Annotated in this window: 55 protein-coding genes and 2 pseudogenes (1 of these 57 only partly in view); 30 read left to right on the top strand and 27 right to left on the bottom strand. The window is 41.8% G+C overall.

Annotated elements, in window-relative coordinates; all coding sequences use genetic code 11:
- On the top strand, positions 1 to 331 hold the final stretch of the coding sequence (locus H6G26_RS05020; RefSeq protein WP_190728205.1) for a TetR/AcrR family transcriptional regulator. The gene continues 899 nt to the left of window position 1, outside the view; 331 of the gene's 1,230 nt are visible here — the last part of the coding sequence; its start codon lies off the left edge, out of view; the stop codon is at positions 329 to 331.
- A gap of 715 nt (positions 332 to 1,046) precedes the next feature.
- Here the strand turns inward: H6G26_RS05020 and H6G26_RS05025 are convergent.
- The 3 genes from H6G26_RS05025 to H6G26_RS05035 all read right to left on the bottom strand — a co-directional run bounded on the left by H6G26_RS05025 (position 1,047) and on the right by H6G26_RS05035 (position 3,796).
- Positions 1,047 to 1,397: a DUF5615 family PIN-like protein gene (locus H6G26_RS05025; RefSeq protein WP_190728206.1), complete on the bottom strand. Its 351-nt coding sequence runs from the start codon at positions 1,395 to 1,397 to the stop codon at positions 1,047 to 1,049.
- A gap of 3 nt (positions 1,398 to 1,400) precedes the next feature.
- Positions 1,401 to 1,745: a DUF433 domain-containing protein gene (locus tag H6G26_RS05030; protein WP_190728207.1), complete on the bottom strand. Its 345-nt coding sequence runs from the start codon at positions 1,743 to 1,745 to the stop codon at positions 1,401 to 1,403.
- Positions 1,746 to 1,894: 149 nt separating this feature from the next.
- Positions 1,895 to 3,796: a DUF1565 domain-containing protein gene (locus H6G26_RS05035; RefSeq protein WP_190728208.1), complete on the bottom strand. Its 1,902-nt coding sequence runs from the start codon at positions 3,794 to 3,796 to the stop codon at positions 1,895 to 1,897.
- A gap of 613 nt (positions 3,797 to 4,409) precedes the next feature.
- On the opposite strand from H6G26_RS05035, the gene H6G26_RS05040 reads away from it, so the two are divergent.
- Entirely contained in the window at positions 4,410 to 5,465 is a 1,056-nt protein-coding gene (locus H6G26_RS05040) for a thiamine phosphate synthase (RefSeq protein WP_242053589.1), read from the top strand.
- 63 nt (positions 5,466 to 5,528) lie between these two features.
- Positions 5,529 to 5,741 carry a sulfur carrier protein ThiS gene (thiS, locus tag H6G26_RS05045; protein WP_190728210.1) on the top strand — a complete coding sequence of 71 codons (213 nt, stop codon included), beginning with the start codon at positions 5,529 to 5,531 and terminating at the stop codon, positions 5,739 to 5,741.
- Here the strand turns inward: thiS and blaOXA are convergent.
- Positions 5,738 to 6,640, bottom strand: a complete 903-nt coding sequence (gene blaOXA / locus H6G26_RS05050; protein ID WP_190728211.1) for a class D beta-lactamase — start codon at positions 6,638 to 6,640, stop codon at positions 5,738 to 5,740. The two genes, thiS and blaOXA, sit on opposite strands and share 4 nt — an antisense overlap.
- 133 nt (positions 6,641 to 6,773) lie before the next feature.
- Positions 6,774 to 7,991 carry a glycosyltransferase family 4 protein gene (locus tag H6G26_RS05055; RefSeq protein ID WP_190728212.1) on the bottom strand — a complete coding sequence of 406 codons (1,218 nt, stop codon included), beginning with the start codon at positions 7,989 to 7,991 and terminating at the stop codon, positions 6,774 to 6,776.
- An 871-nt stretch (positions 7,992 to 8,862) separates the two neighbouring features.
- On the opposite strand from H6G26_RS05055, the gene H6G26_RS05060 reads away from it, so the two are divergent.
- Positions 8,863 to 9,846: a DUF1517 domain-containing protein gene (locus tag H6G26_RS05060; RefSeq protein ID WP_190728213.1), complete on the top strand. Its 984-nt coding sequence runs from the start codon at positions 8,863 to 8,865 to the stop codon at positions 9,844 to 9,846.
- A 332-nt stretch (positions 9,847 to 10,178) separates the two neighbouring features.
- Positions 10,179 to 10,556: a calcium-binding protein gene (locus H6G26_RS05065; RefSeq protein WP_190728214.1), complete on the top strand. Its 378-nt coding sequence runs from the start codon at positions 10,179 to 10,181 to the stop codon at positions 10,554 to 10,556.
- 3 nt (positions 10,557 to 10,559) lie between these two features.
- Here the strand turns inward: H6G26_RS05065 and H6G26_RS05070 are convergent, their stop codons facing one another.
- From H6G26_RS05070 to folB, 3 genes are all read right to left on the bottom strand, one after another.
- Positions 10,560 to 11,120 (bottom strand): sugar O-acetyltransferase, encoded by a 561-nt coding sequence (locus H6G26_RS05070; RefSeq protein ID WP_190728215.1) that lies wholly within the window; start codon positions 11,118 to 11,120, stop codon positions 10,560 to 10,562.
- A gap of 35 nt (positions 11,121 to 11,155) precedes the next feature.
- A complete protein-coding gene (locus H6G26_RS05075) occupies positions 11,156 to 12,439 on the bottom strand; it encodes a diguanylate cyclase (RefSeq protein WP_190728216.1) in 1,284 nt (427 codons plus the stop codon).
- 786 nt (positions 12,440 to 13,225) lie between these two features.
- On the bottom strand, positions 13,226 to 13,594 hold the full coding sequence (gene folB, locus H6G26_RS05080) for a dihydroneopterin aldolase (protein ID WP_190728217.1): 369 nt from the start codon (positions 13,592 to 13,594) through the stop codon (positions 13,226 to 13,228).
- Positions 13,595 to 13,776: 182 nt separating this feature from the next.
- Here folB and menD point away from each other — a divergent pair, with 182 nt between their 5' ends.
- Positions 13,777 to 15,525: a 2-succinyl-5-enolpyruvyl-6-hydroxy-3-cyclohexene-1-carboxylic-acid synthase gene (menD, locus tag H6G26_RS05085; protein WP_190728218.1), complete on the top strand. Its 1,749-nt coding sequence runs from the start codon at positions 13,777 to 13,779 to the stop codon at positions 15,523 to 15,525.
- Positions 15,526 to 15,576: 51 nt separating this feature from the next.
- On the opposite strand, the gene H6G26_RS05090 is transcribed toward menD, so the two are convergent.
- From H6G26_RS05090 to H6G26_RS05100, 3 genes and pseudogenes are all read right to left on the bottom strand, one after another.
- Positions 15,577 to 16,239 (bottom strand): alpha-ketoglutarate-dependent dioxygenase AlkB, encoded by a 663-nt coding sequence (locus H6G26_RS05090; RefSeq protein WP_190728219.1) that lies wholly within the window; start codon positions 16,237 to 16,239, stop codon positions 15,577 to 15,579.
- Between the two features lie 186 nt (positions 16,240 to 16,425).
- Positions 16,426 to 16,677 (bottom strand): annotated as a pseudogene (locus tag H6G26_RS05095) (DUF4351 domain-containing protein); the annotation flags it as partial.
- Positions 16,678 to 16,696: 19 nt separating this feature from the next.
- Positions 16,697 to 17,533: a DUF2887 domain-containing protein gene (locus tag H6G26_RS05100; protein WP_190728220.1), complete on the bottom strand. Its 837-nt coding sequence runs from the start codon at positions 17,531 to 17,533 to the stop codon at positions 16,697 to 16,699.
- A gap of 141 nt (positions 17,534 to 17,674) precedes the next feature.
- Between H6G26_RS05100 and menB the strand changes: the two genes are divergently transcribed.
- A complete protein-coding gene (menB, locus tag H6G26_RS05105) occupies positions 17,675 to 18,508 on the top strand; it encodes a 1,4-dihydroxy-2-naphthoyl-CoA synthase (protein WP_190728221.1) in 834 nt (277 codons plus the stop codon).
- Between the two features lie 127 nt (positions 18,509 to 18,635).
- Here the strand turns inward: menB and H6G26_RS05110 are convergent, their stop codons facing one another.
- Together H6G26_RS05110 and H6G26_RS05115 are read right to left on the bottom strand one after the other, a co-directional pair.
- Positions 18,636 to 18,950 carry a hypothetical protein gene (locus H6G26_RS05110; protein WP_190728222.1) on the bottom strand — a complete coding sequence of 105 codons (315 nt, stop codon included), beginning with the start codon at positions 18,948 to 18,950 and terminating at the stop codon, positions 18,636 to 18,638.
- Positions 18,951 to 19,417: 467 nt separating this feature from the next.
- A complete protein-coding gene (locus tag H6G26_RS05115) occupies positions 19,418 to 19,957 on the bottom strand; it encodes a DciA family protein (protein ID WP_190728223.1) in 540 nt (179 codons plus the stop codon).
- A 198-nt stretch (positions 19,958 to 20,155) separates the two neighbouring features.
- Here H6G26_RS05115 and H6G26_RS05120 point away from each other — a divergent pair, with 198 nt between their 5' ends.
- The 7 genes from H6G26_RS05120 to H6G26_RS05150 all read left to right on the top strand — a co-directional run bounded on the left by H6G26_RS05120 (position 20,156) and on the right by H6G26_RS05150 (position 27,874).
- Entirely contained in the window at positions 20,156 to 21,538 is a 1,383-nt protein-coding gene (locus H6G26_RS05120; RefSeq protein WP_190728224.1) for a hypothetical protein, read from the top strand.
- Positions 21,539 to 21,797: 259 nt separating this feature from the next.
- Entirely contained in the window at positions 21,798 to 22,577 is a 780-nt protein-coding gene (locus H6G26_RS05125) for a PspA/IM30 family protein (protein ID WP_190728305.1), read from the top strand.
- Between the two features lie 385 nt (positions 22,578 to 22,962).
- Positions 22,963 to 23,739, top strand: coding sequence for a PspA/IM30 family protein (locus H6G26_RS05130; protein WP_190728225.1), 777 nt, complete (start codon positions 22,963 to 22,965; stop codon positions 23,737 to 23,739).
- 174 nt (positions 23,740 to 23,913) lie between these two features.
- Positions 23,914 to 24,249 (top strand): thioredoxin family protein, encoded by a 336-nt coding sequence (locus H6G26_RS05135; RefSeq protein WP_190728226.1) that lies wholly within the window; start codon positions 23,914 to 23,916, stop codon positions 24,247 to 24,249.
- Positions 24,250 to 24,394: 145 nt separating this feature from the next.
- Complete coding sequence (locus H6G26_RS05140; RefSeq protein WP_190728306.1) at positions 24,395 to 25,621, top strand: LL-diaminopimelate aminotransferase; 1,227 nt, start codon at positions 24,395 to 24,397, stop codon at positions 25,619 to 25,621.
- A 318-nt stretch (positions 25,622 to 25,939) separates the two neighbouring features.
- A complete protein-coding gene (locus tag H6G26_RS05145) occupies positions 25,940 to 26,755 on the top strand; it encodes an NF038130 family PEP-CTERM protein (RefSeq protein WP_190728227.1) in 816 nt (271 codons plus the stop codon).
- Between the two features lie 696 nt (positions 26,756 to 27,451).
- On the top strand, positions 27,452 to 27,874 hold the full coding sequence (locus H6G26_RS05150; protein WP_190728228.1) for a response regulator: 423 nt from the start codon (positions 27,452 to 27,454) through the stop codon (positions 27,872 to 27,874).
- Positions 27,875 to 27,895: 21 nt separating this feature from the next.
- Here H6G26_RS05150 and H6G26_RS05155 read toward each other — a convergent pair whose 3' ends face one another.
- The gene (locus H6G26_RS05155) at positions 27,896 to 28,075 is read right to left on the bottom strand and encodes a hypothetical protein (RefSeq protein WP_190728229.1); all 180 of its coding nucleotides are present in this window, start codon (positions 28,073 to 28,075) and stop codon (positions 27,896 to 27,898) included.
- Between the two features lie 727 nt (positions 28,076 to 28,802).
- Between H6G26_RS05155 and uvrC the strand changes: the two genes are divergently transcribed.
- A complete protein-coding gene (gene uvrC, locus H6G26_RS05160) occupies positions 28,803 to 30,680 on the top strand; it encodes an excinuclease ABC subunit UvrC (protein WP_190728230.1) in 1,878 nt (625 codons plus the stop codon).
- Positions 30,681 to 31,942: 1,262 nt separating this feature from the next.
- Positions 31,943 to 32,122 carry a replication restart DNA helicase PriA gene (locus H6G26_RS05165; protein ID WP_190728231.1) on the top strand — a complete coding sequence of 60 codons (180 nt, stop codon included), beginning with the start codon at positions 31,943 to 31,945 and terminating at the stop codon, positions 32,120 to 32,122.
- A gap of 77 nt (positions 32,123 to 32,199) precedes the next feature.
- On the opposite strand, the gene H6G26_RS05170 is transcribed toward H6G26_RS05165, so the two are convergent.
- The 5 genes from H6G26_RS05170 to lgt all read right to left on the bottom strand — a co-directional run bounded on the left by H6G26_RS05170 (position 32,200) and on the right by lgt (position 36,653).
- On the bottom strand, positions 32,200 to 32,670 hold the full coding sequence (locus H6G26_RS05170; protein ID WP_190728232.1) for a hypothetical protein: 471 nt from the start codon (positions 32,668 to 32,670) through the stop codon (positions 32,200 to 32,202).
- 465 nt (positions 32,671 to 33,135) lie between these two features.
- Positions 33,136 to 34,230 carry a 23S rRNA (adenine(2503)-C(2))-methyltransferase RlmN gene (gene rlmN, locus H6G26_RS05175; RefSeq protein WP_190728233.1) on the bottom strand — a complete coding sequence of 365 codons (1,095 nt, stop codon included), beginning with the start codon at positions 34,228 to 34,230 and terminating at the stop codon, positions 33,136 to 33,138.
- Between the two features lie 78 nt (positions 34,231 to 34,308).
- Positions 34,309 to 34,662, bottom strand: coding sequence for a phenylpyruvate tautomerase MIF-related protein (locus H6G26_RS05180; RefSeq protein ID WP_190728234.1), 354 nt, complete (start codon positions 34,660 to 34,662; stop codon positions 34,309 to 34,311).
- 103 nt (positions 34,663 to 34,765) lie between these two features.
- A complete protein-coding gene (gene cobM / locus H6G26_RS05185) occupies positions 34,766 to 35,590 on the bottom strand; it encodes a precorrin-4 C(11)-methyltransferase (RefSeq protein ID WP_190728235.1) in 825 nt (274 codons plus the stop codon).
- A gap of 187 nt (positions 35,591 to 35,777) precedes the next feature.
- The gene (gene lgt / locus H6G26_RS05190) at positions 35,778 to 36,653 is read right to left on the bottom strand and encodes a prolipoprotein diacylglyceryl transferase (protein ID WP_190728236.1); all 876 of its coding nucleotides are present in this window, start codon (positions 36,651 to 36,653) and stop codon (positions 35,778 to 35,780) included.
- A gap of 291 nt (positions 36,654 to 36,944) precedes the next feature.
- Between lgt and coaD the strand changes: the two genes are divergently transcribed.
- The 4 genes from coaD (at position 36,945) to H6G26_RS05210 (ending at position 40,543) form a co-directional block, all read left to right on the top strand.
- Positions 36,945 to 37,496: a pantetheine-phosphate adenylyltransferase gene (gene coaD / locus H6G26_RS05195; protein WP_190728237.1), complete on the top strand. Its 552-nt coding sequence runs from the start codon at positions 36,945 to 36,947 to the stop codon at positions 37,494 to 37,496.
- Positions 37,406 to 38,074: a DivIVA domain-containing protein gene (locus H6G26_RS05200; protein ID WP_190728238.1), complete on the top strand. Its 669-nt coding sequence runs from the start codon at positions 37,406 to 37,408 to the stop codon at positions 38,072 to 38,074. The genes coaD and H6G26_RS05200 overlap by 91 nt, the downstream gene beginning before the upstream one ends.
- Before the next feature lie 292 nt (positions 38,075 to 38,366).
- Entirely contained in the window at positions 38,367 to 39,899 is a 1,533-nt protein-coding gene (locus H6G26_RS05205; protein ID WP_190728239.1) for an AAA family ATPase, read from the top strand.
- A complete protein-coding gene (locus H6G26_RS05210) occupies positions 39,896 to 40,543 on the top strand; it encodes a DUF4276 family protein (protein WP_190728240.1) in 648 nt (215 codons plus the stop codon). The genes H6G26_RS05205 and H6G26_RS05210 overlap by 4 nt, the downstream gene beginning before the upstream one ends.
- A 47-nt stretch (positions 40,544 to 40,590) precedes the next feature.
- Here H6G26_RS05210 and H6G26_RS05215 read toward each other — a convergent pair whose 3' ends face one another.
- From H6G26_RS05215 to cysS, 3 genes are all read right to left on the bottom strand, one after another.
- Positions 40,591 to 41,937, bottom strand: coding sequence for a TldD/PmbA family protein (locus H6G26_RS05215; protein WP_190728241.1), 1,347 nt, complete (start codon positions 41,935 to 41,937; stop codon positions 40,591 to 40,593).
- A gap of 327 nt (positions 41,938 to 42,264) precedes the next feature.
- Positions 42,265 to 43,704, bottom strand: coding sequence for a TldD/PmbA family protein (locus tag H6G26_RS05220; protein WP_190728242.1), 1,440 nt, complete (start codon positions 43,702 to 43,704; stop codon positions 42,265 to 42,267).
- Between the two features lie 13 nt (positions 43,705 to 43,717).
- Complete coding sequence (gene cysS / locus H6G26_RS05225) at positions 43,718 to 45,163, bottom strand: cysteine--tRNA ligase (RefSeq protein ID WP_190728243.1); 1,446 nt, start codon at positions 45,161 to 45,163, stop codon at positions 43,718 to 43,720.
- Positions 45,164 to 45,499: 336 nt separating this feature from the next.
- Here cysS and H6G26_RS05230 point away from each other — a divergent pair, with 336 nt between their 5' ends.
- Positions 45,500 to 46,615: a GTP-binding protein gene (locus H6G26_RS05230; RefSeq protein ID WP_190728244.1), complete on the top strand. Its 1,116-nt coding sequence runs from the start codon at positions 45,500 to 45,502 to the stop codon at positions 46,613 to 46,615.
- Between the two features lie 163 nt (positions 46,616 to 46,778).
- Here H6G26_RS05230 and H6G26_RS05240 read toward each other — a convergent pair.
- Positions 46,779 to 47,562 (bottom strand): annotated as a pseudogene (locus tag H6G26_RS05240) (Rpn family recombination-promoting nuclease/putative transposase).
- A 106-nt stretch (positions 47,563 to 47,668) separates the two neighbouring features.
- Here H6G26_RS05240 and dtd point away from each other — a divergent pair.
- From dtd to H6G26_RS05260, 4 genes are all read left to right on the top strand, one after another.
- Entirely contained in the window at positions 47,669 to 48,121 is a 453-nt protein-coding gene (gene dtd, locus H6G26_RS05245) for a D-aminoacyl-tRNA deacylase (protein WP_190728245.1), read from the top strand.
- A gap of 105 nt (positions 48,122 to 48,226) precedes the next feature.
- Positions 48,227 to 48,568 (top strand): photosystem II reaction center protein Psb28, encoded by a 342-nt coding sequence (psb28, locus tag H6G26_RS05250; protein ID WP_190728246.1) that lies wholly within the window; start codon positions 48,227 to 48,229, stop codon positions 48,566 to 48,568.
- A 101-nt stretch (positions 48,569 to 48,669) separates the two neighbouring features.
- Entirely contained in the window at positions 48,670 to 49,182 is a 513-nt protein-coding gene (locus tag H6G26_RS05255) for a molybdenum cofactor biosynthesis protein B (protein WP_190728247.1), read from the top strand.
- 137 nt (positions 49,183 to 49,319) lie between these two features.
- Positions 49,320 to 51,077, top strand: coding sequence for a diguanylate cyclase (locus H6G26_RS05260; RefSeq protein WP_190728248.1), 1,758 nt, complete (start codon positions 49,320 to 49,322; stop codon positions 51,075 to 51,077).
- A gap of 115 nt (positions 51,078 to 51,192) precedes the next feature.
- Here the strand turns inward: H6G26_RS05260 and mraY are convergent, their stop codons facing one another.
- Positions 51,193 to 52,296, bottom strand: a complete 1,104-nt coding sequence (gene mraY, locus H6G26_RS05265) for a phospho-N-acetylmuramoyl-pentapeptide-transferase (protein WP_190728249.1) — start codon at positions 52,294 to 52,296, stop codon at positions 51,193 to 51,195.
- Between the two features lie 80 nt (positions 52,297 to 52,376).
- The gene (locus tag H6G26_RS05270) at positions 52,377 to 52,613 is read right to left on the bottom strand and encodes a DUF3134 domain-containing protein (RefSeq protein ID WP_190728250.1); all 237 of its coding nucleotides are present in this window, start codon (positions 52,611 to 52,613) and stop codon (positions 52,377 to 52,379) included.
- 241 nt (positions 52,614 to 52,854) lie between these two features.
- Between H6G26_RS05270 and H6G26_RS05275 the strand changes: the two genes are divergently transcribed.
- The 5 genes from H6G26_RS05275 (at position 52,855) to mdh (ending at position 56,506) form a co-directional block, all read left to right on the top strand.
- Entirely contained in the window at positions 52,855 to 53,439 is a 585-nt protein-coding gene (locus H6G26_RS05275) for a PAP/fibrillin family protein (RefSeq protein ID WP_190728251.1), read from the top strand.
- 268 nt (positions 53,440 to 53,707) lie between these two features.
- Positions 53,708 to 53,923, top strand: coding sequence for a photosystem I reaction center subunit IV (locus tag H6G26_RS05280; protein ID WP_190728252.1), 216 nt, complete (start codon positions 53,708 to 53,710; stop codon positions 53,921 to 53,923).
- 251 nt (positions 53,924 to 54,174) lie between these two features.
- The gene (locus tag H6G26_RS05285; RefSeq protein ID WP_190728253.1) at positions 54,175 to 55,041 is read left to right on the top strand and encodes a DNA-formamidopyrimidine glycosylase; all 867 of its coding nucleotides are present in this window, start codon (positions 54,175 to 54,177) and stop codon (positions 55,039 to 55,041) included.
- Between the two features lie 113 nt (positions 55,042 to 55,154).
- Positions 55,155 to 55,370 carry an NAD(P)H-quinone oxidoreductase subunit O gene (locus H6G26_RS05290; protein ID WP_190728254.1) on the top strand — a complete coding sequence of 72 codons (216 nt, stop codon included), beginning with the start codon at positions 55,155 to 55,157 and terminating at the stop codon, positions 55,368 to 55,370.
- A gap of 164 nt (positions 55,371 to 55,534) precedes the next feature.
- Positions 55,535 to 56,506 carry a malate dehydrogenase gene (gene mdh, locus H6G26_RS05295; protein WP_190728255.1) on the top strand — a complete coding sequence of 324 codons (972 nt, stop codon included), beginning with the start codon at positions 55,535 to 55,537 and terminating at the stop codon, positions 56,504 to 56,506.
- A gap of 80 nt (positions 56,507 to 56,586) precedes the next feature.
- Here mdh and H6G26_RS05300 read toward each other — a convergent pair whose 3' ends face one another.
- Together H6G26_RS05300 and H6G26_RS05305 are read right to left on the bottom strand one after the other, a co-directional pair.
- Positions 56,587 to 56,976, bottom strand: coding sequence for a translation initiation factor (locus tag H6G26_RS05300; RefSeq protein WP_190728256.1), 390 nt, complete (start codon positions 56,974 to 56,976; stop codon positions 56,587 to 56,589).
- A gap of 94 nt (positions 56,977 to 57,070) precedes the next feature.
- A complete protein-coding gene (locus H6G26_RS05305; RefSeq protein WP_190728257.1) occupies positions 57,071 to 57,553 on the bottom strand; it encodes a hypothetical protein in 483 nt (160 codons plus the stop codon).
- Between the last annotated feature and the right edge of the window lie 118 nt (positions 57,554 to 57,671).

Here is a 57,671-nt window from a genome sequence, read left to right on the forward strand (position 1 = left end):
CAATAATCCCTTAATCAAATGGCTGAAAAGTCGTAAAGATGCTCAAACAGCCATGTTTTTGAATGAAACAGGCACACTCATGACAGAATCAGAGCTTGAGGCACGTTGGCAAATATGGAGTGAGAAATTATTAACTCCCCAAGGACAAACGCCAGCCATAGCACAAGCACAACAAACCTGGCGTGTAGAAATGTTAATGCGGGGAATCACCTTGGAAAATCTGATTATTTTAACAGGTTGCGATCGTATGCAATTACAACCCTATGCCCGCCGAGCTAGAGAAAAAGCCGCCCTAGAGCAAGCAACCCGTTTAGATCATAAGCCAGGATAGAGAGTGGAGATTTAAATCAGTTCACTGTTCACTGTTCACTGATAAATAGGCTTGTACTAAAACAAACTTGTTATCTGATAATGCAGATACTTGATGACTGATAATTAAATCGGTCAGCACGATGCAGTTAAATGATTAAGGTAAAACAACAGAGGTTTGTTTACCATTGTTGTTTGCACCATTCAAGATTGTAGCTGTACTCTCAGATGGGGATTGGGTGTTGCTCGAACGGCGTGATAATTTCTTGCCTTAACCCAATTTACGGCGAAAGCGATCGCGCACAAAAGTATCATAAATATAATTCAACTATAAGAATTCTATTTGATTGCGTGAAAAAAACTCAGTAGACCTTAATCTTCTAAAATCCTTTAGTTAGTGCCGAATGGAGTAACAGTATGTCTGAAGTAGCAAGTTCAGAGCAGGAAAATTCGGTTCTTTTGGATGTGGGTTGATTTTCGCCAGTCAGAACCCGATCCCATGAAGCAACTAATCTGGGGAATTACAGATGAACGAAAATCTTAAATCCTTGCGCGATAAATACGCTTAAGGTCATAAACAACACTCCCTTGTGCAGCACATCACGAAAGAGCTATTTAGTGGAACACACCCCAATAATCGCTCCTTTGATGAAACGGCGATTGCTTCCTCCACATTAGAAAAGCGATCGCTCTCTCAAGTCGATTAATTTCATTTTGATTGGCGATCGCTATTACAATCAAGAAAAGGGAATGAAAAGGATCTGACCTTCATATTCACCAAACTTACTGCAACGAACGAATAAATATAAGTCGTCAATGACCTGTCCGATCGGAGCCGTTGCAATAACTTCAACAACTCCAGGCATAGACAAACCTTTGTTGATTCGCTCATAAGCATGGACAGTAATCGTTGCTATATCATGAGTAAGCAAGATGCGTTCTTCATTGGCTGCCCACTCTAAGATAGTGGAATCATCAGTATGGATTAGACCTACATCTTGGACACGAACAATATCCAATCTAGGTAAACGTCTGATCAAGCCCCGCAATATCGAGCCATTGAAGTTCTCATCAGTCAATAGACGCACTGGCTATAATTCTCTTTGGGGCTGATAGCGATCGCCTAAGCGCTGCCTAAGATTAGCTAAATTATACTGCTGGACAAATTGATTTCGCTGTTGTTGAGCTTTTTTGCGGCGTTGCTCTAGGTAATTGTCGATTTCTTGGCGATGGGTGAGATAGTATGCGAGCGCTGCGTATATCTCCCCTAAACAGAGAACGGGATACTGAACAGCAATTTCTTCAGGTGTAGAGCCGTTATGGTATGTTGCTAGCAAGCTATCAAGAGTAACGCGGCTCTGACCAATGCGAATACCTCCAGCTTCATCCCAACGAAACGGTGGAGCGGTAACCTGAAATTCGATTTGAACGCTCATGGGGGCAATTCTTGGATTTGTGGTATTTCTGTCTTCAGTTTACTTTACCCGTTAAAGAGCGATCGCCCTGACATCAATATTCAAAATTGAGGAAAAAGACTGGAGGGGATGTAAGTCTTTCCCCTCCACCCCTTTTGCCCAATGCTCAATTAATTCAACGGCTCCATAATGGCTCTTAAACCGTTGGTATAGAGTGTTTTGAGCATTTCTTTCGCATTATATTCACTGCTAAATACTCCTGCTTGCATAACTCTCTGACCTTGCCAAACTGTGGAAAACGCACCAGGAGCAAGGTATTGCACTAAATCTTTATCCCTGTCAGTGAAGAGTGGAACTACCACGCGATAACGAATACCGAACTGTGTCGCAGAGTTACCGCCATAAGGAATACTTGCAGAACTTGTTTGCATATTGCGAGTATTACTAATGGGAATATTGTTATTAGGAACTGGTAAAAGTGCTGAAGCACTTGGAGCAGCACTTTGTAGTATTGGTAATGGCTGTTGGGTTTGATTCCTCATACTTGGAACTGCTGGCTGTGCAACTGAATTTGATGGGTACTTAGGAGCAGTAAACTCAATTGTATTCGGCTCAATCCGCACATAATTTAACTGTCGCGGATCAGGCAGTTCTGCTGGGCTTGAAGTTGCAACTTGAGTATTAGTTGGTTTTTGTCTAGCCAACAAGCTGGTAGGAGTAGGAAATCTGGCAACTTTAGAGGTGGGTTGCTGTTGATTTGATCTAGGCGTGGAAAGCGCTACATTGGCTGGTAACAATGGCAGTGTTTGACTGTTTAATTGTGCAGAAACAGGATTATTTGCGGAAATGCTGTTGCTAGTTTGTCTATTAGTACTTTCAGAGACTTCGGGAGCCGAGAAGGTGATTTCCCCCCTTGGTGGTATTTCTCGTAATACATTGTTGGGAGCCGGAGCAGATTCAGAAGTTTGGCTTGCTAGTGCTGTTGTACCGTTGATATCTACCTTGCCAGTGATGCGACTACTCACAAGGTTGTTACCAGCAGCAGAAATCACCTGTTTGGAAGCGCTGGCGTTAATGTCGTGGCGGGCATTATTTTGAAATGCATTACCCCCAGGTTCGGATGCACTACCCAAATCTGGCATTGCTTGGGCGATCGCAACTAAACCATCTTCTTTATTGTCTTGAATAATATTATTCCGTAAAATCGGGCGGGCCTTTGCTTGCACCACAATTCCCGATCTATTGTTCTGGATTTGATTTCCTATGACTACAGGAGCAGCATTTTGGGCAATATTGATGCCAAAACCCGTTTGGTGAAAGATATTTTCCTTCACTTGGGGACTGGAGTTACCAGCAATTGTCATGCCATTGGCTCCGTTGCGATCAAAAGAATTCTTACTAATAGTAGGTGCAGCATTACCACAGACAGAAATCCCATCTTGGGTACTGCCAGTAAATGTATTTTCTGCGATTACCGGATTACTTGATTCAACCCATAAACCGTAACCACGCCGATTAGGGTTGGTTATCGTTACCCCAGTCAGCAAGGTTTGGTTTGCTCCAACAATTGTGACGTTTTGACCGGCAAAGCTCCGACTCAGGTAATCACCACCTCCCTGAATTACAATGTCCTTACCTTGATTGCTAGGGTTACCTTGAATTGAAATACCCGGTTTCATAATTAAGGGAAATTCTTCTCCTGTATCGGCGCTATAAGTGCCCGTGGAGAGCATAATTACAGTATTGGCCTTAGCTAATCGCAACGCTTGGGTAATAGTTTTCACAGGAGCGGATTCGCTGCCATTGCCTGCACTGTCATCTCCACCATTGGGGTTGACAAACAGCACGTTAGCCTGAGAATTTGTTGTCTCACCCAGAGGTGCTGAATCTGGTGTCGATGGCATCTGAGCAATCGCACTACCCAGGAACGCCATACTTGCCGCTTCCATGCCAACGGTAAAAAATAATACTGAAAAAATAAAAAATAAAAGCTTTGCTGATTTCAGAAACCTCAGCCTTGCAGACATAACATCTACTCTACGGTACTTAGGTAACACACGGTAGTGAATCATATTTAACACAACTCCTCAGAAGTAACAATAACTTCTTATACTCTTAGAGAGTATTATGTCGATAATATTACTCAAATATTTACCGAGTGGCGATTTTTAATACAGGGTAATACAGCAGTTTTCTTTTGCATAAGGTACTAAAGTCACTGGTTTTGAGGCAGGAGGCAGATCGCGCAGCGTGTCGTAGACAAGGCAGGAGGCAGGAGGAAAAAGAATAATTTTATTTGTGAATCCTTGGTTCTATACCTCATTTAGTTGCAAAGTGCTGTAAATCCAATTCGCAATTCGCTTTTTCGCCTATTTGCAATTAAACTCAGCCTGACACTAGGAATGTCGACTTAAGCGCAAACCCTTTTAAAACCTTGTTTCCAGCCTATTGCTGGAAATAATTGTTATCGCGAAATACTTGACTAACCTTAGTGCGAAACTGTAGCTTCAAACTACCCTTATCACTGCCATTCGGAACATGAGATAATTCCCGTAACCCTCGATATTACGTTATTTTGCGTGTATTGTGCAAAAATTAAGTAAAAAAAAGCAAATTAATTAACTTATGGTTACTAGGACATATGATAATTCACATTCCGATGAAAGCACTAACGGGGTTGTTGTAATGGTCGAACCATACAGCCAAAAAGAGCAAATACAACAAGTTGTCTACCGCATTTTAGATGCCAATTTAGATCGCGCTCGTGAGGGCTTGCGAATTATCGAGGAATGGTGTCGCTTTGGCTTGAATAATGCCCAGTTGGCTCTGGAATGCAAGCGGCTACGACAAGAGGTAGCTAAATGGCATACCCCAGAATTGCGGACGGCGCGAGATACACCAGGCGATCCTGGGACTGAGTTAACCCATCCTCAAGAAGAACAACGAGCTAGTATCAAATCGGTGTTGCAAGCTAATTTTTGCCGTATAGAAGAAGCATTGCGGGTGTTGGAAGAATACAGCAAGCTTTATCACTCAAATATGGCTAAAGCTTGCAAGCAGATGCGCTATCAGGTTTATACCCTAGAAAGTAGTTTGATGGGTCATCAGCGCCATCAATTATTGTGGCGATCGCATTTGTATCTTGTTACTTCCCCTAGTGAAAATTTGTTAAACAACGTCGAAGCTGCACTAAAAGGTGGATTAACGCTTCTACAGTACCGCGATAAAACCGCCGATGATTCTTTGCGTCTGGAACAAGCTAGAAAACTCCGGCAGTTATGCCACATCTACGGTGCTTTGTTCATTGTTAACGATCGCGTGGATGTAGCTTTAGCTGTAGATGCTGATGGGGTGCATTTGGGACAACAAGATATGCCCATTGCTGTTGCTCGGCAATTACTCGGTTCGCAGCGTCTGATAGGTCTTTCTACCACAAATAAAGAAGAAATGCAAGGAGCAATTTCTGAAGGTGTAGATTATATTGGCGTGGGGCCAGTTTATGAAACTCCCACGAAACTAGGTAAGGTAGCAACAGGTTTAGAATATGTCAGCTATGCTGCTAAAAATTGTTCAATTCCTTGGTTTGCTATTGGGGGAATAGATGCCAATAATATCAATGATGTGATCGATGCAGGAGCCAAACGTGTGGCGGTGGTGCGATCGCTCATGCAAGCTGAACAGCCTACCCTAGTAACACAATATTTGCTTTCCCAACTCAATCGCATTAAACCAGAAATTTAAAAGAGTCATTAGTCATTTGTCCAAATTAAGTAACCAATACCTAATTCCCCATTCCCCATATTTATGTCTAATGAGATTACGGTTCAGGTAAATGGGGAAACCCATAGCTGCTCATTTGAAACTCTTTTACCCGATTTGCTCCAACAGTTGGGTTTCCACCCCCGTTTGGTGGCTGTAGAGTATAACGGCGAAATTTTACACCGCCAGTTTTGGGCGGAAAAAAAAGTGCAACCAGGCGATCGCTTAGAAGTGGTAACTATTGTTGGTGGTGGTTAGTTAATTTGAGCCAGCAAGCCCAAATCCTTGAGGCTACGTCGTGTAATTTCTATGCGGGCGGGTGCATCCTCTGCTTTATCCATATCAAGGGTTGTTGCGAAAAAGTAGACGTTTTTATTTTGCTCTAAATAACCCACGAACCAACCAACGTTTGGTTTAGTAGTCGTTAACCATCCCGTTTTTCCCCGCAGTGTGTAATCTGGAGTTTGTTCGCGTACCATAATGTCTTTGACAAGATTTATTGTCCTTTGGGAGAAAGGTAAATCGCCTTGATATAACCGTTGCAAAAACTTAATTTGCTCTTTGGGTGTAATTTGCAATAGCTGCTGTTGTAGCCAAAAACGATCAATGTCTGCGGCTGTGCCAATTTGACGGTTTCCGTAACCTACTTTATTAATAAATTGCTGCATTCGTTCATATCCAGTCCTACGTGCTAGTACTTGATAGAACCAAACAGTTGAATCTTTAAAGGCTTGACGCAAATTCGTATCATGATTCCAGGCATCAATTTCTCGATGAATTCCATCCCAAGTGAGAATCGCCACATCATCAGGAACTACGCCTGTTTCTAAAGCTACCAGCGCGTTAAAAATTTTGAATGTCGAAGCTGGAGCGATCGCAGTTGCATTACGTTTAGAATTGTGTTCATAAATGCGATTATTTTTTGAGTCGTAAATCAAGATAGAACCTTCACGCCCAAATTCTTGAAAGTGTCGCCCTAAATTTGGTGCTTTAACAATAGGAGGTTCAGATGAGGTTGAAGTCGGTTGAGCCAGAACATACATTGTCCCAAAGCTAATCAGACTCAATACAGTAAGACATCCAAGCACTGTGAAGATAAGTGATTTGATTCGGTAACGCCGAAGAAATCGCCTTATGCGAAACAAGATATTTTTCATTACATATTTAATCGAATCACACCTGAGATTCTACACAGCAATCTTGCTCATTTTCAAAACTATTTATGCCGTACTTTACTGCTATTAGTTGTTGGCGATCGCTCAACGTGAATTCATCTTCCAAAATCGCGTTTCACTCCTCTGATTTGTAAAGCGACCGATGCAGAGTTCTGCGCTTGGCTAATTCTTTACCTTTGCGGCCAAGCTGCTCACGTAGTTGCTGGTCTTTGCACAACCGATTGAAAGCTTGAAAAACTTCATAACCAGAATTGGGATTAACCAGTATCCCATTCTCTTCATGCTGAACTGTGTCTAGAACACTGCCTAAGCGAGGGGCAATTACAGGCTTACCGAAGTAACTTGCTTCTAAGTAAACCATACCAAAACCTTCCATATTATTAGGTTTAGCATCTAATAAAGTCAGCATGGCAAATATGTCGCAAGCAGCATAATAACCTGCTAATTCTCGCTCTGGCACATATCCGGCAAAGTGGACGCGTTTATGTACTCGCAAACGATGCGCCAGAGATTTCAGTTCAGATTCACTTGGGCCTTGACCACAGATTATATAGTGGACATCTACCCCAAAAGTTAGCAATAGTGGGATATTATCAATTACTCGGTCGAAACCTTCATGTTTTACTAGCCTTCCTATGGAGAGAATAACTATTGCTGATTCGGGAATATTGTACGCCTGACGCATACGAACACGTAAATCATCAAGGCTGCTGGGACTTGCTACATTATTACCAAATTTTTCTGGTCTGATTACTGGGTTAATGACATGGGTAGGAGTATCTAATCGGAAAGCAGTTCTGAGATAGTCTCGTGTATAAGAACTGTTACAAACAATACCTTCGGCTCTATGAAGTGTTAGTTTAAATAGCGATCGCAGTACGGGATTATGTAATGTACAAAGAAAATCATTGCCGTGCAGATAGATAAAAAAGCGAATAGGTAGAAAATAGCTCAATAGCAACAGCGAAGGAAAGTCATAGCCGTGGCCCCACTCTATATAACGGTAGTGATAGCGAAAATAGAGTTTGATTGCTAAAACAAATGAGCAGACAATATTGACTAAAGGTTTCAAGATACTTCCCACAAAGCCACTACGCCAGCATCTAGGATAAAACCAGCGATACACGGGAAACTCTTGACTTTCATCAAATACTTTATCTCCTGAGCAACTAGCCGCCAGCACAATTACTCGTTCTGGATCTTGGAGACAGCGATTATAGATATATTCCCCAATTACAGCTTCTTTCGGCAGAAATATCCGGGATATAACTAGGATATCTGGGTACGCAGCTTTGTCTCTGATTTCGGCTGTTAGTTGAGAAATATGTTCCATAACCAACTTGATAATTTTACTTCAAATAATTTTAAATTTATTTACAATTAGGATTACTTTCAAAACCATAAGTCTTATTTTATTTCTTTTAAAACCAATGTGGTAGACAAATTTGAAGGCTATTTTAGAAGATTAGCCAAGAAGATTATTTTTTATTGTGTTGAGTTTATTTTTGCTGCAAATTTCCCACTAATTGAGAACTTATGTGCATGATGAACAATAAATAAAAGCTAGCACTTGTAGCTAAATTACTTAGTAAAAAATTGTTGCGAAAATTACTTACATCCAATAGAATATCCTGAATAGTATAAACTATGGTGCCAAAATGCCAAAATTTTGGATAAGTATTTGATAGCTACTTAGTGTCTGGCTGCAATTACTGATAAGCATCACGGCTACTTGTCAGCCTGCTCAGTATACTTAAGTAAAAAGCGATGATATGTATTAAATAGGACTTTGATTTTAAAATATCCTCTTAGTCTTCTGACAAAACAAGTAGAGTTAAGTATTAAAAATTTAGTCAAAATAACCATTAAAAATTAGAATCATCTGTATAATTTAAGACTTTAGCCTAAAGTGCTAGTCCAAAACGTAGCAGCAATTGCCCATAGGCGTAGGCTGTTGTAGACATCGCAACTTTTTGTAAACATGAACATATCTTAAGGTACGGTTCCCCAGCCGAGAAATCCCCCCTGCGCTCGCTGCCTATCCAAGAGAAGACGCGGTAAATTGAATATGTAGCCTTTAAAAGTGAATGCTACGTGAATGCTACAAAGCAAGCTTTTACGGGCTGGCGTTAGCGACAGATTGAAACACTCCTACCAGCATGGGGAGAAATCATAAATAATTCCGTTTTCCAAGCGATTGTATTATGCGTAAAAAACTACAACAAACCATCAAACCACTGTTAAAAACCTTCTTAGCGCTAGGGCTGGTGTTAACTTTGGCTTTTAGTCACGCCGATGGAGCATTAGCGGCCCGCAGTGGAGGTCGAATCGGTGGTGGCTCCTTTAGAGTACCTTCTAGCCGCACCTATACACCGCGCACCTATGCACCTCCTGGCGGGGGCGGATACTATCCTGGTGGTGGTTTTGGTGGTGGTTTTGGCTTTCCCTTCCTACTTCCCTTCTGGGGTATTGGGGGAGGATTTGGTGGTCTATTTGGCATCTTAATCTTCTTTGCGATCGCTAATTTCTTATTGCAAAGTTTCCGTCGCGTCTCTGGCGGTGAAAGTGAAGAAGTAGGGTACAGCAGTAACTCTCCTGTTTCCGTGACTCGTTTGCAAGTAGGTTTGTTAGCTCAAGCCCGTGAATTGCAAAATGAACTCAACCACATTGCTGAAACTGCTGATACTAACAGCCCAGAGGGGAGAGCAGAAGTTCTACAAGAAGCCAGCCTAGCTTTACTGCGCCATCCCGAATACTTTGTGTATGCAGGTGGCGGCACTCAACAAGCCAGTTTAAATTCAGCTGAAGGTCAATTCAATCGGCTATTACTGGCAGAACGCAGCAAGTTTAGCGAAGAAACTCTTTCTAACGTCAACAACCAGCTAAAAGCAGCCCTTACCAAGGATGCTTTACCTCCGGCTGGTGAACTCGACAACCCTACGCGCCTATTTACCGAAGGCCCTGGTGAATATATCATCGTTACCTTGTTAGCGGCAACGTTAGGTAAGTTTGAAATTCCCACAGCGATTAACAGTGCTGATGATTTGCGTCAAGCTTTGCGGCAAATTGGTAGTATCCCCAGCGAAAGACTTTTGGCAATTGAAGTTCTTTGGACTCCGCAAGCTGAAAATGATACCTTGACATCTGATGATGTACTGGCAAATTATCCTGATTTGAGACTTGTTTAATCTTCAATAATTTCACGTTCGCGCTAAAACGCTAATACCTAAGTTGGTATCTTGGCGCGACAAATTAAGTTCCCCCTTGAGGGCAATAACTAGAAAACCGTTTGTCAATCACAAACGGTTTTTTGTATAACTTAGATATACCAAGACTTACGCACTGAAAACCGAAACCTAGACACCCTATAAACAAAGGGTAACCCTAAAAGCGCCCTTTTTAAGGGAGTTGGGGGATCTCTCTGCCTAAGTCCTATATACTTAACTATATTTTAGAAAAACTATTCCTAGCCAAAATTTTGGTATATTATCAAAGTGCATTATACGTAAAGCGTTATCTTATGCCTAGTGTTGAAGCCGACGAAAACCGAGAGCATCGCATTAAAACAGAGATCATTGTAGATGCTGAAGATAAAGAAGACAGGGCTATGGGTTGGTACTACTACCTTGAGGAGGCTCTGAATTTTCCCTTTATGGCTAAATGGGCTAAAAAGGGACGCAAGTCAGCTGCTGAGGAGAAACAAGTCGAAGTGCTGGGAATGGCCCCAGATGATGAGTGTTTAAAAGATATGCTTGTAGAAGTAGCTTACATTAATGGTAAGGATGATGATGTATATTCTGCAAAGTTATCTGAAATAACAGCCATTGATGTTGACAGTGAAACTCAAGAAGCGATCGCAGACTGGCTCTATTGGATTGCTAGAGGATATAAGTTTTGAATTCTAGGATAAATACCGAATGACGCGGCAGGGATTACCAGCAGCGACAACATTCTCAGGTATATCTTTGACAACTACACTGCCAGCACCAATGGTTGTTTTATCACCAATAGTTACACCTGGACAAATAATTGCACTGCCACCAATCCAGACATTGTTACCAATGCTAATTGGGGCAGCTAATTCTCTTCCAGAAAGACGGATTTCTGGCTCTACAGGATGATAAGCAGTATAAATTTGCACATAAGGAGCGCATAAAACATTTTCACCAATGTGAACTGTATTACAGTCTAAAATTACACAGCCATAGTTCATATACAATCTGTCACCAGCGAATATATTACTGCCATAGTCACAGTGAAAGGGTGGCACAATTAATGTTTTGTGGCCTATCTTTCCAAATAATTCTTGCAAAATTTGCTGCCGTTGCTCTTGCTGTTCTTCAGTTGTAGAATTGTACCTTCGCAACAGACGACTAGCTCGCTTGTTTTCGGCAGCTAATTCTGGATCTTCCGGCAGATATAATTCCCCTGCAAGCATTTTCTGCTTTTCGGTTTTTTCCATGACAGACTTATGGGGCTTGTTTTTGTTTAAGCTAATTAACTAAATATCGCATAAGTAGCTTTCCCCTGCCGTTTAGCTCGGTACATAGCAATATCAGCATCTCGCAGCAGAGTTGCAGGCTCCTCATAATTGCTAAAATTCCAAGTAATACCAATACTAGCTGTAGTAGATAATTGATATCCATTCAGGTTAATTGGCAATCGTAAGGAGTCTTGAATCCGTTTGGCAACATTGGTAGCGTCGTTAATGTCTTTAATATCTTCTAAAAGAACAGTAAACTCATCGCCACCAAATCGTGCTACAGTATCGCCACTGCGTAAGCACGACTCTAAACGTCTAGCGATCGCTACTAAAAAATCATCTCCTATTCCATGCCCAAAGCGATCGTTAATCTCCTTAAAGCCATCTAAATCCAAAAATAAAACTGCAAAATAATAATCGCTTCTGCGTTTACTACGTTCAATTGTTTGCCTGAGCCGATCTAAAAATAAAACACGATTCGGTAATGTTGTCAGTCCATCATAAAACGCATTACGGATCAGTTGCGCCTCCGTCTCCTTGCGTTTGGTAATGTCTTGAAAAACTAAAACTGTGCCACTAATATTGCCATTGTGATCGCGGATGGGTGCAATATTATCGCCAATCGCTATTTCTTTGCCATCTTTGGTAATCAGTGTACAGTTTTCTGGTAAATTGAAAACTTCATCGGCTTTGATTACATTTGTCGCCAAATTTTCAATTTTTTCTCCTATTTCTTTGTCAACTAAGTTAACGACTTCTATTAAATCTTTACCAAACGCTTCACTTTGCTTCCAGCCAGTGATTAGTTCTGCTATGGGATTCATCATTCGAATACAACCATTTGCATAAGTTACAATCACTGCACAGCCCATACTGTTAATAATTGCCGTCAGCCTCTGTTTTTCTTCGTATAATATTTTTTCGCTCTGATGTTTATAAAGTGCCATTTCAATTGCAAAATGTAAATCGCTTTCAAGAAATGGTTTGGCTATGTAACTAAAAGACTCACTTAGCTGATTTTTATGTAATGTTTTATATTCAGAACTATCCGTTAAATATACTACGGGCACATGGAACTGATTCTGGATAATATCCACTACGTCTACACCGTCGATTTCCCCAGCTAGTCCAATATTAATTAATACTAAATTTGGATGAGTTTCTGCTACCTTTTTTATTACTTCTTCACCAGAGTCAGTTATTTCTGAAACGGAATAACCTAATTTCTGTAAACTTTTTCTAATATTTGAGGCTAGAATTTTTTCATCCTCAACAACTAGGATTTGGCGAGCGAACATTTTACAATAACCTGTTTGCTAAGGTTAAGATTTTTATTATGAGTGTTAACTTTAACTAAAAATCCTTATTTTATCATAAACAATCTCTAGCTACCGTATCTTATTGTTTGATATAAATACTGACTAATCATCTAATAGCATCATGTTATTAAGCTGCCATAATTTCTGTGCTTATCAAAGCTAATTTTTGATTATTTAATGTAGTTAATATCATGCTATCAACATGAGATATAAATTCCCAGCAATCAAAAACCGATTTTTAAAGATACGCAATATTTTTTGGTAAAAAGCTATAAGCGATTATAGTATTTATTTAAAAATTAAGCAAGAATGACAATTCATTAAATTACTGCATATTAGTTTAATCTAAGCAAAAAAAATTAACAGAGTGTAATATATGTAATATGATATTAATATCAATTCACTAACTTACTACTAAAAATTAATCATTATCTAGGATTAAGCTGTTTAAAACTGCTTCATCTACAAATAATTTGGAGCGCAAGTTACCGTTTGAAACTGTTTTAAAAGTTTAATTTTGAGTCAAATGGTATTACTTAAAAATATTTATAAATTTTAATTAATACTTAATTATAAATACTGTTATCTGAAAATATGCAAGTTAAATGCTCATTAGCAGATCACATGATTTTTTAGTTTTATGAGAACTATCTGGTGCTGGGGGCGATGGCAAGAAAGGTTATATTTGTCAGATACTTCCACTCTCCACCTAAACCCCCTCTATTTGCTAGGTTATAGATATTGAGAAAAAACGTGTTTTATGGTTTAGTGATTGGACTTACTTTTAGTAAGTTCAATGCTAATTTTGCCACCAAAGTCTGGAATAGGTGCGGCAGGTTTGCTCAGAATGACTTGGACTTGTGTTACACGATCGCATTCTTGCAGAATAGAATCTGCGATCGTTGTTACCAATTTCTCTATCAAAGTAAACTTAGACGTTTTGACTAGATGTTGTATCAAGCTGATGACGCTGCGATAATCTAAAGTGTCTTCGATCGCGTCAGTCTTGGCCGCTGTGGAGATATCCAACCATAACCTCACATCCACCTCAAACCATTGTCCTAGCACCTGTTCTTCTGGCAGATACCCAGTGTAGCCATAGCAGCGAATTCCCGTTAAATAAATGCAGTCCATAAAAGTTTGAGAGCAAATTGGGCATTTTGTAGAAAGTGGAGCAAGTTTGCTTGGAGATTTTCTTCCCCACAAACTCGCGTGGCGGTGTTGGGTTCCATCTCCGCATTTTTCAAACTTTCCCAGATGGATTTTAAATTGAATTTCCCTAAATAAAATCTAAAATTTAAGATTGTTTTATAGCTATGTTTGATTTAATGCCGATCGCCTTTAGGAATGTTAATCAACTTTGGGCTTATATTTTAACAGAAACGCTAAAGCGGTTGGGATTGACGTGTGCCATCATTTGTCCTGGATCGCGCTCTACACCCTTAGCAGTAGCCTTTGCTCAACAAGCACCTCAGATTAAAGCGATTTCCATTCTCGATGAACGCTCCGCCGCCTTTTTCGCCTTGGGACAAGCTAAAGCAACCGGACGCCCTGTAGTACTAGTTTGCACCTCTGGTACAGCAGGAGCAAATTTTTATTCAGCAGTAATTGAAGCCTCATATAGTGGTGTACCACTGTTACTGTTAACTACCGATAGACCCCCAGAATTGCGAGATTGTCACTCTGGGCAAACTGTAGATCAATTGAGATTATATGGAAACTACCCAAATTGGCAAACAGAGTTAGCCTTACCCTCTGCTGATATGGGAATGCTAGCTTACCTGCGACAAATGGTAATTCATAGCTGGGAAAGGGCGCAAACTCCTACAAAGGGGCCAGTACATTTGAATATTCCTTTTCGCGATCCTTTAGCACCTCTTCCTGATGGAACCGACTTGAGTTATTTGCAATCACAGTTTCAACCAGAAGACTTTTTCGCAGGAATAGCAAACCCACTCCCCATTCCCTATTCACCATTCCCCATTCCCCAAGAATGGAAAGAATGCGATCGCGGCATTATTATCGCAGGTGTTGCCCAACCGTTGCAACCAGAAGAGTATTGTAGAGCGATCGCGCACCTTTCCCAAACTCTCAAATGGCCAGTGCTAGCTGAGGGACTTTCCCCAGTGAGAAATTATGCCGAACTCAACCCTTATTTGATTTCGACTTATGACTTGATTTTGCGAAATCAGCAAGTAGCAAAGCAGCTAGCACCCGAAATGGTTATTCAGGTTGGAGAAATGCCTACAAGTAAAGAACTGCGAACCTGGATTGATGCAACGCAACCGCGACGTTGGGTAATTGACAAGAGTGACCAAAACCTTGACTCTTTGCATGGAAGGACGACGCATTTACGGATATCTGTAGAAGACATCAAGGTAGAGGAGAGAAATTTATCTTTATCCTCAGACTATGGCAAGAAATGGTGTGATGCGGAAGCTAAGGTTAGGTTAGCTGTTGACCAGACGATGGAGAAAATAGATGAAATAATTGAGAGTAAAGCAGCTTGGTTAATTTCTCAGATTTTACTGCCAGGAACGCCTCTGTTTATTGCCAATAGTATGCCTGTGCGGGATGTGGAATATTTCTGGAAACCGAATAATTTAGGAGTGCGATCGCACTTTAACCGGGGTGCAAATGGCATTGATGGCACATTATCCACAGCTTTAGGAATTGCCCATCGACAGCAAAGTAGTGTAATGTTAACGGGAGATTTAGCACTGTTGCATGACACCAATGGTTTTTTAATCCGCAATAAGTTTCTCGGACATCTGACGATTGTGTTAATCAACAACAATGGCGGTGGGATTTTTGAAATGTTACCTATTGCCAAATTTGACCCACCATTTGAAGAGTTTTTCGGCACTCCCCAAGATATTGATTTTGCTCAGTTATGTGCTACTTACAATGTGCAGCATGAATTGATTACTTCTTGGCAACAGTTGCACCAAAAATTAAACCCACTACCAGATACAGGAATTAGGGTTTTGGAGTTGCAGACAAATCGTAAAAAAGATGCCAAGTGGCGACAGGATAATTTGAGGAGATTTGCCGCAGATATTTAGTATTTAAGTATCTCGTTAGATATTGCTAAATAGAAGTATGAGATATACCGATTAAGTCAAACACTTGATAATTCTAAATGTTAAGTTTATTCTTGGCATTACAGGCTTTGAGGTTTTAGGTATTTGGTGCTGCCAATATTCTTGTGTTTTACCTTTCATAATTAAAAGGCTACCATGAGTTAAAACCAACTCTACTTTTTTTAATTTTTTATCGAATTTATGCCTAAGTTGGAATTTTCTTTCACCTCCAAAACTGACAGAATAAATAACTGGATATTTACCTAATTCTGGCTCATCATCAGAATGCCAAGAAACACTGTCTTTGCCATCACGGTAAAGATTGAGAAGAACACTATTAAAGGAAAATTCTGCTATATCTTCAACTCTCTTCTTTATTAATAACAACACTGGTGTCCAAGGCATTGGATTCATTTTAATTTTTGAATATGTATAACATTTACCAGTGTCGCCATACCATGCAGTCAGTCTGGGTAAGTTTATCTCTTTGCCATAGCATTTTATTTTGTCTTGCTGCCAATTAACTTCTATAAATAACCTCTGGAGTATTTCATCACTTTCCTCCACTGTAAAATAGCTAGGATAGTATGTAATTTCTGCATCAGGTACAGAAAGATGGTCTATCTGCAAGTGTGAACTATGTGCAGATTGCTGCCAGAGGTTCAGGCTTAATTGATTATCGGTATCATATTTCATTCAATAAATGAAATCTTTATTTTAGGTTATTGCTTAACGCCAATACTGGATACAACATTCCAAGTCAAACGCGGCTTTCTGCTTTCTTGAATAGCATCATAAATTTGACCTAAATTGCTTGGCTCTTCACTAACTAGTCTATCACTCGCAGGTATCGCCCTCATCCTCTGCGCCTCCAGGTAAAACTTACCCGCTTATTTCACCTTGTAACCACCCTTCCAAATCAGCAAGAGTGGAGAAATCCAACAAAGCATCAGCTAAAGCTTCTAACTGTTCCACCGATAACCCTTGAATCTGAGACAGAAGCGCATCAGGAAGTGCACCCACAAGCCGGTTTAACTGTCGTAAAACGACCTTTCTTTCTCCTTCTTCCTTTGCTTCCCGAATCGCCCGTGGTTCTTCCAAATTCAGTCCCAACATCGCTGCAATCTCCTCTCGACGTGTCTGTGGGTGAAACTTACCCGCTTACTTCAACTTGTAACCATGCTTCCAAATCGGCAAGAGTAGAGAAATCCAACAAAGTATCAGCTAAAGCTTCCAACTGTTCCACCGATAACCCTTGAATCTGGCACTGAAGCTGTTCAGGAACAGCACCTACCCGTCGGTTTAATAGTCGTAAGATAAGCGATCGCGCTTCTTCCTCTCGTCCTTCTTCCTTTGCTTCCCGAATTGCCCGTGGTTCTTCCAAATTCAGTCCCAACATCATTGCAATCTCCTCTCGACTTAGGTTAGAAAACTTGTAGACGATAATCGTCGTCACCAAATCAATTATCGCTTGCTCCGACTGTTGCCGTGCTCGCTCCAGCAAAAACCGCGCCCCTTCAACTGCTTTCGTTTCAGAAGTAACATTTGTCAGCAACATCAAACCCAATCCCAAAGATTGTTGTCGCAAATCCCCCAACTCATCCAGATAAATTCGCTTGACTTGACCACTTTCTAGCAAAGCGCGGTGAATTATTGGTTTGGAAGGTTCAAAACTGCCAGAGCCAAAAATTATTACTCCAAACCAGTCTTCGTAACGGATAGAGTGGCGGTAGAGGAACAAAAATAATTCGCTAAAGAAGCGGTGATATAAATCTTCATCTTTTTGAAACTGGACTTCAGCAAAAAAGACGGTTTTGAAAACTCCATTAGCCGGAGGTAAAAACACTCCATCAATCCGAAACGCGGTTTCTTTCACTTCAACCGATTCAAACTGGTAGTTTTCCGCTTCTGAGGGTGGTTCATCTACTAGTTCAAACAGTAATCCCGGAAATTGCTTGAACAATTTATAAAAGATGGTGTCACGTCGCATTTTTATTCCTCAGCACCCAGACGATTACCAGATTGTAAAGGCTTGAGACACCAATTTTAGCGTAGGCGTAGCCCACCGTAGGTATCGCTTGTCCCTGCGTCCGCGATAAAATTCTCAAGCACAACACCGCATTCCATACCAATGCAAATTAACTGGCAAACTGCCAAAACCTACGAAGATATTCTGTATCAAAAAACTGATGGCATTGCGAAAATCACCATCAACCGTCCCCATAAACGCAATGCCTTTCGTCCTGAAACAGTCTTTGAACTGTACGACGCTTTCTCTAATGCTCGTGAAGATACTACTATTGGTGTTGTCCTATTTACAGGCTACGGCCCACATACTGATGGCAAATATGCCTTCTGTTCAGGTGGCGATCAAAGTGTGCGGGGACATGCGGGTTATGTGGACAATACTGGCATCCCCCGCTTGAATGTCCTGGACTTACAACGCCTGATTCGTTCGATGCCGAAAGTGGTGATTGCTTTAGTAGCTGGATATGCGATCGGTGGTGGACACGTCCTACACTTAATTTGCGATCTTACCATTGCCGCAGATAACGCCATTTTTGGACAGACTGGCCCGAAAGTCGGCAGTTTCGACGGTGGTTTTGGAGCCAGCTATCTCGCCCGCGTTGTGGGGCAAAAAAAAGCTAGAGAAATTTGGTTTCTCTGCCGTCAATATGATGCACAACAAGCCCTAGAAATGGGCTTAATTAATTGTGTCGTCCCAGTCGAACAACTAGAAGCAGAAGGTATTCAATGGGCGCAGGAGATTTTAGAAAAAAGTCCGATCGCAATTCGGTGTCTCAAAGCTGCGTTCAATGCTGATTGTGATGGACAAGCTGGTTTACAAGAACTTGCTGGCAATGCCACCCTACTCTATTACATGACAGAAGAGGGTTCTGAGGGCAAACAAGCCTTTCTCGAAAAGCGGCCACCAGATTTTCGCTCTTTTCCTTGGCTACCTTAAAACTGCAAAAATCGCACCCTTTAGCGGGGTGCGATTTTTGTATATATCAACTTTTACAGCACTAAAAATTTTAAAAACAAATCTTATTTTAAGCAAACTACAAAATTAGTTCAGTAATAATGGATGACTAAATAACCACTGCTTTAGTCTTTATCTGTTCAGATACAGAGGCAGTTATTTCCTCTACAGGGATAAGAGCAGCATTGTCTAAATTTGAGGCTAAGGAATGAGAAGATGTTAAAACTGGGGCTGCATCTGGCAAACTCCAAGCATCTTCCAAGGTTTCCCAAGAAGGTGCAAAAGGTGGAAGCGCCAAAGAGCAAGCCTTCCAAGTTCCTTGAACTGGCGCTCCCAATTGCTGGCACGTTCCGCCACGGCGACCTTCTGGCTGGTAATGACGGCAATATCTACAGGCAGATGCTAAAAATTTAATGGGTTTCATTTGGATTTATTTTTAATGCCGTTTCCGGCTGAATCTCACCTTTATATTTTGCTTCTATATATAAAGACGTATAAAAGCCAAAAAGCCATTATTTTCTATAGGTTTCAGCGATCCCGACGAAAAAATAAACTTTAGGATATTTTTATATTCTTGTTATATTTTTAAATAATGCTAAGAGCGGTTACCTATGGATTTTGGCTAAAACTTATTAGGGATCAAGACTAGAACTAAAGCTTTTGATTTCTTTAGCCTTTTAACTTCCTCGTTAACAATAGCTTAAGGCATATAATTTCAGATAAATAGTTTGCTTTTATTACTACATTCGGCAGATTTTAGCAGCAAAACACATTTTTTCTTAAGAATTAGAACTATTTTATGTGGCAGCAGCAAGCTACTTTAAGATAAATTCTGCTTAATAAATAATCGCTAACTATTTTGCTTTTAATTTAGATCAGGACTGATTACCTTCAAAACTGTTTAGCCGCACAGACAGAACAGACTTCCCAGCGCTGGAGTTCACCGGGTGGGGTGGGAGATTCACATTGGGGACAAAGGGGTAAGCCATGCGATCGCGATCGCATTATCTTCGCCCAATGCCCAAAAGCAGCATCCACACCCTTGGCGGGTGTAACATCAGGATGGCTAATCTCATCACCAAGGTAACTGGGATGCTCATGGGGCGAAACCGTTTGTTGTTGTTTTCTCTCCACAGATGGATTCTGCCAGCCAGCAGTAGAGAAGCGAATATCAACCAAAGGCGTTGGTAGCTTTTTATTCAACTTTAAAAGCAAAGACGTGCGACCAAAAGTTAGGTTTTGCGCCCAAGCAGCACTAGAAGTTGCTACCGACAAAACATCGCGTTGAATCGACAATGGTCGAGTATGTGCGGCAACCACTGGGCCAACAACTTCTGCCCAACACTTGAGCAGCCGTTGGAATGGTTGTTCTTGCCACTTAGCCTGCTTTTCGAGAACGCCTAAAATATCATTAATTGATTTCAACGACATCGTTAAAAGTTTGAGTGGAGAGTGAGGAAAAGGTAGGGGAGCAGGGAGAGATGAGGGGACAAGGGGACAAGGGGACAAGTCCTCTTTCCCATGCCCAATGCCCAATCCCCAATCTATCTATTTAGATAATTTTCGCTACTATTGTCACAAATATATCTAAAGTTAATTCCAGCAATTTACGTTTGAGGCACAGAAGCAATGACTCAAAACCCCCTAAACGGTTCCGATTCCGATACTCAATCGTCTAAAACACCTGGGTTGAAACCGGCACTAGCAGCAGCACTAGCGAGTTTAGAGGTGCCCCTAGATCAAGAGTTAGCTCGATACCGACGCACGCGAACTGGTTTGGTGTCATCAAAGCAGCTGCGTGTTGCAAGTTACATGAGCAGTCAACGGCTGGGGTTGACTGTCATTCCTACAACATCGGGCATAACTCAGTCATCAGTAACAGAAATTAAAACTGAGGTGCCACCTGCGCCTGCATCTGTACCTGTGAATCCTCAAATAACTTCAGCGCCAGCTACGGCAAAAACCGATGTACCACCTCCACCTCCGTCTTCTATAGTTGTGAATCCTCAAAGTAACCCAGTGCCCGCTACGGCAAAAATTGAGGAACTAAATAATCTCAACGTGCCCTCGACCCCCAATTCTGCTAAAACACAAACTCAACTTCCACCACCCCCGCCCAACTTTAGTAGTAGCATCGTACCAGTACTCGTTAAAGATACTAAGAGCGAAAATCTCTTGCAGCCAAATGACACCCCTAAGCACCCAGATGACTATTTAGAATCTAGTGAAGCACTGCTGCGAAGCCTGACAGAAGAACAACCAGAAACTAAAAAACCAAGTAATTATAGTGACAGTCTGCTATCACCTTTGGGTATTGGCTCGATGTTGCTGCTATTGATGGCGAGTCTTACCTTGGGTTATGTAGTATTCAATCCCAAAGGCTTGTCACAATGGAATTTAGGGAAGTTGTTTAACGGAAACTCGTCTCCCTTACCAGAAAATGCTGAGAAAGTTGGGAGTAATGTCCAACCTCAGATCCAGTCACCAAAAACATCTATACCCAAGTATCCTAATCTAGCTGCCCAAGAGTTTCCAGAGGTGAGAAGCCCCAATGATCTAGTTGGCTTAACACCCAAAGTCCAATCAACCCTCGCAGTAGTGCCTAATCCAGCCGTTCCTCAAAACCCCGTAAATCCTCAAGCGGCATTGCCTGACCCCAACACAGCCCTAAAACCGACAAATCCGATCGCTTTAGCACCAGTACCAACGGTACAGCCCTTGCCTCCCTTGAATTTGCCTCCCACTTCAACGGCAAAAACCTCGTCTAACCCAATCGCCACTTCACCAGAGCCGGATGCAGAAATCAAACCAGCAACAGATGGGTTCTATCATGTAGTGATAGATAATAAAGACAAAGCTTTTGCCTCAGCACGGGAAATCATTCCCGATGCTTATTTATCACCTAGCAAAGAATTGGTTTTTCTGGGTGCTTTTAAGACTAAAGAGCAAGTACAACAACATATAAAATTGTTAGAGGCAAAGGGAATCAAGGCAAGGGTTCAGCAGCCATGAGTTGTAAAAATCTACGATACCATGAGATAACAGTCCTGAGTCATGAGTGCTGAGTCCTGGATTAAGAGTCTTGAGTTAAAAGATTGCTACGCCATTTAAGGCGACTGCTCTGCGTAGGTCTTACTAAACTACATCAGTACGCAGTAGTTTTTCTTTACTCAGCACTCAGCTAATTGGGGTGTGGCATCCAGATTATACGCTGATGAGTAATTATCAAAACTCATTACTCAGCACTGAATTTCGTGAATGGAGAGCCGACATGGAATTAATCAAGCGTATCCTGCGGGTAATTCGCGCTAATCTCAATAGTTTGATTGGTGGTGCGGAAGATCCAGAAAAGATTCTGGAGCAAACTGTCCTAGAGATGCAGGAAAATTTGGTGCGGTTGCGGCAGGGTGTAGCACAAGCGATCGCTACCCAGAAACGCACTGAACGACAGGCAGCAGCTGCCAACTCTCAAACGGAAGAATGGTATCGCCGCGCCCAATTGGCCCTGCAACAAGGCAACGAACCTCTAGCACGGGAAGCTTTGACTAAGCGCCAAGCCTATAAAGAAACCACTACAGCCCTCTTTTCCCAGATAGAGCAGCAAAACGATATAGTAGCTAGGCTAAAAAAGGATATGCGATCGCTAGAGTTAAAAATTTCCGAGGCGAAAACAAAAAAAGATATGTATATTGCTCGCGCCCGTTCTGCTGAAGCGTCTTCTCGCCTCCAGGAAATGCTGGGCGGAGTTTCTGCCACCAGCAGCCTGAGTGCCTTTGAGCGGATGGAAGAAAAAGTTTTACAGATAGAAGCTCAATCAGAAGCGATGTCTGACGACAAGCCGCTTTGCGTCTACGCTCAACTCAGTAGCGATGACTTGGAAACACGATTTACTTCCTTGGAATCTAGTAATAATGTAGATGCTGAATTGGCAGCGATGAAGGTAGAGGTTTTAAACGGGGCAGAAAACACACAGCACAACAATCTCCTCACCCAGGAAAATCAGGAGACACAGCCTCCGCAACAGCAGTTACCCAAAACTCAAGACTCTTGAGAAACAGGCAAGGGAGCAGGGGGCAGGGGGCAGGGGGAAATGACCCCATCAAGAACTGTCGTGGAATGAGGGAGAGAACATGGGTCTGAATTTCCCACTCAAGCAAGCGTGGTTATCATAAAGAGCCGGAAGCTAACGTAATAGGTAGGTGGGACGAATCCCAATTCTTTTCTATCTCCCCTGCTCCCTGCTCCCTGCTCCCTGCCCCCTGCCTCTTAGTTGAAGTTTGGCTAATTACCCCACTTTGGAGATATCTTAACAATTAAGAGCTGTTTGAAGGTACTGATTCAAACCGGAAAGATTACATTGAAATAGGTAGCTATTAAAAAATACAAAAGCTAACTGTCCAGCAAAAAGCGTAAACCACACAAGGAAAAACAAAGTTATGGGATTATTCGATCGCATTAAGCGAGTAGTTAGTTCTAACCTCAACGACCTGGTTAACAAAGCCGAAGACCCCGAAAAAATGCTAGAACAAGCCATCCTGGAAATGCAGGAAGACTTGGTTCAGCTGCGTCAGGGAGTAGCCCAAGCGATCGCCGCCCAAAAACGCAGTGAAAAACAGTATAATGATGCCCAAAATGAAATCAATAAGTGGCAACGCAATGCCCAACTAGCGCTGCAAAAAGGTGATGAGAACTTAGCAAGGCAAGCTCTAGAGCGCAAAAAAACTTATACTGACACCAGCGCCGCCCTCAAAGCTAGTTTGGATACCCAAAGCACTCAAGTTGAAACCCTCAAGCGCAACTTAATCCAGCTGGAAAGCAAGATTTCTGAGGCTAAAACCAAGAAGGAAATGCTCAAAGCTCGGATCACTACTGCTAAAGCCCAAGAGCAACTCCAAGGCATGGTACGTGGGATGAATACCAGCAGTGCAATGTCTGCCTTCGAGCGGATGGAAGAAAAAGTCTTGATGCAAGAATCCCGGGCCCAGGCACTAGGGGAGTTAGCAGGTGCAGATTTAGAAACCCAATTTGCCCAGTTGGAAGGTGGTAGCGATGTTGATGATGAGTTGGCAGCTCTAAAAGCGCAAATGCTACCACCCGCCACTCCAGTAACTCAAGCACAACTGCCACCGCAACAAGAAACCACTGCTCCTAAGTCTAATGAGGTGGTTGATGCGGAGTTGGATTCCTTACGCAAGCAATTGGATCAACTGTAAAATTGGTAGAAAACTTATTTGAACCAGTCCCACACCTGTTGGTTGTGGGATTTTACGTCATTAGTCAATAGTTAATAGTCAAAATCACTATGAATTATTGACTATTAACTATTGGCTACTTTGGGATAAAGTATTGTGTGTGCCAACTTTGATCGCCCCCTGATGGAGACTGCAATGAGTAAGGCTGTAATCACCATAACTGATGCTGAGTTTGAAACAGAAGTGTTAAAAGCTGAACAGCCTGTATTAGTTTACTTTTGGGCTTCCTGGTGTGGGCCTTGTCAATTGATGTCGCCCCTAATTAACTCAGCTGCTACCAAATATAGCGATCGCCTCAAAATCGTTAAAATGGAAATTGACCCTAACCCAGTGACTGTTAAACAGTACCAAGTGGAAGGTGTACCAGCCCTCAGATTATTTCAGGGCCAGGAAGTTTTGATATCAACTGAGGGAGTCATCGGCAAAGATAAATTACTCGAACTCTTAGATACGCACTTAAATAGTAATTAGTCATTGGTCATTAGTCATTGGTCATTAGTCACTTAGTACTGAGCATTGCCGTAAAGCCTGCGGCATAGCTACGCTTAGGGCGCACCCTCTCCAAGAGTTGTATTGGACAAAGGACAAATGACAAATGACTAATGACAAAGGACAAATGACTAATATGCAATTTGCAAAGCGTTTACAACCCCTGCAATCTAATGTATTTGCTGATATGGACAGAGCCAAGGCAATCGCTTTGGCATCTGGACAACAAGTAATTGATTTGTCGCTGGGGTCTTCTGATTTACCAACTGAGGCACACGTCATCGAGGCGATCGCCCAGTCTCTCTATGATCGCAGTACCCACGGCTATCTGTTGTTTAACGGTACCTTTGGGTTTCGCGAAGCAGCAGCCAAATGGTACGAACAAAAATTTGGTATCAAAGTCGATCCTCAAACTGAGGTATTACCTCTAATTGGTTCTCAAGAAGGTACAGCCCATTTACCTCTAGCAATACTCAATCCAGGAGATTTTGCACTGTTGCTCGATCCAGGTTATCCCTCCCATGCGGGGGGGGTCTACCTAGCCAGTGGTCAAATCTATTCAATGCCACTACGGGCAGAAAACGCTTTTTTACCAGTGTTTGCTGATATTCCTGCCCCAGTCTTGGCCCAGTCGCGGATGATGGTATTAAGTTATCCTCACAATCCCACTGCTGCGATCGCTCCTTTATCTTTCTTCCAAGAAGCTGTCGCCTTTTGTCAGCAACACAATCTCGCCCTAGTTCACGATTTTCCCTACGTAGACTTGGTATTTCAGGAAACTGGGGAGTGGGCAGTGAATTCTTCCCAATACCCAATACCCAATACCCAGTCCCTAGTCCCTTCAATTCTGCAAGCTGATCCAGAGAAAAGCGTCTCGATTGAATTTTTCACCCTTTCCAAGTCCTACAATATGGGCGGCTTCCGTATTGGCTACGCCATCGGTAATGCCCAGTTAATTAACGCCTTACGCCAAGTAAAAGCAGCCGTTGATTTTAATCAGTATCGGGGAATTTTGAATGGTGCGATCGCAGCCCTGACTGGCCCTCAAGCTGGGGTAAAATCTGCTGTCGCTACCTTCCAGCAGCGCCGTGATGCTTTCATCACTGCTTTACACCGCATTGGCTGGAATGTTGCCACTCCCAAAGCCACAATGTACATCTGGGCAAAATTGCCTTCAGCTTGGAGTCAAAACTCCATCGAATTTTGTACCCAGTTAGTCAAACAAACTGGTGTAGCCGCTTCTCCAGGTGCTGGCTTTGGCAAATCCGGCGAAGGGTATGTTCGTTTTGCCTTGGTGCATGAGCCACCTTTGTTAGAAACTGCTGTGGAAAGAATGGCTGAGTTCCTTCATTGAATTTCTTCTTAAACTGAACAGCTACATCAACCTCGGTTAATAAAAAATCAAGAGTTTGAAACCCGCCCGCGCGGGTTTTGACTGTGTAGACATGGTTTCTAACCGCCGATTTCAGGTTAAGTTGACACCAATGACAGAGTGCGCTTTTATTATGTATGTTTTATAACTTGCTAAATTTAATAAAATATGTAATTAGACGTATAAAAATATAAAAACATTCGTCATTTTTTCATTGATAATCAACACTAACTTTACCCAATCAAGTCTCCCCGTTTCTTAAACTGGTTTTGTACGCTCAACTACCAAAGATGGCTAACAATGCATGGTAATCCTTCCTCTAACGTGGAGCTTTGGTATAGCAGCGAAAACCCAACTTCTAACGTTGGCTTCACCGCCACACAAGGAAACTACAGCGCCACAGTTAGCAGCGTTACTGCTAGTGATTGGAATAGTTTTGGTTCGCAATGGCTGGGTGATTTGTTGAGTGCTTATACTCCATTCCAGTCAGTGTGGAATGGGTTTTCAGCAAATACCCAATTATTAGTAGCAAGCTACTTTCCTTTATTGGGGATGGGAGATCCTAATATTGGTAGCTTCCAATTCGGTCAAAATGGCGGTGTAGAACTGACATTAGTTGGTCACTTGGATGTCAAGACTAAACTCTCAAATACACTTTCTACTAAGCTTGCCGAAGCGTGGAATGGAGGAGTTAAATTATTATTTTTAGGTAAAACAAGTTTACCAACCGCTTCAGAAGTTCAAACTAAGATTTCATTACTGAAATCACTACCCACATCGCCTACGCTGCAAAGTCAAATAGCTCAACTGACATCATTCAAAGATGTACTTACCCTGCAAGCGACATTAAACGCTTACCAAGGTGAAATCGGAGCTAGTGAAATTGCCAAGGTAATTAATGGCAATAACACTTACTACGCCTATAGCTTTAACCCTACTGCATCTGGAATTACAGCCTCTGATGATGGCATATCCTACAGCGCTTTTTACACTTGGAATACGCCTGGATATACACCTCCTTCAACTCCAGTACCAGAACCATCAATAATACTAGGTCTGCTCGGTGTTGCTGGCGTTTTTGCTACACAACGCAAATTTAAAAAAGTATCTATTTAACGTAAGTTCGACAAGTCTTACTTGACCTCTCCCCCAACCTCTCTCCGTGTCGGAGAGGGGAGCAAAAAGCTGAATTTTTCGCGTTGCTCCTCCCTTTGCGAAACGGAAAGGGAGGCTGGGAGGAGAAGTTCATCGAACTCACGTCTATTTAAGATTGGGGATTCAAAACGACAAATAAGTAAGGGAGCTAATGGCTCCCTTTTTTTATGAATACTTCCTTCTAGCTAGAAGATAATTTAAAATTTTAAGTTAAAAATTTTTAAAACTAAAAATGAATAGGTTGTGAGAGCCTACATCTTTATGCCCTACCAATGTATTTGTAAGAGGGTTTTCATGAAATGGTATTACTTAGCTTCACATATAGATAAAAACTGTTTTACAAAGGGCAATTACCTTACCGTTATTCCAGTATTGCTTAGGTGGCTTTACTCATCAAAATTAGACTATTAAAATTTTAAAAGCAGCATTTTATTTAAAAACTATTAAATATAAAAATGACATAAAGAAAATTTTAAGATTTAATTAAACAGTTATTAATCTTATTGTTGTAAATTATAATAGTACAGTTAAATTGAATTAATAACTAACTTTTAGTAGATTACATAAATAAGTTTGTATTGAGTTCACTATTTAAATGCAACACCGTTTTAGTTTATGGTAATAATTGTTGGCTTTTACTTAAGATAATAGGTAGCAATGACAGCACAATTACTCAACATAGATCAGCCATTGCGGTTACACAAGGTTAGACGAGTTTTGCTAGTTGAAGACCATTATCTCAATCGGATGTTGCTGAGTGACTATCTGAGTTACTGTGGGTACGATGTCCAAAGCTTATCAGAAGGCTCTACTTTTTTCTCAACTATAGATAAATTTGAGCCAGATTTGATTTTATTAGACTTAAAATTACCAGATATTGACGGTTATTCGCTCTTAAAACAAGTCCAGCAAAGACCTGATTTGTCAAGAATACCTATCATTGTCGTTTCAGCCTTCGCTTTTAAAGCAGATCAAGAACTAGCTCTGAGTTTAGGCGCACGTCGCTATTTTGTAAAACCTTTAGAACTGAAGGATCTCATTCTTACAATTGAAGAAGAGTTGTCTTTTAGCCATAGATAAGCTTTTCTGCTGGACGTGCATTTATTCCGCTTTTTGCTCTGCAATAAACTCTTCCACTTCCTGACTAATATGTTGCATAGAACTGCCAATTGTTGAAATTTTATGTTGTACTTGCGCTAACAACAAAACTACTGTTTGCAGTTCATTAAGCGTTTCAGCCATAGCTTCCCGGTACTGGGCTTCAAAGTCTTGCGGATTCATAGTTTAGATATTACTTGAAATTATTATAATTGCTATATTTCTAATCATATTCGTAAATTTAACTTACTAAATCCGTTAAATCGCTTAATGTTATAAGTTTACATAAAAGCCAAAAATATTGTTTAATAATAAATATTTGGATAATATTTATATAATTGATGTATTAAAAATATAATTAGTTTTAATAATCAAAACATAAGCTTATTTTACTTAATAGAAAAATTATTTATATACAAGAATAAATCTTTAAATAAGAAATCATTGCCAATTTTAAAATCTTAATTATAGATTCAAAAAGCCAAATTTTTATTCTGACAGTAGTAGTCTGCAACTAAGGTCACGGCTAGACAAACTCTCATCTGCTTCAAAGCTCTGACGCTTGCAGCAGAATGTCTAGTAGCGCAAGGCAGAAGTTAAAAGTCAAAAGTATTAGGAAATAAGGTCTTTAGGGCTTTTCAATAGTCTGCTTATTTATGCCGTGCTGTACTAATACACTGTGGCGGAAGTTTGCTTATCTTTAACAAGGGGATTTTGCCTCAAGTCTTGTTAATTGAGATGGTAGCTGGATTTACACCATGCTTGCTGTACTATCTCAAAAACCGAGCCATCCTGGGGGAAGTGCAGACTAAAAGCCTACCTAATTTACATTTACTTGATAAATACTCTGTTAAATCGGCAGGAAAAAATAATTTTTCTTAAAATAGAGAAAGATTACCTAATTTTGGTTGTGGCAATATCTACTCAAATACTACCACTGGTTAAAGAACCAGAACGACTGGAAAACCGTCTAGCTGAAATTCCACCGGAACCGGGGGTTTATTTCATGCGAGACAGTAGCGATCGCATTATATATATAGGTAAATCACGTAAGTTGCGATCGCGTGTCCGTTCCTATTTCCGGGATGGCTACAACAAAAGTGAACGCATCGCCACGATGGTGAAGTTGGTGGCAGAAATTGAATTCATTGTCACTGATACCGAAGCCGAAGCGTTAGCCCTAGAAGCAAATTTGATCAAGCAGCACCAGCCATACTTTAACGTGCTGCTCAAAGATGATAAAAAATATCCCTATCTCTGCATCACTTGGTCAGAAGATTATCCGCGAATTTTTATTACCCGTAAACGTCAATTCGGCAAAGAAAAGGATAAATTTTACGGGCCTTATACTGATGCTGGTCTTTTACGAGAAATTGTCCGCCTGTGTAAGCGCATCTTCCCCCAGCGACAACGACCTCAACCACTTTTTAAAGACCGTCCTTGCTTAAATTATGATTTAGGGCGTTGTCCGGGTGTGTGTCAACAGATGATTTCACCAGAAGAATATCGCAAAATTGTGCAAAAAATAGCGATGGTGTTCCAAGGGCGAACTCAGGAACTGATTGATATTTTGACTCAACAGATGAACGCAGCAGCTGAAAACTTGAACTTTGAGTCAGCAGCGCGGATTCGTGACCAAATTTCTGGGTTAAAGTCACTTACAGCCAATCAAAAAGTTTCTTTACCAGATGATACAGTTTCGCGGGATGCGATCGCACTGGCAGCTAACGAACAACACGCCTGCATTCAACTATTCCAGATTCGTGCTGGACAATTGGTAGGACGCTTGGCTTTTGTGGCCGATGCTCACGCAGAACCGGGAGCTATTTTACAACGAGCTTTAGAGGAACATTACCAAACTGCTGACTCAGTGGAAATACCTTTAGAAATTTTGGTACAGCATGATTTACCAGATAGCGAAATATTGGCGGATGTCTTAACTCAACGTAAAGGTAAAAAAGTCACAATTTTGACTCCTTTGCGGCAAACTAAGGCAGAATTAATTGAGATGGTAGAGCGAAATGCCCAGTATGAATTGCAAAGAATGCAAAAATTAGGCGATCGCAACGACCAAGCAATGCAAGACTTAGCAGCCATTCTCGATTTACCAGATGTACCCCACCGCATCGAAGGTTATGATATTTCCCATATTCAAGGGTCAAATGCAGTAGCTTCGCAAGTCGTATTTGTCGACGGATTACCCGCCAAACAGCATTATCGCCACTACAAAATTAAAAATCCCACTGTGACGGCGGGACATTCAGATGATTTTGCCAGTCTTGCTGAAGTTATTGGGCGGCGGTTCCGTAAGTATGGGGAAGATCCACAGTTGTCACGTTTGGGTAATCCAGATTGGCCTGATTTAATCATGATCGATGGCGGTAAAGGTCAATTATCATCAGTTGTCGCTGTTTTGCAAGAGATGAATTTATTAGAAGACTTGCGGGTTGTAAGTCTGGCGAAGCAGCGAGAAGAGATTTTTTTACCGGGAGAATCTAAACCCTTAACAACTGATTCAGAACAAGCAGGGGTGCAGTTGTTGCGGCGGTTGCGGGATGAAGCGCACCGATTTGCAGTGACTTTCCATCGTCAGCAACGCAGTGATAAATTGAAGCGATCGCGTTTAGATGAAATTCCTGGCTTAGGACATCATCGACAAAAGCAACTACTAGGGCATTTTCGCTCAGTTGATTATATTCGCCAAGCGGCACCCGCACAACTTGCTGAGGTTCCAGGAATCGGGCCGCGTTTGGCTCAAGAAATTTACGATTATTTTCATCCTTCTTGATATGCGTGAAAAGCATATGACATAAGTAGTTGAAATTTTCAACGAGTGAAGTCTTAATTCCAAGGCAGCAGTATTATTCAGCATCTATGCTGTAGTATCGATTTTCAAAAGTCGTCGAATTCTTCTGTGCTTCCCTAGAAAGCCAAAGCATCACGTAGAGGACAAAATATTGTTGTCTTTCTTTTTCGTTATAATTCACAAATTTTTCAGCCTGTTGATATCGCTCTAAGAGGATGTTTGAAAAGTCCTTTTGTTGGTATCAAAAATTTTAGATCCCTCTAAATCTCCCGATAAATTGGGAGACTTTGATTCCGGTTCCCCCCTTTTTAAGGGGGGTTAGGGGGGACCTGAAAGTGCCTAAAGTCACAGCGAACACTTTTCAAACAACCTCTAAGGCTTGCCGAAAGTTCTTTTTTGTAACTTTCTCTCCTAATGCTTGAGATAGCAATTGCCATAACGTAGACCCTACATCCTTCTTTATATAATCAAGGCAGTAGCCGCGATCGTTGGCAAACTGTTCGTATGTCTGATTTTCAGAAGATGCTTTTATGATATTTAATAAATTTTCTTTTATTGATTAGTTTTTAAAAAATTTTATTTAAGCTTCATTTTATCTTTAAATTTTTATCATCAAAGCATCCTTTAACCACAAACCTAAAGGGGCGATCGCTAATATTCACTGTAGAAACACTTAGTATTTGCTGCCTGATACTACTTAACAACAGTTAGCTATACTTGTAAACACTACATTGCTAACCCGTGTGCAGAAATCACACGCTAAGAGAATCTTGAGCGAAAAAAGCTGTTACTTTAGAAGTTCGCTAGTTTTAATGAAACTACTTCACCAGAATTAATCTTAGTAAATCTTGCTAACAAATATTAACTAAATCTTAAGATAGATATTTTGTGACTAAATATACAGTAATTTCCGGGTTTTAATTTTTGAATACAAGAATAGCTTTTTTTGTATCCGTCTGAAATGGCTATAAATTAGGCTCTCTCAAGGCATTCCTGATAGGGATCAGTAAATATCTAAACAGCATTTAATTAAAAAACAATTTATGTATCTAAAGTGGGAGGGTAATATCACTGAAATCATAGGATAATATACAAAGATATCAAAAAATTTTGAAATCTGAAATTTTGTTTAAAATAATCAACAAATATTACAGCAGTTTGTTAAGTTGGGTCGAACCAGAATTTTTACTGGTTTAACTTCTACCTTTCCGAAATAAAAAATAATTACAACCAGGGGTTTTAAAATGCAGATAGTACAAAAAATTTACTGCCCCAATTGTGGCAGCAAAGCTGAACGTTATTATATTTCTGATAGTCAATTAACTCGGACGCAATGCCCAAGTTGTGACTATTTAATGATTAGTTGCACTCGCACTGGCAAAGTCATTGAGGCTTATGCTCCAGGAATTATTGCACACCGCTAGATAAGAAAAATTAAAAATTGGAGAATCTTTTCTCTAATTTTTAATAATAAAGCTATTGCTCAGAAATTTTAAAGACTTTACAAATTGTTTTTCTGTTGTCTGAGTTGTTGCTGTCGTATCTGTTCTTGTAATCTTAATTCTTGCTGTTGTCTAATTTGTTGATCTTGTCTGAGTTGTTGCTGTTGTATTCTTAATTGTTGCTGTCGTGTAAATTCTTGCTGTTGTAGTCTTGTTTCTTGCTGTCGTATTCTGAGTTGTTGCTGGCGTATCAGTTCTTGCCGTTGTTGTGTAAATTCTTGCTGTTGTAATCTCAGTTGCTGTTGTAGTTGTGGTTGCTGAAACTGTTGCCGAAGCAATGTTTCATTCAATTGCTCTTGTGTTTGCTGATTTCGCTCCTCTTGTTGTCGTCTCATTCTTTCTTGAAAAGACTCAGGTAGCTGAGGATTCGTCGGAATCATTTGTGCATAAGCAGGAGAATTAATCCATAAAGCTTTTGCAAGCACAATCAATAATAGCCATGCTTTAACCATTAATAAGCGATTCAACATACAATTATTTCCTCAATTGTTATATGGTTGGGTTTAGCGTCGCTAAACATTTAAAATGTCAATATCATTACCCTATAGCGAATCTCGGTTGAGTATAATTTTTCCCCGTTAGGGCTTGCACGATGCCTCCGGTGGGCTACACTAATGTACTTAATATTCTCCAGTCCATAACCTTTTCTAAATATCAGTACATTCAGAATAGCTTTCTAAATCAAGGTTATATCCAGTGCATTATCTTAATTTTGCATAAAAATACTCTTTTTTAGATATTCAACTTAATTAAATTATACATTCAACTTTTTTACGTGGTTTGCCGCATTTACGTAATTCATCTACCTGCCGTCGGTAGGTTAAAAAAGGTATTTCAGGCGGTTTTTACACCATAGATAAACAGAGATAATTCTCAGGATACATCTACGTTTATCTGCGGTTTCATGTTTATTGATAAAATTGACTGCAAGAGGTTTAATTCTTACTTGCTCTCAGTTGTCCACAAGCAGCATCAGCTTCTAAACCACGAGAATAACGAACACTAACAGCAGTATTTTGCTGCTTAAGGACGTTGACAAATGCTTCAATCCGATCGCGGTTAGGGCGTTTGTAGTCTACTTCTTGAATAGGGTTGTAAGGAATCAGATTCACATGACTTTGGAATCCTCGCAGGCGTTTTGATAATTCTAATGCGTGTTCTGGTAAATCGTTGACACCAGCAAGAAGAACATATTCAAAGGTAACGCGCCGCCCAGTGATTTCTACATATTCCCGACATTCAGCCAATAAATCTTCTAGAGGATAGGCGCGGGCGCTGGGTATGAGTTTTTCTCGTAGTGCTTGGTTGGGTGCGTGAAGACTAACAGCAAGAGTGATTTGCAAATTGTTTTGCGCGAACTGACGAATACGATCGCGAATACCAACTGTAGAAACTGTAAGCGATCGCTGCCCAATACCGACATCTTGATTCAAAGATTTCAAGGCTGCTAGGACATTCTCAGTATTCAACAAGGGTTCACCCAATCCCATAAATACGACATTGCTAACTCGTTGCTGAAAATCTTCTTGCACAGTCAACACCTGATCGACAATTTCGTGCCGTGCTAGGTTGCGCTTGTAGCCTCCTTTACCAGTAGCGCAGAAATCACACCCCATTGGGCAACCAACCTGAGTAGAGACACAAACTGTTAAACGGGATTTTGGGCCATCTCCCCTTTCTCCGAAGGTGGGGATGCCAACAGTTTCAATAATTTGATCGTCTGCTAATCGTAAAAGATATTTGACTGTGCCATCGGGAGCTTCAGATCGGTAATGTAAAGTTGAGCGCCCAATAGGGATTTCAGCTACTTCTTTGCGCCATTGCTTAGAGAAGACAGAAATATCAGCTAGCGATCGCACTCCCTTGTCATAGATCCATTCATGCAGCTGCTTCCCTCTGTAAGCAGGTTGTCCTTGCTGCTGCACCCAAGTGGTTAACTCCGCAAGAGAAGCACCAAGAAGGGGAGGAATTAATTCTGATTTTACTGAGTTATGTAACTCAACTTGAGATACAAAAGGCGTAGCAGACATAAAAAATTAAGATTTGATGTAGGATCTCTATCCTACACCTGCCAGATTAACTTAGACTTGACCAAAGAAGATGGGGAATTACCCAAAAGTTGTGCCGTTCCAGCCCCACATCGCACCCTTAGCGTCTGCAAACTCTATATAAATGCGATTTTTAGGCACACCTAGAGTTTGGTTAATCTGCTGGCAAAAGTCCTGACTCATTGCTGCGGTTTGATCTGGCTTCATTGTGCCAACGCTCTTAATTTCAATGTAGCAAACTGGGTCTGTATTCCCCGCAAAAGTCATGGGAATTTCTGATTCAAAAGCAGTCATGACGTATGATTCTGGTTTTCCCAAATGTTTCGCTAACTTGGCTGATAGATTTAAAAGCATTGATTCAATTTCAGCTTTTTGAAGAGCAGATGCAGAAGTTTGCACTTTAATTAATGGCATAGTAACGAATTGGGATTTTGGATTTTATTCACATTGTTAAGTTTACCGAACCGCAAAAGAGATGAGGGAGAAGAAAAAAGAATTAATCACCAATGCCCAATTTTTACTGGTGAGATGAGCGGAATAGATGACTATGTTCGGGATGATATAAACGCGATCGCCCTTTTGCTGCGGATAGTGCTGGGCTGATGATATAAAGTGTAGTGCGAATTAGTTTTTCTTTATGAGTGCAGTCTGCCATTTCATTAAGGGGGACAACCTTGATTTTTTCATCGGGCCATCCGATGCGAAAGCAAATTGCAATGGGGGTTTCGGCTGGATAGTGTTCGAGTAGTTTAGCTTGGGCATTTTCGACGTGACGCGCACTTAGATATAAGCAGAGGCTAGCCTGATGTGCTGCGAGAGAGGCTAATTCTTCAGTGGCGGGGACTTCTGTACGTCCACTGATGCGAGTCAAAATGATAGTTTGGACTAAACCGGGGACAGTCAGTTCTACTTTGAGTTTGGCAGCTGCGGCTTGGAAGGCGCTGATACCAGGTATGATTTCAAAACGAATATTTGCCTCTGCGAGGAGGTGCATTTGCTCGTGGATGGCGCTGTAGAGACTAGGATCGCCAGAATGGAGACGGACTAAAGATTTGTGCTGCGATCGCACCCTATCGATCATGATCGGCAAAATCTCTTCTAAAGTCTGATTCGCAGTTCTAATTATCTCCGCATCTTTTCGGCAAAGTTCTAAAATCTGTTCGGGTACTAAAGAATCAGCAAATAAAATCACATCAGCAGCAGCCAGTAGCTTCTGCGCCTTCACCGTTAATAAATCAGGATCTCCAGGGCCTGCTCCCACAATATACACAGATGGTTCTATGGCATATAGTGTTTTTTTATAACTTAGGTTTTCTGTATATTCACTTGTAGAAGAACACACGGCAATCCCTCAAAAACTTTTTTGATATTTTCTCAGTATCTTTCCGGATTCACCCTCTTTCCCTAGTAGAGAGTAATGGTAGATGCACCCTGGTTAAGCCCTAGAGAATACTCTGGGGCATTTTTTATTTTTTGGGTATTGAGCATTGGGCATTAGTTATTCTTTCTCCCCCTGCTCCCTCATCTTCTCATTCCCTCACTTCCCCATCTCCCTTGGGAGTAGGCACTACATCGGGTAAAGGGCGTTTGAGTAAGTAAAGCCAAGCTAATCCAACTAATCCAAATAAAATTCCTAGACTGCTGACTACTTGTGCTATCCGTAACGGCCCTAGCATCAAGCTATCAGTGCGAAAACTTTCAATCCACAAACGTCCTAAGCTGTACGCTGGCCAGTAAATTAAGAACAGCGTGCCTACCTTCAAACGTGGCTTACCGGATAAAGGCCGGAAAAACAACGTTATGAGCAGCGCAAACACCATTAGATCCCAGAGAGACTCGTACAGGAAAGTGGGATGGAAGTAATCGAAACTCGCATACTCTAGAGGACGATGCTCTGGTGGAATATACAGCTTCCAGGGTAAATTTGTCGGATCGCCAAAAGCTTCAGAATTAAAGAAATTGCCCCAACGTCCGATCGCCTGCCCTAAAATCAGTGAAGGCGCTACTAAATCTGCTAGCTGCCAGAAAGAAACCTGCTTGATTTTGGCAAAGATTAACGCAGCTATAACCCCACCAAGAATCGCTCCATGAATAGCAATACCTCCTTCCCAGATAGCAAAGATTTTTCCTGGAGTTGGGGCATATTTTGGCCACTCAAATAAAACGTAATATAGCCGTGCGCTAGGGATTGCCCCAATCAACAACCAAAAGAATAAATCGCCTAGCAGCTCAGGATTAACATTACGGCGTTTTGCCAAATGCTGGGAAAGTATGACGCCAATTAATACTGCTGTGGCAATCAATAAGCCATACCAACGGATACTTAGTGGCCCTAATTTCACCAGAATGGGTCCTGGAGAAGTAAATTGAAACGCCAAGGGCAAGGTGGGAAAATCCAGTGCCATGAAAAATTACCTAGAAGAGTTCGTTAACTACCCACGCACTTTGCTAAGTACGGAGTTTCTTGCATCTCGAATGCTGGAACTGTACTTAAATCCTCCACAAGTGGGGATGTAGGTAAAAAACCAGTATCCATATTTAGGAGTCTAATTCCTAACGCCTAGTTGAGCATAACTTGTACCACCAAAACAATTGAGTTTAACATCCTTCCCCAAAGCGCAAGATGGTAGATTTGAGTAGGTTAAACAAAACTGCTTCGATATAATCACCTAAACAACTTTGATATATTTAAAATTGTGATTGCTATTTATCCTGGTAGCTTCGACCCCATCACCTTGGGACACCTTGACCTCATACAGCGCGGTAGTCGGCTGTTTGAGCGGGTAATTGTCGCTGTACTGCGGAACCCCAACAAAATGCCACTTTTTAGTGTGGAGCAACGGCTAGATCAGATCCGGCATTCTACACAACATCTACCTAATGTAGATACAGACAGCTTTGATGGTCTTACCGTCAACTATGCCCAAATGCGACAAGCACAAGTTTTGCTTAGGGGTTTACGGGCTGTGTCAGATTTTGAAGTGGAGCTGCAAATGGCTCATACCAATAAAACTCTTTCTACCCAAATAGAAACAGTTTTTCTTGCAACCTCAAATGAGTATAGTTTTTTAAGTAGTAGTGTGGTAAAAGAGATTGCAAGGTTTGGTGGCTCTATCGATCATCTCGTTCCCCCACACATTGCCCTAGATATATACCAATGCTACAATCACAACTCTCCAATGTTGAACCCAATCTCAACGGAAGCAATCCCCCCCCTCAAGAATATGTCGGTGGAGAGGGAAGCATAGATATTCAGCAGGAACTCAACCGTCTAGAAGAAATGGTTCTCTCTAGTCTCAGGATTCCGCTGACGGGACGCACTCTCATAGATGAAGAAAAGCTGCTCGATCAGCTTGACTACATCCGGCTTGCTTTACCATCACTGTTTCAAGAAGCAGCGGCTATCCTCGACCAAAAGGACGAAATTCTGTTGGAAGCGGAAGAGTATGGACAGCAGGTTGTTGAGGCCGCGCAAGCAAAAAGAGCGCAAATTTTAGCTGAAAGCGATATTATTCAACAGGCAGAACAAGAAGCTGAACAACTGCGGCGACAAGTGCAGCAAGAGTGTGAGGGAATAATGCAAGAAACCCTCACCGAAATTGAGCGCAAGCGGTATGCTTGTCAGCAAGAATTAGACCAAATGCGACAAACTGCGATCGCTCAGGCTCAAGAAATTGAAGATGGTGCTGATGCTTATGCTGATGGCATTTTAGGAAATATCGAGCAGGATCTCAAAGATATGTTGCGAATTGTTACCAACGGACGGCAACAATTGCAAATTGATAACCTCACGCAGCGCAATTCACCTCCTAGCAAGAAAAAATAAAGTATAGTTTTAGCATTTACCAGTTTGGGCTGACAGGGTTATAGAGAGATGGTTTGATGCATTTTTATAATAGAGATGTAATGTACACATCCCGTTTGTACAAAAAATGCTTTGCTAGAGGTGCAACAGTTGATTGAGCTAGTTGCGAATATCAAGATATAACCAGGTTTTATCCAACGAGACCCAAAATTTCTCAGGTTGTACAGTCAAACTAAAAGAAGAAGGTCTACTCTGTTTGTGAGCCACGTCTGCTTGGCACATTTGCAATGTTTTCTGCCAACAGAGGAATATTATGCTAACTAGGTTGAAAGTTTCTGGTTTTAAGAACCTTGTCGATGTTGATGTCCGCTTCGGGCCATTTACCTGTGTAGCTGGGACTAATGGGGTTGGTAAATCTAATTTATTTGATGCTATTAGGTTTTTGAGTGCGATCGCAGATCATTCTCTCATTGAAGCTGCCTTGGCTGTTCGAGATGAAGAAGGCCGAACGGCTGATGTACGTAGCTTATTTCACCGGGTTGGTGACGAATATGCAGATGAAATGTCCTTTGATGCTGAAATGATTGTGCCAGAGGAGGGTGTGGACGATCTAGGGCAAAAGGCGGAAGCTAGTATTACTTTTCTTCGCTACTCTATCATCCTCGCTTACAGATCGGATGATGGCTTGCGGTCTTTAGGTTCTCTAGAAATCATCAAGGAGGAGTTAGTTCATATCAATCTTGGTGATGCCAAGAAAAACTTATTGTTCCCTCACAGTGTTGAGTGGCGTAAATCAGCAGTTAAGGGGCGACGAACTTCATCATTTATTTCAACCGAGGATGACAAAGGAAAGACAGTAATTAAGCTACATCAAGACGGTAGGAACGGGAAACCCCTGTCTCGCCTGGCGATGAATCTTCCCCGAACCGTGCTTTCTGTGGCTAATGCTGCGGAAAGTCCAACAGTATTGCTGGCGCGACGGGAAATGCAATCCTGGCGGCTGCTTCAGTTAGAACCTTCAGCACTACGGCAGCCAGATGAATTTACATCGCCTACAAAATTAGACATGGATGGTTCTCACTTAGCTTCAACACTCTATCACTTAGCACGGTTCAACAAAAATCATCCAACAAATGAACTGTCAGAGGATGAGGCTGAAGCACAAGTTTACAGTCAAGTTGCGAATCGTCTAGCAGAACTTATTGACGATGTGGATGAAGTAGGAATTGACCGAGATGAACGACGCGAAATTCTGACGCTAATAGTTACTGGCAAAGATAGTACATCACATCCGGCGCGGGCGCTATCAGATGGAACTTTGCGCTTTTTAGCATTGGCAGTTCTGGAATTAGACCCACAAGCACAAGGTCTTTTGTGTTTGGAAGAACCAGAAAATGGTATTCACCCAGAGCGTATTCCCAAAATACTCCAACTACTTCAAGACATTGCGACTGATGTTGATGAACCTATTGGGATAGATAACCCACTCCGTCAAGTAATCATCAACACACACTCACCTTCGGTAGTTATGCAAGTACCTGATGACAGTTTATTAGTTGCGGAATTAAAGGAAACAATAAATTTAGGGAAACGATTTAAGCGAGTGTCGTTTGCTTGTCTACCTGAAACTTGGCGACAGAAAGATCCAGAGGGCGTCAATGATGTACCCAAAAACAAACTACTTGCTTACTTGAATCCGGTAGTACTTGATGTATCAGAGCCTGATAGCAATGAAAAAGTAGGAAATATCCAGCAATCAAAACCAACACAACCCAAGAAACGTCGAGTTGTAGATAGAGCCGATCTTCAGCCACTAATTCCCGGTTTTCCTATTGAATTGGCATGAAAGAACTTTGCTACACTTTACTGTCAGACGGCAGTTCAGATAAAGCACTGATGCCTATCTTGACCTGGTTATTACGAACACATCAGGTTGAGTGTGCTATCCAGTCTAATTGGGCGGATCTGCGACGCTTACCCAAACCACCGAAAAAGTTATTACCACGCATCATCAACAGCTTAGAACTCTATCCTTGTGACCTGTTGTTTATCCACCGAGATGCAGAAAGAGAATCACGCGAAAAACGGATAACGGAAATTCTAGAAGCGTTAGAAGAAGCAGTTAAAAAATCAGTGGTAGTGCCACCTCATATTTGTGTGATTCCGGTGCGTATGCAGGAGGCGTGGCTGTTATTTGACGAAACTGCGCTACGCAAGGCGGCAGGCAATCCTTGTGGACGTAAGCCATTACATCTGCCAGATATCCGTAAACTTGAACAACTACCTGATCCAAAAGATATTCTCTATAGACTTCTGTGTGAAGCTAGTGAGTTGACAGGTCGGCGGCTAAAGCAATTCTCGGTTAACGAACGTGTACACCGATTAGCGGAACTCATTGATGACTTTTCACCACTACGAGCTTTATCTGCTTTCCAATTACTAGAAACTGAAATTCAACAAGTTATAAAAACAAACCCTGTGTTTTTATAATATGAATGTAAAATTTTGCATTTTCAGAGTATATTTGCAAGATATCACTATAAGGTATACGTGAAATCATTCACTAGCATACCGGGAACTAAACTACCTCCAAGTTGGCGACTTTCATAAGTACCTACTTCGGGAATGAATTCTTGAAAATCGGTCAAATCTACTAAGTTGTTTCCCCAGAAGCGATAGAGACTTTCATCAAAACGTAAATTTTCAATGGGGGCAATGATTTCTCCGTTTTCTACCCAAAAACAAGCATAACGGGTCATACCTGTGATTCTACCAGTTTGGCGATCGCTCCAATTTAAGTAATGCAAATTTGATAGATACAATCCTGTATCCAATCTCGGAAGAATCTGCTCAAATAGTAAATTTCCTGGACTCACTTCTGGCGCACGTAGAGTCTCTGAACCATTAGCACCATTGGCAATTTTTTGATATTCTTTAGCAGTCCGAGAATTCACCAAAGTATTTACCAAACGTCCTTTTTCTATTACAAATAACTCCGGTGCTGCTATTTCTCCTAATTCATTAAATCGTGGCACTAAGCCTTGTTGAAAGTTTTCTTTCAAACTAAATCTTGGGGAAAGTTGTTTTTCTTGACGCGATAAAGCAGCCAAAGCACTATTTCCTTGTTGGATATCAGCTTCGCCTATTGCTCCCCAAGAAAGCATCAGTAATAAATCTGCAACAGCAGCAGGTGCAAAATATGTTTTATATTGTCCCCGTGACAATTCTTTAGCTGGGCGAGCAAGCAATTCTAGTTGCTTTTTGCCTTCGCTGATTTTGCCTATATAAGCAGATTCATCCCAATCACTCCCTGCAAATGTACCTTTAACTGCTTGTCCAGAGGTGGAAAACAGAGAATAATCTAAGGTAAAAGAATCAGTAGCAAACCAGTGTTTTTGACCGTTGGAATCACCGTAAGCTTTAACTACCAGTCCTCCTGCATATATTCCTGTAAAATCCAATTCAGCAACTAGTTCTAGCACAGTTGGTACTACTGCTTCCGCCGCCAATAAATTTCCGAAATGTATTTCTCGACTGCTATTATTGCCTGATGGTAAAACTAGATACGGATCTATGGGTAGTAAAATAAGTTCGTCACGTAGTTCTTGCAAAGCAGTATATGCTAACTGCCAATCTACATCCCAATTTCCAGTAAAGGGAAACTGCCGAACACTGCTGCGCTGATCTGCCATCAAAGTAAGTTCGATCCAACCATCAGCAACACAACCCGTTTGCCGCACCTTGGCATGATTGAAACGAGTAAATTGACTTCTTTCACTGCTGAGTTTCACAGTGAATTGTTCACTTTCGGCTTTTTTAATTAGTAGAGTTTCAATTAGTTGATTAAAGCTGACTTCTAATGCAGATAATTCTTCAATTTTCATAGATATTAAATATTAATAAAGAATAAGGAGGGTGAAAGAAGGGAGTTAGGAGTTAAAAGTTAGGGGTTTAGGACTTACGCACTGTACAAATGCATTGTGATGTGAATTAACGAGCTTGAGGAAGTTTTCAGGCTTTTCTTAATTATCCTGCGATGCCTACGGCGGTAAACTACGTAAATAGACGATGCGATGCTGTAGGGGCACAGCATTGCTGTGCCCTTACAAAAGATATGGTTTTTAACCTTGAACCATATTTTGTGTTTTTGTCAATGGGTAAGTTCTAGAGTTATATGTTGAAGGTTTTTTAATTTAAAACTCCTAACTTTGTCAACTTCCTCCACCAAAAACTTCTACATTAGCAAATACACAAACAGGTGAACCGTGTCCTACCCAAATAGCTTGATTTGGTTCACCTTTGCCACAATAAGGAGTACCATACATTTGCCAGTTGTCAGTACCTCCTACTTGGATTAAGCTATGCCAAAATTCTGGTGTTGTTGCCCGATAATTGGGATTACGGAGGGTTTTGGTGAGTTTACCATTTTCAATTAATTTAGCGTACTCGCAACCAAATTGGAATTTGTAGCGGCGATCGTCAATTGACCAAGATCGGTTAGATTCCATGTAAACGCCGTGTTCTATCCCAGCAATAATGTCTTCAAAGGTTGCATTTAGAGGTTCTAAATTTAAGTTACCCATGCGATCGATCGCTGGTCGATTCCATGAGGAAGCACGGGCACAGGCAACTCCTGCTACACCTGCTCTTGCTTGACTCTCTAAACTGCCTATACCTCGTTGGAGTACACCTTCTTTTACTAAATACTCCCGCGTTGCTACAGCACCCGTATCATCAAAGCCATAGCTGGCAAATTCACCAGGCACGGTAGGATCAAAGGTAATGTTCATCAGTGGCGAACCATATACTAGGTTACCAAAATCACTTTTATTAACGAAGCTGCCCCCAGCATAGTTACGCTCATCTCCCAAAATTCGGTCAATTTCTAAGGGATGCCCGACACTTTCATGGATTTGCAGCATCATTTGGTCTGGGGCTAAAACTAAGTTGGTGCGGGTGGTCGGGCATTCCTCTGCTGTCAAGAGTTCTACTGCTTGTTCGCCAATTTGCCGCACTCGATGCCATAAGTTTTCTTGTTTTAAAAGTTCTAGTCCACCTTGGTAACAGTTTGCCTGAGAGCCGTTGTTGCTGCGCTGCTGTACAACCACCCCATCTTGGGCGGTAACTCCGTAATGAGTGCCTATAGATAGAGTTTTTTGATAAACTTCTGAGCCGTTGCTGCTAACAAACCAAGACTCTCTCTCAATGGTGGTAGCACTGGCTATGGTTTGTACAATCTTGTCGTTGACTTTCAGTGTTTGGCAAATCCGAACCAGTAAATCGTTGATTTCTCCCGGACTCAAAGCATCTAATGGCTCAAGAAATGGAGACTTATATTCACCAACGACTTTAGGGCGCTCACTTTCATGGAAGGGATGTATCCACCATTCACTGGCTGCTAGTGCTTGTTTATAGGCTGTTTGGGCAGCAGCTTGTAGGGAAGGCAGTTCTAGGGAGTTAGTTGCTGCATAACCCAGACAGCCATTTACTAAAACTTCTAGCATGGCTCCTACAGTGAAGTATTTGCCATTGAACTGAGGTAAGCCGTCACGGACTGAACGGGTAGTAGAAGTCTCCTTTACGGCTCTAATACCGATCCAATCAGCGGGAATGTCGAAATCAGCGATCGCTTTTTTTAGAGTAATCAACATAATAATTTAAAATTTAATTCCGGTGCCAGCGTGTACCATCACGGCTATCAATTAGCGTAATACCTTCTGCTTGGAGTTCGTCACGAATGCGATCGCTTTCGGCAAAATTCTTGCCTTTACGTGCTTCTTGCCTTTGCTGAATTTTCGCTTCAATTTCCGCATCGCTTAAAGCTTCTGTTGTAGAAGTTTCTACCCCCGGCTTGGCTTCTAAACCCAAAACTCCAGCCAATGTGACAAGAGTTTGCCATTGATGTTTTAACTCATCTGATGATGTTTCGGTTTTCCCTTGATGCACAATAATATTTCCTTCACGGCGCAGTTCTTTGGCTAATTCAAACAGCACTGTTAACCCACCAGGAAAATTAAAGTCGTTATTCACAGTTTCTTGGAAACGTTCAACAGTTTCAGGGAGTAGTGAAGCAGTTTCCATTCCCCATCCTAGTTTTTTGCCGTATTGGTAGCCGAAGAGTAACCCTTCTCTAATGGTGTGCCAACCGTTGGTTGCTGCGGCGATCGCTTCGTCGGTAAAATCTATGGGTGTACGGTATTGAGCAGTCAGTACGAATAACCGCACTGCCATCGGGTCAACTCCTCGATCGAGTAAGTCTCGAATAGTGGTGAAATTGCCCAAAGATTTGGACATTTTTTCACCATCTACCTTCACCATGCCGTTATGTAACCAGTAACGTGCTAGGGGTTTTCCGGTAACAGCCTCAGATTGGGCAATTTCGTTTTCATGGTGGGGAAAAATTAAGTCAGCACCACCAGCATGAATATCTATGGTATCACCCAAGCGATCGCGCACCATTGCCGAGCATTCAATGTGCCATCCCGGACGACCTACGCCCCAAGGGGATTCCCAAGCAGGTTCTCCTGGTTTTGCTGCCTTCCATAAAGCAAAATCGAAGGGGTCTTTCTTTTTCTGGTACTCTGGATCTTCTACGTTTACGCGATCGCTTTTCCCGGCTTGCATATCTTCTAACTTGCGTCCAGAAAGCTTGCCATACTCAGCAAATTGCCGGACTGCATAATACACATCACCATCAGCAGGGTAAGCAAAACCCTTATTTTCCAACTCATGAATTAACCGTTGAATGCCATTCATCGTATGGGTAGCACGGGGATATTCATCAGCTTCTTTGATTCCCAACCGCGCCATATCCTCAAAATATGCTTTGATAAAGCGATCGGCTACAGCTTCCATCGATGAATGTTCAACACAGGCTCGATTGAGAATCTTGTCATCAATATCGGTAAAATTTTGGATATATCGGACTTCATAGCCGATAAACTGGAGGTATCGGCGCACAACGTCCCAAACGATGCAAGCTCTGGCATGACCCAAATGGCAGTAGTCGTACACCGTCACGCCGCAGTAATACATCTTAACCTTGCCTGATTCGACTGTTTCAAACGGTTCTTGACGACGAGTGAGGGTATTGTAAAGGGTTAGGGTCATAACAGAGTAATGCTGAAATAAGGAGATACGTAATAATAGGGTAAAGCAGCTGGGATGACAGTCCAGCATCCCTATGCTAGTACGTCATGGCGGAAATCAACATACTATTGGACAAAATCTCGAAAGCCCAGAAATCAAGGGTTTTGACTTTTGAACGCCAGTTGCTTCTCCCTAGGGGAGACGCTGCGCGTAGCTTGCTTCCCCGAAGGGGTACAACGCGGGGAACCCGCGCAACGCACTGGCTCCTTTTGATTTTTGACTTCCGCCTTGCGGCGCTAGTGTTTTCTGGACTATCTGCGCTACATTACTATTTTTTGACTATTTGATAACAGCGCTATGCAATCAGCAGTTACACCCGAATCTTCGGCAATGGATACGCCCAAACAAGGAATGCCAGTAACAATTATTACGGGTTTTCTCGGTAGTGGCAAGACGACTTTACTCAATCATATCCTCAACAACCAACAGGGTTTGAAAACCGCCGTTCTCGTAAATGAATTTGGCGAAATTGGCATCGACAACGAGCTAATTGTTTCCACTGGTGAGAACATGGTCGAGCTAAATAATGGTTGTATTTGCTGCACTATTAATAATGATTTGGTAGATGCAGTTTACAAAGTTTTAGAACGCCAAGAAAATCTAGATTATCTAGTAGTGGAAACAACTGGATTGGCAGACCCGCTACCAGTAGCTTTAACATTTCTGGGCACAGAATTGCGAGATTTAACTCGCTTGGATTCGATTATTACCGTGGTAGACGCGGCGAATTACAGTCTAGATTTATTTAACTCTCAAGCAGCATACAGCCAGATTGCCTATGGTGATGTAATTGTACTGAACAAGACTGATTTGGTTGATGAAGCCACATTGAATGAGTTAGAAACAAAAATTAACGAAGTTAAGGAAGGAGCAAGAATTCTCCGCACCACGCGATCGCAAGTGCCGCTTCCTTTAATTCTTAGTGTTGGTCTGTTTGAGTCTGATAAATATTTTGACACAGTGGTGGATAAACACGACCATCACGATCATGATCATCACGCTCACGATGATCATGACCACTCAATATGCGGTCACGATCATCACGACCATGACCACGATCACCACGATCATCACCACCATTCTGACCATTTAGAAAATGATGGTTTTACTTCCATCTCTTTCCAAAGCGACAAGCCTTTTTCTATTAGGAAGTTTCAGTATTTCTTAGATAACCAGCTACCCTCAAATATCTTCCGAGCGAAGGGAATTATGTGGTTTGACGAAAGTCCGAAGCGTCATATTTTCCACCTTTGCGGTAAACGGTTTACTTTGGATGATGATGAATGGAAAGGTCAATTGAAAAACCAGCTAGTGCTGATTGGTCAAAATTTGGATCGTGAGGCTTTAATTAGTCAACTTGAAAACTGCATTTGTCTACCTTCAACCTCTCGCGGTAAAGGCTTTGGCAAATAATTAGAGACGCGATTAATCGCGTCTGTACAAAAGTTAAGAGTTTAATATTCGTACTCGTTCCCAGGTGCAACCTGGGAATGCATTTTTAATGGCTCCGCCATCGATTTTGAGCAATGAAAATGAGAGAATAGCGTAGGCATAGCCCGTTGTAGACATCGCTTCCTCACTTCCCTGCATTACCAGTTTCTTCACTTGCCAACTGCTGTATCTGTTCCAGAGATAACCCTGTCACCCTTGCCACTATTTCCACCAAAATTCCCTCTTTGAGCAGATTCATCGCTACACGCCGCACCTCTTCAGCACGACCTTCAGCTAAACCTTCAGCAAGGATAGCTTGATAGGTTACCGATTCCTGCATAAGTTCCCTCCGCAGCAATTGTTAAATGATCTCTTTCTCTAATACTAGTCCAGCCAGAATGAACGCTGAGGCTGCAATATTATTCTGGATACGTTGATCGGTAATTTCTGAAATTTCCTGAGCAACTTGCTGTAACGTAGCAGTGCGGTTATTTGTTTGACTTAACACCGCAAATGGTAATAATCCTGGATGCTCCAAAAATACACTTGTTGGTTGCTCCCAAAGGCGAATTACCTCGAACCTATGAAAGGTTTCTTCCAAGATGAATGTGGTTTGCTGCACAAATTCTGAATTTGTTTGTTGCAGATAAATCACTACCTGACGCATTCGCTTATTCTTGAAGCGGCGATACACTCGCAACCGATAATCAACCATCCGAAAGGGAATATCAGCTTTCGGTTGGGTTTGGAATTCCAAATGCAGCACAAATTCATCAGATTGGAGCAATATCAGCGCATCGGCACGGATTGGTTCAAGAGAAAGTTCAGAAGGGCTTAATTGAGTCAGGGTGATAGATTCTCCTAGCAGCCAAGTGGCAAAATCACTGGAGAAAGATTTCAGCAAGGAACTTACAAACGTTATCGAACATTAAGAGATTTTATCAGGTGGTAAGCGCTGATTGTTTCTATATTGAGTTTGCGGTTTAAGAATGCAATCGCTCTAAAATTGAAACGTTGATGAACCTTTAGATTAAAATGCGCGTTGTTATCCAGCGAGTCAAATCATCTCAAGTTACAGTTAATGGTGAAATTGTCGGCAAAATCGGGCGGGGGCTAAATTTACTCGTAGGTATAGCTAATACTGATACTGATGCTGAAATCGACTGGATGGTGCGTAAGTGCTTGGAATTACGACTGTTTCCTGACGAGGAAGGAGACGATCGCTGGCAAAAATCTGTACAAGAAATTGGCGGTGATTTGTTAGTAGTCAGTCAGTTTACCCTTTACGGTGACTGTCGCAAAGGTCGCCGTCCTTCTTTTGACCGTTCAGCCGCTCCCCAATCAGCAGAAGATTTGTATAATCGTTTTGTTATCAAGTTAAAAGCTAGCGGTTTGCAGGTGGAAACAGGTCAATTTGGTGCAACGATGCAAGTAACAATTGAAAACGATGGCCCCGTAACTTTGTTACTTGAAAAAGAAGCGATTTAAGTATATACACTATAAAAATGAATAACAGTAGCCTCTAGACCGTGGTGTTCTAATTGATGAGAGAATATTAAATTAACCATCACAAAAGTTTAAATTCAATTCATCATGGCGAAAATCCAGTTTTCTAGAGGTCTTGACGAAGAAGTAACTCCAGAGGTGCGCTTGACGCGATCGCGCACTGGTGACAGTGGCACAGCGACATTTATTTTTACCAATCCTAAAATTTTAGATCAAGGTAGCACCGAAGATATTACCGGAATGTACCTGATTGACCAAGAAGGAGAGATAATTACCCGTGAAGTTAAAGCTAAATTTATCAACGGGAAACCGGAAGCATTAGAAGCACTTTACGTAATGAAATCTGCCCAAGAATGGGAGCGCTTTATGCGCTTCATGGAGCGGTATGCTGAAGAAAACGATCTGGGACTGAGCAAGAATGAGGCATAAAGCATAGAGCATCGGGCATCGGGCATCGGTAATTATTGTCATGCCCAATGCGCCATTCCCCATGCCTAATTATCTATGATCAAAATTTGAGGGCTATAACCATGACGCTACAACCCCATCCAGATTCGCCTGGGATTACGGTAATTTGTGCTGTGGTTACTGTCAGCGATACGCGCACTTTGGAAACAGACAAAAGTGGTCAGCTAATTCAGCAGTTACTCCTTAGTGCTAACCATGCTGTAGGAGCGTACACGATTATCAAAGATGAACCAACACAAATTCAAGGGCAGATAGAAAATCTAGGTAAAAGCTCAAATTTGGATGCTGTAATTTTCAATGGTGGTACAGGTATTGCACCAAGAGATACTACCTACGATGCTATTGAGAAGTTACTAGAGAAAACTTTACCAGGATTTGGTGAGTTATTTCGTTTTTTAAGTTATCAAGAAATTGGTTCGCGGGCGATCGCTTCTCGCGCTGTTGCTGGTGTTTATCAAGATAAATTAATTTTCTCACTTCCTGGTTCGAGTAATGCTGTGCAACTGGCAATGGAAAAATTGATTTTGCCCGAACTCACTCACTTGGTAAGTCAGGTTTGTAAGGAAGTAAAATAAGCAGCCTTTCAGAAAGTTATTATAAAAACTTTTGTAAAACTAAGGTATGAAACATTAAAATCATCCCTTTTATTCTTACATCTTGAGCCTATCCAGAATTATAGTGAATCGGATGTAATGTTAATATCAGGTCAACAATGGAGCCTATTTACTGGAATTACATAATTGCTCATGGCATTACTGCATTTTCATACTTTGGTATCCCTACAGTAATAGGGGTTTTCTTTGCTAAAACTAAGGCAACTATCCCTTCTAAGTTTTGGCTAGCCTTTTTCTTATCAGGTGGATTCGTACTATCTTGCGGATTTCATCACCTTTTGGCGGCCTTTGAGCCACATTCGGCAGTGTCGCTGTTACACTTAGGCGTACTTGATGTAATGGCGTTTGTTTCGTTGTCTGCTTTAATCTACCTGATGCCAACCGCTTATCAAATTGTAAAGGCGATCGCTAAATCTCAAGAAGATGCCCGCGAACTTCAACGTACCCAGCAGATGCAACGGTTATTCCTAGATCAAGGCCCGTTTGGAGCTTATATCAAAGATGAGCAATCCAGAATACTCTACTACAACCAGGAGTTACAATCTAGATTTTTGGTAGATTCACAAGAATGGTTGGGAAAAACGGATGCTGAATTTTTGCCAGATCCAGAAGAAGGGCGGAGGGTAATGGAAAACGATCAAGTCGTTTTGAAGACTTTACGTCCCTTAAAGCTGATTGAAGAGGTAAAGATATCTGATAACGATCAGCCGTGCTACTGGCTATCATTTAAGTTTCCGTTTACCGATTACGCAACGGGTGCTTGCCGTATCGGTGGGATCAGTATCGATATTACAGAATCTATAGAAGCACAGCGATCGTTCACTGATCTAAATCGGCTGTTAGAAGAAAAAACACTTAAATTAGAGGCAAAAAAACAGGAACTTATATATCTCTCAGATATGGCGGATATGCTTTATTGCTGCGAGTCTGAAGGTGAGATGTATCAAGTGGTTGCTTTAACCTGTTCCAAGCTTTTTCCTAATATGAGTGGTTGTATCAATATAATTGCTAATTCCAAAAATTATGTTCAGATGAATAGTTTTTGGGGAGGTGAAAGAAACAGTAAAGAAATATTTTCACAATCTGAGTGTTGGGCATTGCGGAGAGGAAAATTCAACCTTTTATCGCCTCGTAACACAGGACTGATGTGCAGCCATTTAATCCAGCCTATTAGCGGCGCACATTTGTGTGTTCCATTGTATGGACAAGGCGAATTAGTTGGAGTTTTACACATCTCTGCCCATGAAGAAATCAGTCCAGAAGATCAACAAATTACCGAGATTATTGCTAGAACTTTAGGCTTTGCACTGAATAATCTATTGATAAAAAAACGTCTAACTTATGATAACTTGCGGGATGGGATGACCCAACTATTCAATCAAAACTATATGCAAACTATAACAGAACAGAGACTAGCTGAAGCTGACCGATCGGGACAACCTCTTAGTATTATTTTCCTAGATATCGATAACTTTAAACATTACAACTCGCGCTATGGGCATTTGACTGCCAACATTGTTATTCAGGGATTAGCAAAGTTGCTGTTAAAATCTATTCGCTCTTTTGACATTGCTTGCAGATGGGGTGGTGAAGAATTTGTGATTGTGATGCCTAATATGACGCTGGAAGTTCTCAGGAAGCGAGTAGAACAATTAAGGGTAGATGTTGAACAAATGCAATTGAAAGACGGCGATCAAATCCTCGAAAGAATCACCGCTTCTTTTGGAATAGCTGTATCAGAACCAGGAATTACAGTTAAGGATTTTCTGAATCGGGCAAATCAAGCGATGCTTGAGGCAAAGCGAACAGGAAAGAATCGGGTTATGGAATATGTAAATACCTATATTAATCAATAAATTTGCTTGCTTTGAAATTTGAATTTTTAAATTCAAAATTTAAAACCTAAAATAAAAACAACTCCCAGAAAATGTAGGAGTTGTCATTTTATATTCGAGCAGTTTTTCAAACAATTCAGAATGGAGCGATCGCCAAGCAGATGGTAGCCAATATAGCAGCGATGACATAAAATACTCCAACCACTTGCAATTCTGACCAGCCAGTGAGTTCTAAATGATGGTGTAAGGGTGCCATTTTGAAGAGGCGCTTGCCTTTGCCATCAGGGCCTTTAGTGGCTTTGTAATAAGTTACCTGTGCCATCACTGAAAGAGTTTCTACGAAGAAGATACCACTGAGAATGAATAGAGCGACTAAGGTGTTTGTCAATAGCGCTACAGCAGCTAATGCTCCTCCCAGTGCTAAAGAACCGGTATCTCCCATGAAAACGCGGGCTGGGTTACGATTATGAGCTAAGAAACCTAAGCACCCACCACTTAAAGCCGCACAGAAAACCATCAATCCAGGTGCTGTTGGTGCAACTAAAGCACCTAATGCTAAAAGGGCGATCGCTACTGTTCCTGCTGCCAAGCCATCGATACCATCTGTTAAATTAGTTGCATTACTTTCTGCAACTAGCACAAAACCTGCTAAAGGCCAAAATAGAAATCCTAACGGTAGCGTGAAGCTCACCCAAGGTAAAGCAATATTTGTAATATTAGAAGGTTGATTAAACATCAGCCATAGACAAAACACAGCCGCAAAACCCACCTGCAAAGCCAACTTTGTTGCGGGAGATATACCTTTATTTGATTTACGGCGGAGAATTTGCCAATCGTCAAGCCAGCCAATCAATCCGTAGCTGATTGTCAAAGCCGAAACTGCAAGCACGTCTGTAGCAAAGTTAGACAAGATGCAAGCAATTATCACACCTACAGGTATAAAAAATATACCACCCATTGTTGGCGTGCCTGCCTTTTTTAGATGGGCTTGGGGGCCATCTTCGCGAATTATTTGCCCAGTTTTGAGTGCTTGAAGTAGGGGTATTACCCAATAGCCCACGGCACCTGAACCTATAGCACACAAAATTAGTGGCAGGGTTAAGGACATAGGTTGCCACGGTAGCCTATTGGCCATCGAATCCAACAAAAATGCTGTTGTACCTAGCCCTACGGCTAATAAAGAGGCTAGAACGATTCCAGAAATATTTAAACCTTGCTCAGGAGATAATTTAGCGTCCACAAAAGTTTCCCTTCACTCCACACTTAATAAAATTAAATAACAGTAACTAGGGATATTACCAAGTCCCTAGCCTGAAAAGGCTAATCCTCAGCGATTCCTATATCGTCGTCATCATCAAGGTCGTAGCCAATGCCATCTTCTACACCCATTAAAGAGTCTATTTCTTCTTCGTCATCTTGAAAATCCGGTTCGTGAACCTCACGTGCGATGATCCTACTGTTGGTTTGCAACCAGTCCAACAAAGAAGACTCTTGCTTTAGGGGGATGACATCGGCTCGCTGATTACGAGGTTCTTCACGTAATGGAGAGTTCAACATATCGAGGAGGACAAGAAAATGTATACGTAAGTTGACATTTAGAGTCTATCACTTGGCACGGATTTATTTAGTTATCTTTTCAACCCTTTATTTGATAAATCCGCATTCAGATAGAAATTTTTTATTTAATAGGCATATTGCTTAGGTCAAGCAATTATTAGGAATTTTTCTAGCTCTACACATAGGTCATGAATATCTTGTTTATGCTGATGGAAAGGACTGATTTTTGAGGTGACAGGCGATGATGGGAAAAGCGGCTCTTATAGATGCGATCGCTGGTACAAATCGCGGTCTACTGGCGACCCAAGCGCAGAAACAAGGTATCTTAGCAGCGATCGCCAATTTAGAAGATTTTAATCCTACACCCCGTCCGGTAGAAGCGAACAATTTGCTAGATGGCAATTGGCGATTACTATACACCACCAGCAACGCTCTTTTAAACTTAGATCGTCTACCTTTGTGCAAATTAGGTCAAATCTATCAATGTATCCGGGTAGATACTGCCAGTGTTTACAACATAGCTGAGATTTATGGCTTACCTTATTTGGAAGCATTAGTCAGCGTTGCTGCTAAATTTGAGCCAGTTTCAGGTCGGCGTGTCCAAGTAAAATTTGAGCGGTCTATTATCGGCTTACAACGTTTAATAGAATACAATTCTCCGGTAACTTTTATCCAACAAATTGAAGCAGGTAGAAAATTTCCGGGAATTGATTTTGCAATCAAGAGTGATAGACAGCAAGGCTGGTTAGATATCACCTATATAGATAACGATCTGCGAATTGGCAGAGGTAACGAGGGGAGCGTGTTCGTATTGAGTAAAACATGAGTTTATGCAAAATTACTGTTGCGAACGAAGGTACGCTATAACGTGTACCTTGTCAAGTAGGACAGGGAGCAGGGAGCAGGGGAAGCAGGGGAAGCAGGGGAAGCAGGGGAAGAAGAAATATTGATTATTGACTAATCCCCATGCCCCATGCCCCATACCCAATTCAGACAAATAACTTAACAAAGGCTCTTGCTGCGACCTTCAGGTTGTAGAGTGAAATCAATTAGCCCTCTAGATTGGCGATTGATAACTAAAAGGGAAAATAATCATGGTTCAACGTGGTTCTAAAGTACGTATTCTCCGCCCTGAATCCTACTGGTTTCAGGATATAGGAACTGTGGCTTCCATTGACCAAAGCGGCATCAAATACCCTGTAATTGTCCGCTTTGAAAAGGTCAATTACGCTGGTATCAATACCAACAACTATGCTCAGGATGAATTAGTCGAGGTTGAAGCACCAAAGGCTAAAGCACCTAAAAAATAGCAGCAAAGCTACAAGGGGCTTGTTTGATGCGATGATGAAGGGTAGTCTTAAGTCTGAAGTATGAAGTCTGAAAATTTCAGTTCATTCATCTTTCACCCAAGCCTACCCTAATCTATGAGAAGCTGCCCTGCGGGTATTTACGGTTTCTCTAGGGTAGTAATATGAGCCATCTAAGGCTGTGTAAGTTACTACTCTATCTCTTCTTTATTGAACCCCCAAGTACATCAAAATTGCTTGCTTAATCAGTTTGAATGCCTGAACTGCCTGAAGTTGAAACAGTCCGAAGGGGCCTAAATCAATTGACCCTTAACCAAGAAATTACGGGTGGAGATGTGTTGCTCGATCGCACCATCGCCTACCCGTTTTCTGTTGGTGAGTTTGTTGATGGAATTAAAAAGAATGCCATCGCTACTTGGCATCGTCGCGGTAAATATCTCCTCGCCGAACTCTCTTCCGCAGGTTGGCTAGGGGTTCATCTGCGAATGACCGGTCAACTACTATGGCTGCACCAAGATGAACCATTACATAAGCACACGCGGGTTAGATTATTCTTTGGGGAACAGCAGGAATTACGCTTTGTTGATCAGCGTACCTTCGGGAAAATGTGGTGGGTTCCGCCTGGTGTTGCTGTAGAAAGTATTATGACTGGTTTGGCAACACTAGCAGCAGATCCATTTTCACCGGAATTCACTGTTGAGTATTTAGCAAGCAAACTCCAAAACCGCCGCCGTCCGATTAAGACTGCGCTACTTGATCAATCGGTGGTGGCGGGATTAGGTAACATTTATGCCGACGAAGCATTGTTTCAGAGTAGAATTTTACCTGAAACCTTGTGTATAGATTTGCAGCTAAAGCAAATTGAGCGTTTGCGAACAGCCATAATTCAAGTGTTAGAAACCAGCATTGAGGCTGGTGGTACAACTTTTAGTAATTTCTTAAGTGTTAAGGGTGTCAATGGCAACTATGGTGGTGTTGCCTGGGTTTATAACCGCGCTGGAGAACCGTGTCGAGTTTGTGACACTCCAATTATGCGGATTAGGTTAGCTGGGCGATCTAGTCACTTTTGCCCCCAGTGTCAAATGCTACGGGGAGTTGAGAGTTTGGAGAGATGCGATTAATCGCGTACAAGAGAGACGTAATTAATTGCGTCTGTACAAGAGTTAGGAGTTTTTAGCTCGGAAGTCTTTTAAAATGCGGATAAGTCTAATCTAGAAATTTGAGAGGGGAATTCATGGCAGTCAAAAAAGGAGATTTGGTTCGCGCTATCCGCGAGAAACTGGAAAACAGTCTGGAAGCAAAAGCCAGTGATACTCGCTTTCCTCCCTATTTGTTTGACAGCAAGGGCGAAATTGTAGATATCAAAGGTGATTATGCCCTTGTTAAGTTCGGGAAAGTGCCAACGCCAAATGTTTGGTTGCGTGTGGATCAGCTTGAAGAGTTTAAATAATTAAAAATAAGAACCCCACCCCGCCAAAGCTATGCTTTGTCTCCCCTCCCCGCTCTTCGGGAGGGGTGTTAGGAGCTTATGAAAAAGGTCTAATTTAGGAGTAAGCATTAATTCTGACTCCTAACTCCTAAATTCTTGTTGATAAAAATTGCACTTTAATAATTATGTCTTCTTCCCCTAACTCCCCAATTGTGTGTAGTTTACCTCGTGTCACCATCGTGGGTGCGGGTAGGGTTGGCAGCACTTTAGCCCAACGCGTTGCGGAGAAAAACCTGGCTGATGTAGTTTTACTAGATATTATTGCGGGAATGCCTCAAGGTTTGGCGCTGGATTTGATGGAAGCTAGGGGAATTGAAATACATAATCGCCAAATTATCGGCACAAATAATTATGCTGATACATCTGGTTCTCAAATTGTGGTAATTACGGCAGGACTTCCCCGCAAACCAGGGATGAGTCGGGATGATTTGCTGAAAACTAATGCCAAGATTGTGGTGGAAGCGGCAAAAAATGCGATCGCTCATTCTCCCAATGCTATTTTTATTGTCGTCACCAATCCGTTGGATGTGATGACTTATTTAGCTTGGCAAGCAACTGGTTTACCACGCGATCGCATTATGGGTATGGCTGGGGTTTTAGATTCCGCCCGCTTTGAAACTTTCATTGCCCTAGAATTAGGCGTTTTGCCCGCCGATGTCAAAGCAATGGTATTGGGTAGCCACGGCGATTTAATGGTTCCCTTGTCTCGTTATGCTACCGTTAACGGCATTCCCATCACAGAATTGCTGGATGCAGCCACAATTGAACGCTTGGTAGAAAGAACCCGCAACGGTGGCGCAGAAATTGTGGAATTGATGCAAACAGGAGGTGCTTTTTTTGCTCCGGCATCGGCTACTAGTGTGATGGTAGAATCAATTTTGCTAAATCAGTCGCGGTTGTTGCCTGTGGCGGCGTATCTGCAAGGCGAATACGGTTTAGAAGATGTTGTGATTGGTGTTCCCTGTCGGTTGGGATGCGGTGGAATTGAAAGTGTATTGGAATTAAATCTGACCGATGGCGAAAGAGAGGGTTTGCATACTTCAGCCCAATCTGTACGAAAAAGTATTGAGCGATCGCAAGAAATTTTGGCTGAGTAGATCCCCATAAATTAAATCCCCCTTAAAAAAAGGGGGACTTTGACTCAGTTACCCCTTTTTTAAGGGGGTTAGGTTTCGCGTTAACGGCGGTAATCGTCATCTGCGGGATCGCCGTAGGGATCTTCGCTGGCTGGACGGACGTTACCAAATTCCCCTTGGTCTGCGGGGTCGCCGTAGGGGTCTTCACTGGCTGGACGGACGTTACCGTAAGACGCTATATCTCCGGGGTCGCCATAGGGGTCTTGGCTGGCTGGAATAAGGTTACCGTAAGAAGATATATCTGCGGGGTCGCCATAAGGGTCTTCACTGGCTGGACGTACATCACCGTAGGAAGATATATCTGCGGGGTCGCCGTAGGGGTCTTCGCTGGCTGGGCGGACATTGCGACCACGGTATTCAGCATCCTCGGATTGATCGCCGTTCCCTCCTAAGAGGAGATCCTTCGCCTTTCGCAAAAAGTCATCTACCATAATCTGTCTCCTGATTTAAATTAGTGTTTCCGACGTGCGCGATCGGCGTTATTCTCCGGGAAACCCGCTTTCTTATTTACACACGCTTCGCTATCTAAAGTGCTGGAGCTGCGGATGAAGTTAGGCCAGTTAGATCGCGACCTGAAGTATTGCCGTTATAGCCTTGGAATTGCCGATATTGTTGTGCTTGAGATTCTGGTACTCGAATTCCTTCTGATGGTGGAGTTACCCAGTGAGCGCGATTTTCAGCATCGCGGTAGTATACACGCCCGTTCTTAGAAAGATAGTACTTACCTTGCGCTCCTTCTTTTGGAGCATTCTTATGTTGGTTGTACATATAATAAAGTGCCGCAGCACCTGCCAAAATTGCCACTTTTTGCCCTGTACCCAATCCTTTCTTAGCTTCGGTTTGGCGATCGCTCACTGTTCTACCAACAACGGTATCATCAACTGGTGGTGGCGTAGCAGTTTTGGAACCTCCTCCGCAGCTACTGAGCAAGGGTACGGTTAGCAATGCGGAAAGCAGGACTGCTAATAGACGCGAAACTATTTTACGTTCTTTATATACTGTGTTCATCGGATTTCGTCATCACCTGTATTTACTAAAAGCCTTGCTGTTGCAAATACAAAGTTGGAATTCCTGTTATTTCACCTGGAATTGAAAGAACATATACCACTCAATTTACAACTGCACA

This window comes from Nostoc sp. FACHB-888 (assembly GCF_014696655.1).
GTDB lineage: Bacteria > Cyanobacteriota > Cyanobacteriia > Cyanobacteriales > Nostocaceae > Nostoc.

What these genes read in the sequence shown, in the direction of transcription:
- H6G26_RS05030 (WP_190728207.1), bottom strand. Translation starts at nt 1,745, where the DNA reads ATGAGCGTTCAAATCGAATTTCAGGTTACCGCTCCACCGTTTCGTTGG.
- H6G26_RS05035 (WP_190728208.1), bottom strand. Translation starts at nt 3,796, where the DNA reads ATGATTCACTACCGTGTGTTACCTAAGTACCGTAGAGTAGATGTTATG.
- H6G26_RS05040 (WP_242053589.1), top strand. Translation starts at nt 4,410, where the DNA reads ATGGTCGAACCATACAGCCAAAAAGAGCAAATACAACAAGTTGTCTAC.
- thiS (WP_190728210.1), top strand. Translation starts at nt 5,529, where the DNA reads ATGTCTAATGAGATTACGGTTCAGGTAAATGGGGAAACCCATAGCTGC.
- blaOXA (WP_190728211.1), bottom strand. Translation starts at nt 6,640, where the DNA reads ATGAAAAATATCTTGTTTCGCATAAGGCGATTTCTTCGGCGTTACCGA.
- H6G26_RS05055 (WP_190728212.1), bottom strand. Translation starts at nt 7,991, where the DNA reads ATGGAACATATTTCTCAACTAACAGCCGAAATCAGAGACAAAGCTGCG.
- H6G26_RS05060 (WP_190728213.1), top strand. Translation starts at nt 8,863, where the DNA reads ATGCGTAAAAAACTACAACAAACCATCAAACCACTGTTAAAAACCTTC.
- H6G26_RS05065 (WP_190728214.1), top strand. Translation starts at nt 10,179, where the DNA reads ATGCCTAGTGTTGAAGCCGACGAAAACCGAGAGCATCGCATTAAAACA.
- H6G26_RS05070 (WP_190728215.1), bottom strand. Translation starts at nt 11,120, where the DNA reads ATGGAAAAAACCGAAAAGCAGAAAATGCTTGCAGGGGAATTATATCTG.
- H6G26_RS05075 (WP_190728216.1), bottom strand. Translation starts at nt 12,439, where the DNA reads ATGTTCGCTCGCCAAATCCTAGTTGTTGAGGATGAAAAAATTCTAGCC.
- folB (WP_190728217.1), bottom strand. Translation starts at nt 13,594, where the DNA reads ATGGACTGCATTTATTTAACGGGAATTCGCTGCTATGGCTACACTGGG.
- menD (WP_190728218.1), top strand. Translation starts at nt 13,777, where the DNA reads ATGTTTGATTTAATGCCGATCGCCTTTAGGAATGTTAATCAACTTTGG.
- H6G26_RS05090 (WP_190728219.1), bottom strand. Translation starts at nt 16,239, where the DNA reads ATGAAATATGATACCGATAATCAATTAAGCCTGAACCTCTGGCAGCAA.
- H6G26_RS05100 (WP_190728220.1), bottom strand. Translation starts at nt 17,533, where the DNA reads ATGCGACGTGACACCATCTTTTATAAATTGTTCAAGCAATTTCCGGGA.
- menB (WP_190728221.1), top strand. Translation starts at nt 17,675, where the DNA reads ATGCAAATTAACTGGCAAACTGCCAAAACCTACGAAGATATTCTGTAT.
- H6G26_RS05110 (WP_190728222.1), bottom strand. Translation starts at nt 18,950, where the DNA reads ATGAAACCCATTAAATTTTTAGCATCTGCCTGTAGATATTGCCGTCAT.
- H6G26_RS05115 (WP_190728223.1), bottom strand. Translation starts at nt 19,957, where the DNA reads ATGTCGTTGAAATCAATTAATGATATTTTAGGCGTTCTCGAAAAGCAG.
- H6G26_RS05120 (WP_190728224.1), top strand. Translation starts at nt 20,156, where the DNA reads ATGACTCAAAACCCCCTAAACGGTTCCGATTCCGATACTCAATCGTCT.
- H6G26_RS05125 (WP_190728305.1), top strand. Translation starts at nt 21,798, where the DNA reads ATGGAATTAATCAAGCGTATCCTGCGGGTAATTCGCGCTAATCTCAAT.
- H6G26_RS05130 (WP_190728225.1), top strand. Translation starts at nt 22,963, where the DNA reads ATGGGATTATTCGATCGCATTAAGCGAGTAGTTAGTTCTAACCTCAAC.
- H6G26_RS05135 (WP_190728226.1), top strand. Translation starts at nt 23,914, where the DNA reads ATGAGTAAGGCTGTAATCACCATAACTGATGCTGAGTTTGAAACAGAA.
- H6G26_RS05140 (WP_190728306.1), top strand. Translation starts at nt 24,395, where the DNA reads ATGACTAATATGCAATTTGCAAAGCGTTTACAACCCCTGCAATCTAAT.
- H6G26_RS05145 (WP_190728227.1), top strand. Translation starts at nt 25,940, where the DNA reads ATGCATGGTAATCCTTCCTCTAACGTGGAGCTTTGGTATAGCAGCGAA.
- H6G26_RS05150 (WP_190728228.1), top strand. Translation starts at nt 27,452, where the DNA reads ATGACAGCACAATTACTCAACATAGATCAGCCATTGCGGTTACACAAG.
- H6G26_RS05155 (WP_190728229.1), bottom strand. Translation starts at nt 28,075, where the DNA reads ATGAATCCGCAAGACTTTGAAGCCCAGTACCGGGAAGCTATGGCTGAA.
- H6G26_RS05165 (WP_190728231.1), top strand. Translation starts at nt 31,943, where the DNA reads ATGCAGATAGTACAAAAAATTTACTGCCCCAATTGTGGCAGCAAAGCT.
- H6G26_RS05170 (WP_190728232.1), bottom strand. Translation starts at nt 32,670, where the DNA reads ATGTTGAATCGCTTATTAATGGTTAAAGCATGGCTATTATTGATTGTG.
- rlmN (WP_190728233.1), bottom strand. Translation starts at nt 34,230, where the DNA reads ATGTCTGCTACGCCTTTTGTATCTCAAGTTGAGTTACATAACTCAGTA.
- H6G26_RS05180 (WP_190728234.1), bottom strand. Translation starts at nt 34,662, where the DNA reads ATGCCATTAATTAAAGTGCAAACTTCTGCATCTGCTCTTCAAAAAGCT.
- lgt (WP_190728236.1), bottom strand. Translation starts at nt 36,653, where the DNA reads ATGGCACTGGATTTTCCCACCTTGCCCTTGGCGTTTCAATTTACTTCT.
- H6G26_RS05200 (WP_190728238.1), top strand. Translation starts at nt 37,406, where the DNA reads ATGCTACAATCACAACTCTCCAATGTTGAACCCAATCTCAACGGAAGC.
- H6G26_RS05205 (WP_190728239.1), top strand. Translation starts at nt 38,367, where the DNA reads ATGCTAACTAGGTTGAAAGTTTCTGGTTTTAAGAACCTTGTCGATGTT.
- H6G26_RS05210 (WP_190728240.1), top strand. Translation starts at nt 39,896, where the DNA reads ATGAAAGAACTTTGCTACACTTTACTGTCAGACGGCAGTTCAGATAAA.
- H6G26_RS05215 (WP_190728241.1), bottom strand. Translation starts at nt 41,937, where the DNA reads ATGAAAATTGAAGAATTATCTGCATTAGAAGTCAGCTTTAATCAACTA.
- H6G26_RS05220 (WP_190728242.1), bottom strand. Translation starts at nt 43,704, where the DNA reads ATGTTGATTACTCTAAAAAAAGCGATCGCTGATTTCGACATTCCCGCT.
- cysS (WP_190728243.1), bottom strand. Translation starts at nt 45,163, where the DNA reads ATGACCCTAACCCTTTACAATACCCTCACTCGTCGTCAAGAACCGTTT.
- H6G26_RS05230 (WP_190728244.1), top strand. Translation starts at nt 45,500, where the DNA reads ATGCAATCAGCAGTTACACCCGAATCTTCGGCAATGGATACGCCCAAA.
- dtd (WP_190728245.1), top strand. Translation starts at nt 47,669, where the DNA reads ATGCGCGTTGTTATCCAGCGAGTCAAATCATCTCAAGTTACAGTTAAT.
- psb28 (WP_190728246.1), top strand. Translation starts at nt 48,227, where the DNA reads ATGGCGAAAATCCAGTTTTCTAGAGGTCTTGACGAAGAAGTAACTCCA.
- H6G26_RS05255 (WP_190728247.1), top strand. Translation starts at nt 48,670, where the DNA reads ATGACGCTACAACCCCATCCAGATTCGCCTGGGATTACGGTAATTTGT.
- H6G26_RS05260 (WP_190728248.1), top strand. Translation starts at nt 49,320, where the DNA reads ATGGAGCCTATTTACTGGAATTACATAATTGCTCATGGCATTACTGCA.
- H6G26_RS05270 (WP_190728250.1), bottom strand. Translation starts at nt 52,613, where the DNA reads ATGTTGAACTCTCCATTACGTGAAGAACCTCGTAATCAGCGAGCCGAT.
- H6G26_RS05275 (WP_190728251.1), top strand. Translation starts at nt 52,855, where the DNA reads ATGATGGGAAAAGCGGCTCTTATAGATGCGATCGCTGGTACAAATCGC.
- H6G26_RS05280 (WP_190728252.1), top strand. Translation starts at nt 53,708, where the DNA reads ATGGTTCAACGTGGTTCTAAAGTACGTATTCTCCGCCCTGAATCCTAC.
- H6G26_RS05285 (WP_190728253.1), top strand. Translation starts at nt 54,175, where the DNA reads ATGCCTGAACTGCCTGAAGTTGAAACAGTCCGAAGGGGCCTAAATCAA.
- H6G26_RS05290 (WP_190728254.1), top strand. Translation starts at nt 55,155, where the DNA reads ATGGCAGTCAAAAAAGGAGATTTGGTTCGCGCTATCCGCGAGAAACTG.
- mdh (WP_190728255.1), top strand. Translation starts at nt 55,535, where the DNA reads ATGTCTTCTTCCCCTAACTCCCCAATTGTGTGTAGTTTACCTCGTGTC.
- H6G26_RS05300 (WP_190728256.1), bottom strand. Translation starts at nt 56,976, where the DNA reads ATGGTAGATGACTTTTTGCGAAAGGCGAAGGATCTCCTCTTAGGAGGG.
- H6G26_RS05305 (WP_190728257.1), bottom strand. Translation starts at nt 57,553, where the DNA reads ATGAACACAGTATATAAAGAACGTAAAATAGTTTCGCGTCTATTAGCA.